A 57671-nucleotide genomic window follows, 5' to 3' on the forward strand; every position below is an offset into this window, starting at 1 on the left:
TGTACTGATCGCGATAGCCGTTATCGGGATCGAAGGTGTTCTTCGGGCCACCGTCGAACTCGACATTGTCAGCCGTCACCACATGCAGCGGCGACAGGTAGCCCGACCATTTTTCGCCGGCGAAGGCGCGGTTCAGCTCGTCGACGAGCTGCCAGCCCTGCAGGTTCAGCGGCTCGGCGACCGTCACTTTCTGGAACTGGCCGGCGCGGATGCGCTGATAGGCCGATTCCGAGCCGTCGCCGGCGGCGACGTTGATCGGCGCATCGGTGCCGCCCTTGCCGGCGGCGGCGAGCGACGGTCCCATGAAGTCGAAATAGAGGTCGTTGATGGCGAGCGAATGGGTCCACTGGTCACCGTATTTCTGCAAGAGCGATGTCGTCAGCTGCGGCATGCGCTGCGACGTCTCGGCGATCGGCGTGTCGACATATTCGAGCACCTTGCCGCCGAGCGCCTCGATCTCCGCCTTCATCTTGTCGGCCTTGGCAATGGCGATCGCATAGGTCGAGTCGGTGAAGATCACCACGCCCGGCTTGCCCTTGGCGTCGACGAAGGCCCAGTTGGCGGCAGCCTTTGACACTTCCATGGCGTCGGTGCTGACATTGGCGAAGAGCCCGGTCTTGTCGTCCGGGCCGATGACCGGGCCGGCGTGCCAGGCGACGAGCGGAATACCGGCAGCCTTTGCCTGTTCCAGCGCCGGCGCCTGCTCGACGGCGTCGAAGCCGTTGATGATGATGCCGGCCGGCTTCAGCGCCATTGCCTGGCCGAAGGCCGCCGTGCGGCCGCCGATCGAGCCGGCGCCGTCGATCACCTTCACCTCCCAGCCGATCGCCGTGGCCGCCTCTTCGACGCCGGTGGTAACGCCGAGGATGCCGCCGTTCTTAAGGTCGCCGGCGAGCACGACGATGGTCTTGCCCTCCTCAGCCTTCGGGCCGGCGGTCGGCCCATCCCAAGCGGTCACCTTGTTCGCGTATTTGGTGACGATCGCCTCGGCGTCGGCCATCGGATCGGCAAGCGCGACATTGGCGCCCACCAGCGCGATTGCCGCAACCGTGCCTACCATGAAAGTCCTGCGTTTCATTTACCTTCCTCCCTTGGGTTCGTTATTCGATGCAGATCTTTGGAATTCACTTCCTTCCAGCCGGCTCCGGGGCCGCAGCCGGCGGCTTGCGCGTCACCGTCCCCCTCCTGCGCTGCGCGTAGCCGGCTATGCCGATCGCGACGAGCAGCGTGACGCCGTTGAAGAGCGGTTCGACGAAGAATGAGCCACCGATTTGCTGGATGCCGGAGATGCCGACCGCCAGGATGATGACGCCGATCATCGTGCCCCAGACGTTGACGCGGCCGGGCTTAATCGTGGTCGAGCCGAGGAAGGCTCCGACTAGGGCGGGCAGCAGATATTCGAGACCGACGCTTGCCTGGCCGATCCGGAGCTTCGAGGCGAGCAGGACGCCGGCAAGTGCCGCAAGCGTGCCCGAGGAGACGAAGGCGCCTATTACGAAGCGGCGGACCGGGATGCCGTTCAACGCTGCCGCCTTCGGGTTGGCTCCGATCGCATAGACGTAGCGGCCGATCGGCAGGTATTCGAGGACCAGCCACAGCACCAGCGCCAGGATGAAGACGTAGAAGCCGGTGATCGGCAGGCCGAGCACCATCGTTCCGTTCAACGAATAGAAGCCTTCCGGCAGAACGCCGACCACTTGCCGGCCGCCGGTGTGCCAGAGCGCCAGCGCGTAGAGGATGGTGCCGGTACCGAGCGTGGCGATGAAGGAGTCGATCCGCGCCACCTCGACGAGCAGGCCGTTCAGGAAACCGGTGAGCGCACCCAGGAGTAGGACGATCAGCACGGCGGCGGGCCAGGGCACGCCGAACATCGTCTGCAGGCTGATGGCAAGGATGTGCCAGAGAACGATGCCGTAACCGACTGTGAGGTCAATGCGTCCCGAGGCCATCGGGATCATCGCCGCGAGCGACAGGATGGCGATGATCGCCTTGTCGGAGATGATCGAGCGGACATTGAGGACCGTCGGAAAGGTCTGCGGCAGGAGCAGCGAGAACAGAACGATGAGCAACAGGGTTAGGATGACGAGGCCGTAGACCGGCAGGAAGCGGATGAGCTTCTGCGCCAGGCTGAGGCCGGCAAGCTCGCCGTGGGTGGGTTCAAGCGCGGTGGATTCGATCGACTGCATATTCTTCTCCCAGAAACTCAGGCGGCTTCGGAGGCCGAGGCGGCGGCGATCACCGCCGGGGTCGTTAGTTCTTCACCCTTGAGCTCACGGACGATGCGTCCTCGCGAAAAGACCAGGGCGCGATGGCAGATATGGGCGATTTCCTCGAAATCGGTCGAGACGACGACGACGGCGAGCCCCGCCTCGAGCGCCCGGGCGATCAGTCGATAGATATCGGCCTTGGCGCCGACGTCGACGCCAGCGGTCGGATCCTCGGCTACAAGCAGCTTGCGGCCGGTCGCGAGCCAGCGGCCTACCACCACTTTCTGCTGGTTGCCGCCGGACAGCGCCTCGATCGGCAGGCTCTGGTCGTTCGGCCTCAGGCCGACGCTTTCACCGATCGCCTCCGCCAGGGCGGCCTCCTTCGAGGGCGCGAGGACCGAAAACAGGCCGCGGCCAGAGGCCTGCGGATTGAGGAAGGTGTTTTCGCGCAGCGACAGCGACATGGCGACCGATTCTTCCGTTCGGTCGCGGGCGATCAAGCCGACGCCGGAGCGCATCGCCGCCACCGGGCTTGACAGGTCCGGTTGCTCTCCGCCGATCGTGATCGTTCCCGAAAACGGCTGGCAGCCGAACAGCGCGCGGCCGACCAATTCCTGACCGGCGCCGCGCAGGCCGACGAGCCCGATGAGTTCGCCCTTGAGCACATCGAAGGAAACAGGCCCGACGCCCTGGCAGGCGAGCTGCCTGACGCTGACAACCGCTTTGCCCGGCGTACTCGCCGCCTTGACGAAGAGTTGATCGGCCTTGCGACCGACAATCATTTCGATGAGTTCGTCCGGGTTCGTCTCGGCGACCGGCTTCTGGCCGACGAGGCGGCCGTCGCGCAGCACCGCAACGCGATCGGCGATCCGGAAGATCTCGTCGAGCCGATGCGAAACGTAGATCATCGCGACGCCGCGCTCTTTCAGCGGCCGGATGGCGTTGAAGAGTCGCTCCACCTCGTCAGCGGGAAGGCTCGCCGTTGGCTCGTCGAGCACCAGCACATCCGCCTCGACGGCAAGGGCGCGGGCGATCGCCACCAGCGATTTCTCCGTGCGTGTCAGCGCTTGGACGCGGGTCGAGGGATCGAAATCGCAGCCGACGAGACGCAAGGCCTCGCGCGCCCGCTCCTCGGTGCGCCGCCAGTCGATCAGCCGGGTCCTCATCGAGAAGCCCTGCGCCAAGCCCACATTCTCGGCGACCGTCATCCATTCGATGAGGCCGAGATCCTGATGGATGAAGGCGACCGGCTGGCGCTTGTTCGGTTTCGGCGGCTGGTTGACATAGGGCTCGCCGCGGAACCGGATCTCGCCGCCGTCCGGCCGGTAGATACCGGCAAGCGTCTTGATCAGCGTCGACTTGCCGGCGCCGTTCTCGCCGAGAAGCGCAAGGATTTCACCGGCTTCGAGGTCGAGCGAAACCTGCGACAGGGCCCGGGTGCCACCGAACTCCTTGGTGATCGCGCGGAACTCCAAGAACTTTTCACCATTCATGCGCTCCTCCCAAAGCCGATTGATGAGAACCTTATGGTATCGATAACAACTCTGTCAACGCACGTTTGTGGTTTTATTTTTCGCCCTTGCCAGCAACAGAATATTTCCTATGGTATCGATACCATTTTACCAAGCCCTGCGTAGCGGGCTTCATCACGATTGCAGTGAGGCTTTCAAATGTCACAGGCGGAAATCGGCCTAATCGGTCTCGGCGTCATGGGCTCGAACCTGGCGCTCAACATCGCTGAAAAAGGCAACAAGATCGCGGTGTTCAACCGCACCGTCGAAGCGACGCATAAATTCTACGCGGAAGCCGGCGACCTTCAGGGCCAGATCGTGCCCTGCGACACCATTGAGGCGTTTGTCGCCGCCATCCGCCCGCCGCGGCCGATCATCATCATGATCAAGGCCGGCGAGCCGGTCGACCAGCAGATGCAGATCCTCAAGCCCTATCTGGCCAAGGGCGACATCATGATCGACGCCGGCAACGCCAACTTCCGCGACACGATGCGCCGCTTCGAGGCGCTGAAGGACACGGGCCTGACCTTCATCGGCATGGGCGTGTCCGGCGGTGAGGAGGGCGCCCGTCACGGTCCGTCGATCATGGTCGGTGGCACGGAAGAGTCGTGGAAACGGGTCGAGCGCGTGTTGACCTCGATCGCCGCGACATACGACAACGACCCTTGCGTCGCCTGGCTCGGCGAAAACGGCGCCGGCCACTTCGTCAAGACCATCCACAACGGCATCGAATATGCCGACATGCAGATGATCGCCGAGATCTACGGCATCCTGCGCGACGGCCTGAAGATGTCGGCGGAGGAGATCGGCGAGGTCTTCGGCGGCTGGAACAAGGGCCGGCTCAATTCCTACCTGATCGAGATCACCGAGAAGGTGCTGAAGGCCGCCGATCCGTTGACCGGCCAGCCGATCGTCGACCTGATCCTCGACAAGGCCGGCCAGAAGGGCACCGGCAAGTGGTCGGTGATCGAGGCGCAGACCATGGGCGTGCCGGCGACCGGCATCGAGGCGGCGGTGGCCGCGCGCAGCCTGTCGTCGATGAAGGACGAGCGCGAGGCGGCGGAAAAGATCCTTGGCCTGCCGGCTGTCGGCGCCTTGCAGGTCAACGACAGGGCCGCCTTCCTCAAGGATCTCGAAAGCGCGCTGCTCGCCGCCAAGATCGGCGCCTATGCGCAGGGCTTCGCGGTGATGGCGGCGGCGTCGAAGGAGTTCGGCTGGAACCTGCCGATGCCTGTTATCGCCAGGATCTGGCGGGCCGGCTGCATCATCCGTTCGCAGTTCCTCGACGAGATCACCACCGCCTTCACCCGGGCGCCGGATGCCGCCAACCTGATCGTCACGCCGGCCTTTGCCGCGATGGTCCAGGAAACCGACGCAGCGCTGCGCCGCGTCGTCTCGTCCGCCATGCTCGGCGGCCTGCCGGTGCCGGCGCTCGCCTCGGCCCTCGGCTACTTCGACAGCTACCGCCGCGGCCGCGGCACGGCCAACGTCATCCAGGCGCAGCGCGACTTCTTCGGTGCGCACGGCTTCGACCGCGTCGACGGCGCCGACAGCCACCACGGCCCGTGGGCATAGCTTATCGGTAATGAGACAGTACTACGACAAGGCGAAGTGGTGAAAAAGCGGAGAAATTCAGCGTGTCAATAAGCTCAGCCGAACGTCGAAGAAGGAGAATGCGTTGGACAGGGAGGGCATCCCCAGCTTAGACAAGTTATCCCGCACTGCCAGCGTTCCAGTCGAAAATCTTCTCAATGCGCCGCGCACACAAGCTTGAGAAGAACGCGAGACGCGACCCCCTGCAGCCCCTAGCATCTGACCGCTGGCAGAAATCCGCGTAAGAACCTCATTTTCCGCTGGCGCGATCGCGTTTGACGATATCGGCAATCGTATTCTTGCTGATGACCAGGTCGCGGGCGATCCAGCGATAGCTTCGGCCTTGCGCGATGAGCGCCAGCACCTTCGGTGCGAGCTTGTCCGACTTTGGCCGCTGACCGGGTTGCCGTCCGAGCTTTCTTCCGCGCGCCTTGGCAGCGGCAAGCCCGGATTTTACGCGCTCACTAATGAGATCGCGCTCGAACTCGGCAATGCCTGAAAGAAACGTCGCAAGCATCCGACCGTGCGGGGTAGAGAGATCGAAGGTCATGCCGTTCATGGCAATCACTGAGACCTTCCGGCTTTCCAGCTCACGCAGTGTGCTGAGTAGATCGATCGTCGAGCGTCCCCATCGGGAAAGCTCTGTGACCAGAACCAAATCAATGTCCCGGGCCTGGGCGAGCGCCATGACCTTCTTCCGTTCGGCTCGATCCAACTTAGCTCCGGAGCCCGTCTCCTTATATATCCCGGCGATTGCGTAGCCGGCGCGCTCGGCAAAAGCAGTTAGGTCTCGCTCCTGCCGCTCACAGGACTGATCAGTTGTCGAGACCCGGCAGTAAATCGCAGCGCGCTGTCCCAATTGAACCCTCGTGGATTTGAATGCCGGAAGGCCTTGATTTGTATGGACCGATTGTTGTCCAAAACAGACTATACTTCAATGGGGACAACATCTGCATGCCACGGCGCACAATCCTGACCGAACGCCAGCGCGAGAAGCTCTTCGATCTGCCGACGGACGAACCGTCATTGCTTCGCCATTACATACTGAGTGACGAAGACCTGCGTCACGTCAGACAACGTCGCCGCCCGCGAAATCGATTGGGCTTCGCCCTGCAGCTTTGCGCCTTCCGATATCCCGGTCGTCTCTTGCAGCCAGGCGAGATGATCCCGCCCTCGATGTTGGCCTTCATCGGCGCGCAGATCGGTGTCGCGACTGAAGAACTTGCCGAGTACGGCGCCAGATCGGAAACGCGGTATCAGCATTCGGCGGCATTGCAGCAACTCTACGGCTATCGACCGTTCGAAGGCCAAGTGCGCGCAGATATGCTCACATGGCTTGAGGCGGCCGCCGAGAGATCAAGAACGAATGACCTGTTGGCGGCCGAGTTTCTGGCGGAACTGCGCCGTCGCAATGTCATTGTCCCGGCGATCTCAACCGTTGAACGGTGCTCTGCCGACGCCCTGGTCGCCGCCGAACGCGCGATCGCGTCCCGCATCACCGGGCGTCTGGACGTGCAGAGCCGCACTCGGCTTCTGTCCCTGCTTTCCGAAACTGCCGATGGCCGGATCACCCGCTTTGTGTGGTTGCGTCAGTTCGAAGTCGGCTCCAACTCCAACGATATGAATGGCCTGCTCGACCGGCTGGAATTTCTGGATAAACTCGCCATCGATATTGGCACTCTCGACGGCATCCCACCTCACCGCGTGGCCGGCCTGCGCCGCCAGGGCGAACGCTATTCCGCCGATGGTATGCGGGATTTGCCGGAAAATCGACGATTGGCGATCTTGGCGGCATGCGTCGTGGAATGGTCGGCGATGTTGGCGGATGTCGCCGTCGAGACGCATGACCGCATTGTCGGAAAACTCTACCGTGCCTGTGAACGCAAACGGGATGAGCTGCTGCAAGCCGAGCGTGCCTCGATCGGCGATACGCTAAAAATGCTTTCCCGCTTCGGCAAGGCACTGATCACCGCGCATGAGGAGCAGGATGACTTGGAACTGGCCATCGCGGAAGGCGGTGGCTGGGAGCTGCTCCGCCAGACTGTCGCGCAGGCGGCCGCGCTCACCGGCAAGGTCTCGGCGGACCCGCTGGAATTTGTGACCGACGGATATGCCCGTTTCCGGAGATATGCGCCTCGGCTTCTGGAAGTCCTGGCGTTCCGCGGCGGGCGCGGCGCGGATTCGCTGCTCGAGGCATTGGAATTGCTGCGCCGCCTTAATCGCAGGGGCCATCGCACATTGCCGTTAAATGCACCACTCGACTTTGCCCGAGCTAGATGGCGCAAACGAATTCTGATGGATGGGAAGCCAGATCGGCAAGCTTGGGAAATCGGGCTGTTGTTCGAACTCCGCAATGCTCTGCGCTCGGGCGATATCTGGCTGGCGGACAGCAGACGGTATCGCGAGATCAGCACGGCGTTGGTGCCGATCGAAACGGTATCCGAAACAGCTCGGCTGGCCGTTCCGCTGGAGGCGGACGACTGGCTTCGCCATCGAAGCCACATTCTCAAACGCGGCATGACGCATATCGCATGTGCCAATGAGGCCGGCGTTCTTGCAGGTGCGGCCATCGTAGACGGCAAGCTTCAGATCGACAGGCTCGAAAGGGCGGCGCCGGAGGAGGCTGCCGCGCTCGTCTTGAAACTCTATGAAAGCATGCCGTCCGTTCGGATCACGGACATTCTCATTGAGGTCGATCAAAAACTGCGCTTCACAGATGCCTTTACTGATCTCCGTACGGGGATTGCGTGCGGAGATCGGATCGGCGTCATGACCGTTCTGCTCGCCGATGGTGTCAACCTGGGTCTCAGGAAGATGGCCGACGCCTGCGACACCCACACTTTCTGGGAGTTGCTGCGGATCGGCAAATGGCACGTCAGAGAGGAGACAACGGCACGCGCCCTTGCGATGATCGTCGAGGCGCAGTCGAAATTACCGATGGCCCGCTTCTGGGGCGACGGAACGACATCGTCCTCGGATGGCCAGCACTTTCCGGCAGGTTCGACCGGTGAAGCATTGAATGTCGTCAATGCCCGGTACGGCAACGAGCCGGGCCTTTCGGCGTACAGCCATGTCTCTGATCAATACGCTCCCTATTCGACCCAGATCATTCCCGCGACCGCTCACGAAGCGCCATACATTCTTGATGGTCTGCTGCAGAACGACACTGGAAGGCAAATCCGGGAGCATTATGCGGATACCGGGGGTTTCACGGATCATGTCTTTGCCATCTGCTCCGTTCTCGGCTTCCGGTTCGCGCCGAGAATCCGCGATCTGCCAGACAAGCGGCTTTACGTTCCCGCTCTCGATCTGGTGCCTCCTGCTCTTCAGCCGCTGATCGGCGGCCGCATTAACATTCGGCTGATCCGCGAAAATTGGCCCGATATCCTGCGGCTCGCCGCCAGCATGGCCGCCGGGACCGTCGTGCCAAGTCAGATTCTTCGAAAACTCGCCGCCTATCCGCGTCAAAACAGCCTGGCGCTGGCGCTCAGGGAAGTCGGGCGTCTGGAGCGTTCGATCTTCATGCTCGACTGGCTGAGCGATATGGATTTGCAGCGTCGAGCGCAGATCGGGTTGAATAAGGGTGAGGCCCATCACGCCCTCAAGCGCGCGGTCAACTTCAACAGGCGCGGCGAAATCCGAGACCGGTCGTCCGAGGGACAGCAACACCGAATTGCCGGTCTCAACCTCCTCACCGCCATCATCATCTATTGGAACACAAGGAAGCTCGGCGAAATCGTCGCCGAGCAAATCGCCAGCGGCGAACAGATCGACCTCGGGCTCCTTCCTCACGTCTCACCGCTCGGATGGGAGCATATAACGCTCACTGGGGAATATCGGTGGCCGCCGTTAAGGTAGTATATCGCCCCCTCCCGCAAACGACCCCTTGCGCGCCAAGGCTGGGCCTGCCGTATCGTGCGCAGCATTAGATTGCGAACTGCCACTCGGGAACTGCCGGAAAACGCGGCCTTCGTAGCCCAGCCAATCGCGTCCTGGTCAATCGGGGGGGGCGCCATCTGGCCACCAGGACGGCTTCACGGTCGCGGTTTCGGTGCAGCGCGGTTCAGCTAACAGCAGCCTTCAACGGCTGCCAAAAACAAAAGATCGAAGTGAGCCGACCCGCTACGGCGGGTCGACTGTTGTGGTTGGGGAGGGGAGAGGGGAGGGGCGTCGGGGCGCCCCTCGTTCCGGTCCTCGCCCGCTCGATGCGGGCTGGGATCGGCCGGGGAGGAATTACCGTGCGGCGTCTTCCTTGCCGCCTTGGTGAGCAAGCGGTTGACGGCTTGGGTTGCGGGGAGCACTACCGCACCATTCCGCTCCATCATAGCAAAGCGGAAAATAGACATTGTTGGCCGTCCATGCGGTAAAGGGCCTCCCGTTTACTTCGCCGTATCCCCTATCAAATTCGACATCGAGCTCTGCATCGCTAAGTGTGATCGATACAATCGCGCTCCAACTCTCGTTGTTGCGCTGAAGTGCATCGGAGATAAGTTCACGCCAAGTTGCGTTTTCCATTTCCATTCCTCGAAACGTTCTGCCTCTTATTGCACTATGCCGAGTTTTTCGCCAAGGCTCGGCGGATGCGACGGTCCGGATTCCTTGATCATTGCCAGCATCATTTCCCGCGTCAGGCCGCGAACCTCGTAGCCTTGTGTCCGCACAGCCTCGACGATCGATTCCAGGGTTGAGTATTCCTCAAGGAACGCGCCCAGCCACAAGGCGCATTCGTCGGTCTGCGGGTCGGGAAACGCTTGCAAAAAGAAGGTCCCCAGGGGCCGGTCATAGCCAATCGTGGCGTCAGGATCGGCGTTGGTCGCGGACTTCACTTCAACTGTATAGCGGCTCAATGTCGGTTCCTTTCGTGCTCGATGGCCGCACCACGTGTGGCGCGGCCAATTTCTATTTGAAAAGCGGCATTGTCCGCTTATTCGTCAGGGCGGCCCGCTCCGTCGCGAAGGTGTAGCCGTCCCAATCCTTCCAAGCCTCCCAACCTCTCGGCGTGGCGCGCCCATACCAGACGCGCACCTGCACTCTATCGGCAGCCAACTCCTTCACAATGGAAACCGTGTGACTTCCGCCCAAGCCAGAAGGGATGTCGAAAACCTCGACGCTGCGGCGTTCGTGTCGCATCGTGCGCCTCCTAAAGCCGGAAATGAAGCACAAGCGCCTGATTGGCGCGGTGGCAAGCAAGGGCGTAGGCAACCATCTGCGCGATCAAATCGGCGTCGGTCGCGCCCGCCCTCTTGGCTCTGTCGGCGATGTCCTCGGCGAGTTCACTATCGTCCTCGCCGACATGTTTGTTGCCGACAATCCAAGAAATCTGTCCGGTCGGGACTTCGGACCGGAGTTTCCCGGGAAGGGCGGAAATTCGCCCCTTGCGTGTGCTTGCTGCGGTTCCAGCCTGTTCTGCTTCCGTCGCGGTCGGGAAATAGGCCAAAACCAAGTTCCGGCGCTGCGCGTCGGCAGCGCTGATGAACGCCTGCCCGCCGTCGTCGGTCTTGTAGAGCGCCCAATCGGCGGCGGTGCCGCCGAAATAGGGATCACCGGTGCCATGGAACTCCATTGCAAAATAGATCGTATGGGTCATCTGAACGTCCTTCTCAATTGGAGTGATCAGGCGGCGCTGGCGTCGATGATCATTTTCAACACGCGTTGCGCTGCATGGCGTCCAGCCTCGTTAAGGTGCCGCTGCCACGCGCCTTGCGATGGCGACCAGCGAAAGCCGTTGGCTTTCAAAACGCGTCGTGTCGTATCGTCGGGTTTGTCGGGAAAGATCAGTTGGATACGCGCAATGTCGGCGTTCTCCTTGATCTCAACGGCAGCTGCGCTCGTCTCAAGCTCGCGGCTTCGGGTGCCGCGTTCCTTCATCCTTACGAGGACTGCAAGGCGCTGCTGTAGGCGGCGGAGCTCGGCACGGCTGTTGGTCGTGCTGAACCCGCGTCGTGATTGCCAAGGAGCCAGTTTGATGCCTCGGGCTGCTGCTTCCTCGGTAAGGCCGGTGTTGGCCACGACGGCCGCAACCATATCCTCTTCCGCGGCAAGGTCCTTTTCCATGCGCCGGATGATCACGTTCGCCGCCTTCATCTGATCGATAGAAAGCGCTGTCGCCTCGATGCGCGTCATGATCTTTTGCAACGCAGCCGGATCGCCAGAACGGATCGGTTCATCTTCCGCGCCATGCGGGAACGCTTTCCGCCGCACCGCCTTGCGGGCGATTGCCTCGTGCGTCTTAAGATCGGCTCGGCGGGCATCGGAAATCCGCATGCGCTTTTCGTTGCGGGCAACCGGGAAGCGCGCGGGACCGGTGATAAACCAGTTCATGCAACGGCCTTCCGCCGCCCAATAGCGCCGCGTCAACTCGACATGACGACGGGCGAAGGTTTCGATTTCCGCTTCCGGGATCGGGGCGCAAGCTTCGTTCCAAAGCTCGACAACGTGAACGGCGAACTGGTTCAGCCGCTCGGCCAGGTCCGCTAGCTCTGATTTCGCGCGCCGGTCGGGAAAATGGGTGAGGGCATGAAACCGCGACTCGATGTCCTCCGCCGCTATAGTTGCGGCGAAGGTCCCTGCGACAATGGCGAGGATGTTGTTTTCGAGGGTTGCGATTTGCATCATGCCTATCCCTCGACAAGGGTAGGGGCACGGCGTTCGATGCGGGATTGCAGCCCCGCCAGCGCGCCGGCAATGATGATGCCTCCGGGGGAAATCTCGTCGGTCTGCGCGAATACCGGATCGAGGACCGGTCGGCAGCATTTGAAATGCTTGGCCGCATCCTCAAGACTGACAAGCGGCGACGTGTAGGGGGAGCTTCCGTCCCCGCCGACAAGAACAATCTTGCCCGCGATCGGCTGGGGGAAGCCTTCAAAGATGGTGAAGGCGGTCAGGCCTTCCTGCAACCCTTCCTCATCGACAAGAAGTGTGTGGCGCTCGTCGAAACGCACGACTTCGAGGAGGCGGCAGCCAATCAGGTCGTAAACCGGCCGGATACCCGTCGAGACCGGAAGCCCGACCGGCTTAAAAATCGTCGTCTCCGGGTCCAGCACATAAGCGGTGTTTGCGCGTAACATTTTCTAGCCCTTTCCATCCGCGAAGCGGTCTAGCGTCTGCCCGAGGGGCAGGAGCCCCGCTCCTGCTTCCGAGTTCGCGCGGAGCAGCGGGAGAGAGGGAGGCAAGGGAACAAAACGGAGGGGGTTCGCCCGCCCGAGGCTCAAAGCCGAAGGGGCGACGCATGATCCGTACATGCGGATCTGCGTCGATCCTGCACGAAGCGAGCGCTGAGCGAGCGGAGGAAGGACGGGGAGACCGTTTTTTCCCTTGTGAGGGAGAGAGGGCGGCGCCTTCTTTCCCTCCATCAAGAAAGCACGCCGGCCGCCTAGCGGTCGTCATTTCAGATACAGAAAGGGCCGTCCTGCCTCGTGAACAGGACGACCCCTTGGCGCATGACAAGAAGGGCTAGCGACTTGCCATCACCAACTCAGGATGGGCCATGCCGTATGCGCCGCCTCCACCCCATTGATTTTGCGTGTTTGTGACCATTGAGGTTTCTGCCTTTCTGCCAGAATGTTTTCGGCAAGAGCTGGAGATTTGGCATGGCGGATGGTGAAGGATTTGTCGGACGATGCGAAGTGGTGGAGCCTCGTCGGGGAAACCGACGCTGGCCCAATGCTGTGAAAGCGCGGATTGTTGCGGAGAGCCTTCAGCCTGGAACCCGGGTCGCTGACGTAGCGCGTCGTTATGATCTCGTTGCACATCAGCTTTCGAGCTGGCGACGACAGGCGCGTCAGGGTCTTCTGGCGCTGCCTGCTGAGCTGCTGCCGGTCATGCCGGCCTTTGCGGACGGATCTATCGAACCTGCCTTCGTGCCACTGGCGATTACGACGGAGCCGAACATGACTTGTGATGCTTTGCCGACCCCGGAGCCGGTCGCGGCCGCTTCGCAGATCGTGACGGTAGAAATAGGGGCAGACCTCGTGATGCGGGTTCCCGGCGATGTACCGGTTGATCGGGTGGCGGCCTTGGTGCGTGCGATGCGAGCGCCGGCATGATCGTCGCGGGCCAACGCTTGCCGATCCTGATCGCGACGCGGCCGGTGGACTTCCGCTGTGGCCATCAGGCGTTGGCCTTGATGGTGCAGACCGAGTTAAAGCTTGATCCGCATTCCGGGGTGACGGTGATCTTCCGGTCGAAGCGCGGGGATCGTCTGAAAATCCTGGTATGGGATGGCACCGGAATGGTGCTGACCTACAAAGTCTTGGAACAGGGCAGCTTCGCCTGGCCCAAGGTGCAGGATGGAACGATGCGGCTGTCGCGGGGACAGTTTGAAGCCTTGTTCGAAGGGCTTGACTGGCGACGCGTGATGGCGCGGCGAGTGGTGCCCCCGGCTGCGGCAGGATGACTCACCAGCTTAATTTTGGCATTGTTTTATTGGGCTTTTCTGCTTCGCTTTGCTATGAAGACACATGTCGAAGCCGATCGATCTCAGCCAGTTCCCGGACCTCCCTCCCGAGGTATTGAATGCCTTTGCGGCAGTGCAGTTCGAGCTTTCGGTCGAGCGTGCGGCACGCCAGCATGAGCAGGCGGTGGTGGCCGAAAAGGACGCCTTCATCAGCGAGCTGAAGCAGCTGATCGAGAGGTTGGAGAGCCAGGTTCAGGACTATCGGCGCACGAAGTTCGGGCCGAAATCGGAAAAGCTTGATCCGACGCAGATGGAACTGGCGCTGGAGGACCTGGAGACGGCGATTGCCGAAACGCAGGCCCAGATCGCCTTCGTCGAGGAAAAGATCGCGGCCAGCGCCGTTGATCCCGCAAAGGCTGTTCCTCGCAAGGAGCGGAGGCCACGCGCACTGCCCCAGAGCCTGCCGCGGGTCGAGCGGGTGATCGAGCCCGACAGCATTGTCTGTCCCTGTGGTTGCGGCAACATGGTTCGGATCGGCGAAGATCGGACGGAACGGCTCGATCAAATTCCGGCACGCTATCAGGTGATTGTCACGGTCCGCCCGAAATACGCTTGCCCCAAGGGGCGCACGGGCGTCGTTCAGGCCAGAGCGCCGGCGCATTTGCTGGAGGGCAGCTGGCCGACCGAGGCCCTGTTGGCGCAGATCGCCGTGTCCAAGCATTCCGAACATATGCCGCTGAACCGGCAGGCCGCGGTCATGGCCCGACACGGAGTGCCGATCGACCGCACGGTCCTGGCAGATTGGATGGGTCGGACAGGTGCTGCGGTCGCGCCGGTGGTCGACCACATGGCCAAACGGCTGATGTCGGAAAGCGCGCGGCTCTATGTCGACGAGACCACGGCTCCGGTGCTGGATCCCGGGCGAGGCAAGACGAAGACCGGTTATCTCTGGGCCGTGCTGCGCGACGACCGCGGCTGGAACGGATCTGCGCCACCGGGCGTAGTGTTCCATTATCGACCGGGGCGTAAAGGCGAATATGCAGCAGAAATCCTCGACGGCTTCAACGGCACGATCCAAGTCGATGCCTACGGTGGCTACTCGCACCTGGCTACGCCAGACCGCACGGGCGGGGACCCGTTGAAGCTGGCCTTCTGCTGGGCGCATGGTCGCAGAAAGCTGATTAAGGCCAAACCCAAGAAGGGGTCGCCCATCGTCGACGAGGCGCTGTTGGGCATCGCCGCCCTCTACAAGATCGAGGATAGCATCCGCGGTTGCGATCCCGATCATCGCCGGGCTGTCCGCCAGAACCTGTCCCGTCCGCTGGTGGACGAGTTCTTCACCTGGTTGGCAGCTCAGGCCAAACGCGTCTCGCGCAAGTCCGACCTCGGCGAAGCCATGGCCTATATGCTGAGACGTCAAGACGGCTTCCGACTGTTCCTGGACGACGGCTGCGTCGACATCGACTCCAACCTCGTCGAAAACGCGATCAGAAGCCCCGCCATGAACCGCCGCAATGCGCTATTTGCCGGGCACGATGAAGGCGGCCGTAATTGGGCCCGTTTCGCCAGCCTGATCGGCACATGCAAGATGATTGGTGTCGAGCCCTATGCCTATTTGCGCGATCTCTTCATCAGCCTCGCCAACGGCCACCTCGCCAAAGACATCGAGGCCCTCATGCCCTGGGCCTATGCGCAACGCAGCGCCTCACAATGAGCTCGTCCGGGACTCCCCGATGAGCTCACAGGACCTTCCGCAAGCGATCGACATCGCCGTTGCAACCGCAAAATCAATGGGGCGGAGACGCCGCATACGCCATGCCGGCGCACCATATGCTGGTTTCAAAGGGGGTGTAAACCGGGAGTTGGAGGCAATTTGATGCAATCATCACAATCGGACGCGAAGCGGTCGTGGCGCAACCGATCGTTACCCGTATGGGCGAAGACCGCCTTTGGCGGGCTTCGTGCCGAAAGGTATAGAGCGGGCTTGCGCCAGCTATGCGCCAAGTTGATGCGACGCCCAGCGTTTTCAGACGCTCACGTAATTTCGATCATAAGCCGCAGACGGGAAGGCTCCGCTCCTCGCATTTCGAGAATCGCAAAACTGCTGGCTAACTGGCGCCCGGCGCCAACTTCACATTCGCCGCGCACGCGAGAGAAACCGCTTCAAGCTCAAACCGGCCAACAAAATGTATGGAGGCCCGGCGAGGGAATAGTGGCCACAGTTCAGTTTCAAGATGTTTGGCCTGGCACCGTCATCTTTCAGCCTTTGCAGGAACCTCTGCGATAGCTCTGGCAACACCACTTTGTCTCTTTTCGCCAGCACAACGTGGAGATCGAGATCAGGCCGTGCCAAACGATGCACGTAGTTCTCCATGTTAAGTGGAGCCCAGGCCCGTCTTAGATCGGCCAGCGCGATTTCAGGCTCAAGGCTATCGCGTATCAATCGTGTTGCGCGTCCCGTCCAAACCATATCCGCGAGACTTCCCGCGGTGAGAAACAACGAAGCTTTTGACACAGCAGGGTCGTGTGCGGCGATGAGCCCTGCAACCCAGGAGCCCAAGCTCATACCAAGAACCGAAATCTCCCGATAGCCTTCGCCCTTCAGCCAGCGTAGGAGTTTTCGCCCATCCCAAACTGCCTGCCGCACAGATTGGATCGTTCGACCGAGATTCGCGCTGAGCATGTAATCGGCGTGCGAGGAGCCCGGACGTCGGCGCTCAAAATGATAGGGCATTGCAATCTCAACAACCGTGATGCCACGCCGGGAAAAAAAATTGGCAATCTGACGATTTCGCGCGGTTGCATTCCAATGGTGAAAAACCACCAACGCCTGATCGAACGACCCGCTTTCGGTGATCTTCGCCGAGACAACGTTATTCTCTGCAATGTCAGTCGAGATGCCCGATGGAAATCTGAGCCACCCGTCTTGCTTCTGAAAACCTTGATCGCTCCCACTCGGCTCATCGAAGAAGGCTGGATCAGCGACGGCCTGGTCCGCAAAACGACAAAACTCCTCGAGACTTGCGACCTCCTTCGCATCTGGAAAGGCGCGTTCCGCGTCAAGGACGAAATCCGTTGTCTCCTTTTCCTCCTCGCCGCGCCGCGCCCGCCGCTCATCCCATCGATCAAGCCAATTATGATACACGCTGATGATTTCCTAACTCAGTCGCCCGCCATTGCCCAAAACCTGGATCAAACAGGCCGTAGATCGCAAGGAGCACGCCAACGCCCAAAAGGATCGAAAAGCCTGCAAACGCGCCGATCAGCAAGTAGCCGGCAACGAGCAGGCCTACAACTGCCGCCATCTCCCACAAAAGCACACGAAACCGACCTCCAACACGTAAACGGATGGAGCCAAACAGAAAGACGACGCACGTCGAAATAACGATAAGAAGACTGCTGAAATGCGTCGGCATCCTATAGCCGGCCCCGTCGCTTACATTATTGCGACCGTGAAGGACTGAAGACATGTCGCTGACCAACCAAGCCGCAACATTCTCGCCGCTCGATGTCAGGTAAGAGCTCTGGACCTTCATGCATATGGCGATCAGAACGCCCAATACGGTACAGCGAAAAATCCCGCGCATGACCCTAAGACCGACCTCATTGATCTCGTGCTGATAGTCTGCAGCAGACCGATGGTTCGTCGCCCCTTCAACTCTCCAGAGATCATAGACCACCGTATAAAGCAAAATGAGGCCGACGAAGAAAACATAGAAGCACAGGCACATGTATAGGTAAGCAATCCCTGTGAACAGGACCGCTTCTGGCACGGATATGACCTCTGGGCGCGCAAGTGCTAACTTGCCCCAATCCATTGCATAGTTACCACCGCCGTTCACCAATGGGATCAGGCACACTTCGATCCATTGAAAAAGACCTGCGAACAGCAGGCAAATCAAAAAGACCGCCCAGTATGTATAGGAAGAAGCTTCGACATTGCGCTCCCAGGCCTCGTCGCTTTGCATCCGGTCTGCCTGTGCAGCGAGCTTTAAGCGCGCCTCATTTTTCCAGAAGCCCAGCAGCTCTATGACCAACGCGCAAAACACCGGTAGAAGTAACAGGAAGACGAATGTCCAATTCGGCGCCCAAAGAAATCCAACCTGCTTAACAACGCCATCCGGCCGGTTGTAAGTAGCGTTGTGAATCCCCGTGATATACGACAAGAACCCAAGGGCGGCGGCACCTGCAAAGACCGACGCCGGCAAATTCAAGGGCGATCCGCGACTAAAGAGCGCCTCGGATCTCTTCGCCAAATCGAAACGCCGTCTTGGCCTCCTGGTGTCAGTATCTCGTGCCAACTCTTGCGGAGAGTTCGTCTCACCATCGACGACCGTGGTCCGCGGCGGATCTGGGACCCCAACGCTGCTCACGGCATGCTTCAAGTCTCGTCTCTTAGCCGCTAACCGAGATTGCGCCGCACTGAGTTCCATCTGCCATTCGCTGGTTGCCATCGGGTCATCGCACCCAAAGATCCTTGCGAGCCACCGAATGTTGGCGGTGCTAATCCCCTTCTCATTCTCTTGAAACCAAAGCTGCACCGTTCGTAGATCGACCCCGATCCGATTCGAATCGATCTGTGAAATCGCCTCTGCAAGAAGCTCAGGCGTCCATGGACCTGAAGGAAACCCATCATTGCCCAATGGCCGACCCGCTCCAGCCGCAGCCAATTGTTTAAACAGCTCCTTGAAATCACTTTCGTCTTTCGACGGCGAAAGAAAAAACTTTCCGTTCTTTATCAATGACTTATAGGCCCTGGTTTCGTTTCGTTTCGCTAGGTTTCGTGTCCTATCGTGCCATTACCCCTCAAATCACGCTCTTATCGACGGGATGCAACTTTTTAGCGCCTCCGAGATGAAGCGCGCAACTATTGGAAGGAGGGGGTCTTTTGTCGGTGAGGCACTCAATCATGTCAATTTCGGCGGCGTCAGCGTTCGAGCGCTGCATAGAGGCCGAAAGCCCAATAAGTTCGCTTCGGTCCCTTAGCTGGGGCGCCTATTCGGCAAGAATGCGCACGGCTTTGAGCGCGTTAGCTTCCGACGGTATTTCTTATATGGAGATTCAGGCGCACAAGGACTGGAAGGAACGCAAAGAAGAAAGTGGGGCGGAAACTGCGTTTTCCCTTGGTGAGTTGATAGACCGCCATATAGCTGCGCAACTGGCGACTGCTGATGCCGTTCGTGCCTGGGATGAGCGGAGGGCAGCCGGCGAGGTTACGAACGTCACCTACGCAAACCGACTGTTGGGCGTTGCGCGGGATGAACAAGCCGGCTGGCTGGCGATCGTCGATTACAGGCCGCGGGGCGATCGGGAATCGAGGCTGAAGCTGACCTATATGGCGGCTTACCTGATTGCAACACGGGGAACACTGAACGCCAACGAGACGAATCTCGCCTTCGAACGCGGCGCGTCGGTTTCGTGACTCTCCCCTTTATGCCGACCCAGATTCATATGCGACGCCACCGGCTCTGCCGACTGGCCTGACGCGCACTGAGGGATAGCGCGGCGGAGACCGCGCCGTTTCCCTCGCCGATCCTTTGCACGGAGATAACGTCATGGAAACGCCAGCGGAAGCTGGTAGGAGTGATTGAGATTCCGGCATGCGCCGATTTCCTGGAGGGAGAAGTTGCTAGTCTGAGGGCCTGCAATGCAGACGCAGACGAACAGATCCCAAGTTGAAGCTGGTCTTTAAGAACAACAAAGGACAACAACATTAGAGAGGCAACAATCACAAAGCCTTCAATCGATACCGGTATCGTAGGAGTTGGGCCGCTTGGAAAAGTAGCAAGACCACTGAGTTGAGCTCCATCATGGACTACCGCACTCTCACTGCATCCGAGCTGACCCATGCGCCCGGTCGATCATGGCATGGTTCTTTAACTTGTAACGGAACATCGGAATGGCGATGTCATGCTGCTTGGCCGCTGCTGATGTCGGCGTTTCCGAAGGTTGCTTCGCCTTGGAATCCTTCACTGTCCAACGCACATCCCGATCCCTCTGCGCGAGCGTGGGGGGCTTGTCCTTCCCCTCATCGGGAACTCAACAGCATTGATCGCTCTTTTTCGCTGATATCTCACGAAATCTCAAATACGCAAGCCCATTACAGATTACAGAGCGAAGAGGGTAAAAACTTCCACATTACGCGCCATCTGTAGTAAAGATTGCAAGGAAACCCCGCGTACGTTCGGTTAGCCTTATTGAACAATTTCGCTTTGACGAATTCGCTGTCAAACCGCTACTCGGTTCCTGCAGCAACTCTTCAACCAAGCGAAGAATCTGGGACGCAACATCGCCAGCCGGGCGACCGATTCGACTAGAGGAGGCGTAAACTTGACTGAAGTATTGCTGTTCATTGATGGTTCCTGGCGCAATGCCAGCTCCGGGGAATTCATCTCAGTGATCAATCCCGTGACTGAAGAGGAAATCGGTCGCATCGGAAAAGCCGCTTCTGCGGACATTGAATACGCGGCGACGGCTGCGGAGCGCGGATTCCACAAGTGGAAGCGTATCGCAGCCATCGACCGCGCTGCCATCATGCATAAGGCGGCAAGCCTCGTTCGTGAGCGCAGCGAGGCTATCGCGCATAGTTTGACGCTTGAACATGGAAAACCCTTGGGGGAGGCTCGCGCCGAAGTCGCCGCGACCGCAGACACGATTGATTGGCACGCGCAAGAAAGCAGGCGCGCCTACGGACGAGTGATTCCAGCACGTGCGCCGGGCGTACATCAGTTCACGGTGATGGAGCCCATCGGCCCGGTAGTTGGCTTCGCGCCTTGGAATTTTCCGCTGATTCAAGCGGTGAAAAAGGTCGCAGGTGCGCTGGCAGCAGGTTGCTCCATTGTTCTTAAGGGTGCCGCAGAAGCACCGTCGTGTTCCGTGGAACTGGTCAGGGCTTTCGCTGACGCCGGCGTTTCGCCTGGCGCCGTGAACCTGTTATTTGGGAATTCCGCTGAAATCTCGGAAACTTTGATTGCTCATCCCGCGATCCGGAAAATTACGTTTACCGGATCGACGCCTGTCGGCAAAAAACTTGCAGCGCTGGCTGGTGCTCACATGAAACGATCGACGATGGAGCTGGGCGGCCATGCACCGGTCATCGTCATGAACGATGCTGATATCGCGGCGGCGGTTAATATCTCTGTCGCCGCCAAGTACAGGAACGCCGGCCAGGTCTGCGTGTCGCCCACCCGCTTCATCGTGCAGGCGGATGTATTTGACGATTTCACCGAACGTTTCGTGGCTGGTGCAAAGGCTGTGAAAGTCGGCGATGGGCTTCAGGCAGAGACCACGATGGGTCCGTTGGCGCATCGCGGTCGCGTCACGGCGATGGAAGAGCTTGTTGTTGATGCCGTCAAACTTGGCGCAACTTTGGCCACCGGAGGTCACCGCATCGGCAACAAGGGCTTTTTCTTCGAACCGACCGTTCTGCTGAATGCTCCCGTTGAGGCCCGTGTCATGAACGATGAGCCGTTCGGGCCGCTCGCCATCATCAACCGGTTCGACCACCTCGAAGAGGCCCTCGAAGAGGCAAACCGGCTGCCCTACGGTCTGTCCGCATACGGCTATACACGCTCGCTGACTGATGCAACTCGGCTCTTCAATGGAATGGAGAGCGGCAGCATTTCCATCAATCATCACAGTGTTGCGCTTCCCGAGCATCCTTTCGGCGGCATCAAGGATTCCGGCTATGGCACGGAAGGCGGGCCAAGCGCGCTCGACGCATTTATGGTCACGAAGGTCGTTTCAATCGCGTCAGTCCACTGACAATCAGGAGGCTGACCACTTGTCGCTTCCGCCCATCGCTTTTGGGAGATTCGCAGATGCAATCCGCCAATATCATCGAACGAATACTAAACGCCCCTCCGGGTTCTGCATTGGCTCTGGCAATGGAGCAGCGAGCCGAAATCCTCCGGCTTAGCCAGGCTAGTCACGATGCCGTCGTTCAGCCAAAGGAACCTGGAGGCCTATCGCATGGCGAGCGCGCGGCCCTTGCGGAACGGATTACCAGGCTAAACAAGGATGACGAACTCGCACGGCACTATCGCGCGTGTTTGAACAGCGCAGGCGCCGATGAGGAGTTGCTTGCCATCGCCGATCCGAACCGGAGCATCGATGCGGGCGAGCGGATGAACGCAATCGTTCGTTTTACCGACCTGGTCACGGTGCACCCGCGCGATGCGACAAGAAGCGATCTCGAAACGCTGAAGACAGCGGGCATGGCTGAGGCAGATATCGTGCGCCTGACGGAACTGCTGGCTTTCGTGAACTACCAGTTGCGTGTGGTGGCCGGATTCAAACTTGCTGGGAGCGTCAAATGAGCAACGCAATCCATGAATTCACTGTAAATGTTCCGCGGTGGTCACCCTATATTACTCCCGTCAGTCTCGATAACGCCACTCAAGAGCAACTAGATGCAATGAAGGTGACGCCCTCGAACAAGAAGATTTCGGAGTACGTGCTAACTCTGGCCCACGATCCTGAGTCACTTGCCGTTCGCTCTCCGCTCTTCAACGCCATTATGTACGGTCGGGAGGGGTTGGCGCCAGCCGAACGCGAACTTGGCGCAATCGGATCCTCGATTGTCAATCGGTGTGTATATTGCGCCGCTGTCCACGGATCGCGCTACAATCAGCTGACCAAGCGCACGGACGTCGTTGAGAAAATCTTTGCCGACGAAACGGAAGCGGAGCTGGATGAATACTCGCAGGCTGTTTTTGATTTCGCCGTCGCGTTGGCGAAATCGCCCCCCGCCGCCAACATAGAGCACATGCAAGCGCTTGAAGGGCTCGGATTCGTGACGCTGGATGCTGTCGATCTCGTTCTCGCAACGGCGATCTTCGGCTGGGCGAACCGACTAATGCATATACTGGGTGAGCCGGTCCACGCGTAATACCGGTACATGCTTTTGGGGGCTGCAGTTCAACAGGCATCCGAGGAGACCGACTTGCCTATCTCGAAGATCCTTGTTGCCAACCGTTCTGAAATTGCCATCCGCGTTTTTCGCGCTGCAAACGAACTCGGTCTGAAAACGGTCGCGATATGGGCGGAAGAGGACAAACTCGCGCTGCACCGCTTTAAAGCGGATGAAAGCTACCAGATCGGCCGCGGCCCGCATCTTGCGCGCGACCTCGGCCCGATCGAAAGCTACCTGTCGATCGAGGAAGTGATCCGCGTCGCCAAACTCTCGGGTGCCGACGCCATTCATCCGGGCTACGGCCTGCTGTCGGAAAGCCCGGAATTCGTCGATGCCTGTGACGCCGCCGGCATCATTTTCATCGGTCCGCGCCCGGCGACGATGCGTCAGCTCGGCAATAAGGTCGCAGCCCGCAACCTCGCCATTTCCGTCGGCGTTCCGGTCGTGCCGGCCACCGATCCGCTGCCGGACGACGAAAAGGAAATCCATCGCCTCGCCACCGAGATCGGCTACCCGGTCATGCTCAAGGCCTCCTGGGGCGGCGGCGGACGCGGCATGCGCGCCATTCGCGATCCGAAGGATCTGATCCGCGAGGTGACGGAAGCCAAGCGCGAGGCCAAGGCCGCCTTCGGCAAGGACGAGGTCTATCTCGAAAAGCTGGTCGAGCGCGCCCGCCACGTCGAAAGCCAGATCCTCGGCGACACCCACGGCAATGTCGTGCATCTGTTCGAGCGCGACTGCTCCATCCAGCGCCGTAACCAGAAGGTCGTCGAGCGCGCGCCGGCGCCCTACCTCTCCGATGCGCAGCGGCAGGAACTGGCCAACTACTCGCTGAAGATCGCCAAGGCGACCAACTACATCGGCGCCGGCACCGTCGAGTATCTGATGGATGTGAACACCGGCAAGTTCTACTTCATCGAAGTGAACCCGCGCATCCAGGTCGAGCACACCGTCACCGAAGTGGTGACCGGCATCGACATCGTCAAGGCGCAGATCCACATTCTCGACGGCGAGGCGATCGGCACGCCGCAATCGGGTGTGCCTGACCAGGCTGACATCCGCCTCAACGGCCACGCGCTGCAGTGCCGCATCACCACGGAAGATCCGGAGCAGAACTTCATTCCCGACTACGGCCGCATCACCGGCTATCGTTCGGCGGCCGGTTTCGGCATCCGTCTCGACGGCGGCACGGCCTATACCGGCGCCTACATCACCCGCTACTACGATCCGCTGCTGGTGAAGGTCACGGCCTCGGGCAGCACGCCTCAGGAAGCGATCAGCCGCATGGACCGGGCGCTGCGCGAATTCCGTATCCGCGGTGTGGCGACCAACCTCACCTTCCTCGAGGCGATCATCGGCCACGAGCAGTTCCGCAACAACACCTACACCACCCGCTTCATCGATACGACGCCGGAACTCTTCCAGCAGGTCCGGCGCCAGGACCGTGCGACGAAACTCTTGACCTATCTCGCCGACGTCACCGTCAACGGTCATCCGGAGGCCAAGGGCCGCCCGAAGCCGCCGGCGGATGCGGCCAAGCCCGTCGTGCCGTTCATCCAGGGCGAAATCCCCGCCGGTACCAAGCAGAAGCTCGACGCGCTCGGCCCGAAGAAATTCGCCGAGTGGGTGCGCGGTGAAAAGCAGGTTTTCCTGACCGATACGACGATGCGCGACGGCCATCAGTCGCTGCTTGCGACCCGCATGCGTACGCATGACATCGCCCGCGTCGCCGGCACCTATGCTCGTGCCCTGCCGCAGTTGTTCTCGCTCGAATGCTGGGGTGGTGCGACCTTCGACGTTTCCATGCGCTTCCTCACCGAGGACCCGTGGGATCGTCTCGCCCGCATTCGCGAGGACGCGCCGAACCTGCTGCTGCAGATGCTTTTGCGCGGCGCCAACGGCGTCGGCTACAAGAACTACCCCGACAACGTCGTGAGGTACTTCGTGCGCCAGGCGGCGAAGGGTGGCATTGACGTCTTCCGCGTCTTCGACTGCCTCAACTGGGTCGACAACATGCGCGTGTCGATGGAGGCCGTTGCTGAAGAGAACCGCATCTGCGAGGCGGCAATCTGCTACACTGGCGACATCCTGAACTCGGCCCGCCCGAAGTACGATCTCAAGTACTACACGGCATTGGCGGCCGAGCTGGAAAAGGCCGGCGCGCACATGATCGCCGTCAAGGACATGGCGGGCCTGTTGAAGCCGGCAGCCGCACGCGTGTTGTTCAAGGCGCTGCGTGAGGCGACCGACCTGCCGATCCACTTCCACACGCACGACACCTCGGGCATTGCGGCTGCGACCGTGCTTGCCGCCGTCGAAACCGGCGTCGATGTGGTCGATGCGGCGATGGACGCGCTTTCCGGCAATACCTCGCAGCCCTGTCTCGGCTCGATCGTCGAGGCGCTTCGGGGATCGGACCGCGATCCGGGTCTCGATCCCGAGTGGATCCGCCGCATCTCCTTCTATTGGGAAGCGGTGCGCCACCAGTATGCCGCCTTCGAAAGCGACCTCAAGGGACCGGCGTCCGAAGTCTACCTGCACGAAATGCCGGGCGGACAGTTCACCAACCTCAAGGAACAGGCGCGTTCGCTCGGTCTCGAAACCAAGTGGCACCGCGTCGCCCAGGCCTATGCCGACGCCAACCAGATGTTCGGCGACATCGTTAAGGTGACGCCGTCGTCCAAGGTCGTCGGCGACATGGCGCTGATGATGGTCTCCCAGGACTTGACCGTCGCCGACGTCGAGAACCCGGCCAAGGACATCGCCTTCCCGGACTCGGTCGTCTCGATGCTCAAGGGCGATCTCGGCCAGCCCCCGGGCGGCTGGCCGGAAGCGCTGCAGAAGAAGGCGCTGAAAGGCGAGAAGGCTTACACCGCCGTTCCCGGCTCGCTGCTGCCGCCGGCCGATCTCGACGCGGAGCGCAAGGCGATCGAGGACAAGCTCGAGCGCAAGGTCGACGACTTCGAGTTCGCCTCCTATCTGATGTACCCGAGGGTCTTCACCGATTACGCGGTCGCGGCCGACACCTATGGTCCGGTCAGCGTGCTGCCGACGCCGGCCTATTTCTATGGGCTTGGACCGGGCGAGGAGCTGCAGCCGGAGATCGAGCGCGGCAAGTCGCTGGTTATCCTGCACCAGGCCAAGAGCGAGCCGGACGAGAAGGGCATGGTCAAGGTGTTCTTCGAACTCAACGGCCAGCCGCGCCTGATCAAGGTTCCGGACCGCAACCGCAGTGCGACGAGCGCCGTGCGCCGCAAGGCTGAGGGCGGCAACGCCGCCCAGCTCGGAGCGCCGATGCCGGGCGTCATCTCGACCGTCGCGGTTCATCCGGGCCAGGCGGTTAAGGCCGGTGACGTGCTGCTCTCGATCGAGGCGATGAAGATGGAAACGGCGCTGCACGCCGAGAAGGACGGCACGATTGCCGAAGTGCTGGTTCGCGCCGGCGACCAGATCGACGCCAAGGACCTGCTGATTGTTTACGAGGCCTGAGGGTGGCCTCTACCTCGGACAGATTCAGCAAATGTAGGGCATCTTCTGTAATGGGCCCTTGCTCGTCAAGTCCCTCCGTGATCATCACGCCGCCAGGATCATGCTTCTGTCCGTGGTCAGCACCAAGACTGCCACACCATGCCATCAGATCCTTAAGCCGGCAGGTCAATCTAGGACGCGTGATTTGCCGAAGCCTTCACAGCACTACTCCCGACCTTGCCAAGCCCTCGTCCCAGCGACGGGACCTCGGAGAAGCAGCGCCGTCGGCGGCCTGCTTCGGTAATCTCATCTCGCCTTTACGGGGCGACAGTATCCTTACCCCAACGGAACGCGCTGACGTCAACCCACATGCGGTGAAGGACGGTCGCGAGTTTGCGGGCGAGCGCCACCTTGGCTCGCTTCATACCGCGCCGCTTCGCCACGTCCAGCGCCCAGCGCTTCAGGGCAGAGAACCGCGTGGCACGCGTCAGCATGATATGCGCCGCTTCATAAAGCGCAGTGCGCACCATGGCATCGCCGACCTTGGTTACTCCGCCGTCGATGTCGGTCTCTCCCGACTGGTATTTCTTGGGCGTCAGTCCAAAATACGCACCGACGGTGCGGGACTTTTCGAACCGACCCGGATCGTCGACTGCCGAGCGATAGGTAATGGCTACCAAGGCTCCAACACCAGGGGCGCTCATCAGCCGTTGGCAGACAGGATCGGCGCGGGTAATCTTCAGCATCGCGCGATGCAGCCGGGTAAACTCGGTCCACAATGCACCCCGTGCCTGCAACATCGCCCCGATCACCGTCCCAAGCATCTCATGGCCTTCGATCAATTCGCGAATGCGCGCCTCGAAACGGCCCCGGCTCACCTCGCCAACCTTGAGCCCGTAACCCCGCAGGATCCCGCGGATGCTGAGCTCGACATCAAGCAGTTTGGCCTGCAAAAGCTTGCGACCGACCAAAAGCGCCCGAACGTCTTGGGCATTCGCAGACTTCGCATGCACTGGGCGGTACCAGCCCATGCGCAGCAATTGTGCAATCCCGCGAGCATCCTTGCGGTCTGTCTTCACGGTCATCGCTGACAGCGCCGCCTTCACATGCCGCGTCTCCAGCAACACCACATCCTGGCCCGCCTCGACAAGTGCAGCGCGCAGCCACTGCGATAATGGTCCTGCTTCCAGGCCGATCGTGACGATCGGCAGCTCCAGATCGGCAAAAAGCTGCAACAGCGCTTCAGGCTCGCTCGCCACTTTCACCTCACGCACGATCTTGCCCGACCCATCCACGACGCAGATGCTGCTCTGTTCCAGCGACACATCAATTCCTGCATAATAGTCCATGGTTGTCCCTCGCTTGATGCTTGGGGCCGAGATCATCGGACCCCGTTTCAACATCATCACTCTGAGGGACAGCCACCTTCTTGGCTATGCGAGGAGTGCCGGCCCATTACGGCATCTAGGAGGAAATGATTATGGCAGAAGCAGCGATCTCACACAAAGGCCATACTAATGATCTGCGCGTAAGACACGCGACCGTTGGGCCGGACGTAATAGACATTGGCACACTGTATAAACTAACCGGTGCCTTCACATACGATCCAGGCTTTACCTCCACGGCGTCGTGCGAATCCAAGATCACCTATATCGACGGCGACGAAGGCATGCTGCTCCACCGCGGCTACCCGATCGAGCAGCTTGCAGAACATGGCGACTTCCTCGAAGTCTGCTATCTGCTGCTCTACGGCGAACTGCCGACGAAGGCGCAGAAGGCTGACTTCGACTATCGCGTCACGCACCACACCATGGTGCACGAGCAGATGTCGCGCTTCTTCACCGGCTTCCGCCGCGACGCACACCCGATGGCCGTCATGTGCGGCTGCGTCGGCGCGCTTTCTGCCTTCTACCACGACTCGACCGACATCACCGATCCGCACCAGCGCATGGTTGCGTCGCTGCGCATGATCGCCAAGATGCCGACGATTGCGGCCATGGCCTACAAGTACCACATCGGCCAGCCCTTCGTTTACCCGAAGAACGACCTCGACTACGCCTCGAACTTCCTGCGCATGTGCTTCGCCGTTCCCTGCGAAGAATATGTCGTCAACCCGGTTCTGTCGCGCGCCATGGACCGCATCTTCATCCTGCACGCCGACCACGAACAGAACGCTTCGACCTCGACGGTTCGCCTCGCCGGCTCGTCGGGTGCCAACCCGTTCGCCTGCATCGCGGCCGGCATCGCCTGCCTCTGGGGCCCGGCGCACGGCGGCGCCAACGAAGCGGCGCTCAACATGCTTGCCGAAATCGGCACGGCCGACCGTATTCCGGAATTCATCGCCCGCGCCAAGGACAAGAACGATCCGTTCCGCCTGATGGGCTTCGGTCACCGCGTCTACAAGAACTACGATCCGCGCGCCAAGATCATGCAGAAGACCACGCATGAAGTGCTCGCCGAACTCGGCCACAAGGACGATCCGCTTCTCGAAGTGGCGATGGAACTCGAACGCATCGCGCTCACCGACGAGTACTTCATCGAGAAGAAGCTCTACCCGAACATCGACTTCTACTCGGGCATCACGCTGAAGGCTCTCGGCTTCCCCACCACCATGTTCACCGTTCTCTTCGCGCTTGCCCGTACCGTCGGCTGGATCGCGCAGTGGAGCGAGATGATCGAAGATCCGGAACAGCGCATTGGCCGTCCGCGCCAGCTCTATGTCGGCGCTCCGCAGCGCGAGTACGTGCCGGTCTCCGAACGCTGATCGGATTGACTTCTGCTCCACCCGACCCGAACTCTTCCCAGAGGGGCCGGCCCAAATTCCGGCGGATACGCACATTGAACGGCGACTTTCGAGACGCTGGGTTGAGTGGCATCCGCGGGGAAAGGGTGGGTTATAGATGCGGGTTTGCGTCAAGGAGCTATAGAACGGCAGATCACCCATCGCTTGAAGCGATTGGAATGATCCTCCAATACAATTGGATATGAGCGAACGAGCTTTCTATCCTTCCGGCTAACAAGCATTTTGCGAGGGCAGCCAGCATGACACAGTACTCCGCCGCTTCAGGCCCAAGACCTTTAGGTAATTGCGTTCCAGGCATCGTATTAGTTTCGGTGATTACGGCGTCTGCGTATGGTCTGCGCAACCTCCCCGTTGTCTCGTCGCTCAGCCCTATGATCACGGCGATCTTTCTCGGTATGGTTTTTGCCAACGTCGTTGGTTTCTCGTCTTCTGCCGACGCTGGCGTTGCCCTCGCGGGAAAAAAGCTCCTGCGTGTGGCGGTTGCCATGCTCGGGCTGCAATTGACATTCTCGCAAATTGCCAGCGTCGGCCTCACAGGCTTGGCTTTTGCCGCATTTGTTGTGGCTTCCACGCTGCTATTGACGATATGGGCTGGGCGGCTTTTGGGCGTCGATCGAAAGCTGTGTTTGCTGCTGGCTACGGGGACCGCCATCTGTGGCGCGTCGGCGATTGCCGGCGCGAACGCCGTAGCCCGTGCGAGAGACGAGGATGTTTCCTATGCGGTCGGCTGTGTCACCTTGTTCGGCACCGTCGCAATGTTCCTGTATCCTCTCCTGCAAGGCTTGCTCGGTTACGATCCGCAGTCGTATGGATTGTGGGTCGGGCTTACCGTGCATGAGGTTGCCCAAGTGGTCGGCGCGGGATTCCAAGGTGGAGAACAGGCGGGGCAGGTCGCTATCCTCTCGAAGCTTACCCGCGTTATGATGCTCGCGCCCGTGGTGGTTGCGCTCGCTCTCTACGTCGCTCGATCCCAGGGCAACTCGGAGGGCCGCCAGGATATGAAGCAAGTCATCCCGGTTTTTATCGTTGGGTTCGTCGCGCTGGTGATCCTCAACAGTACTGGCTACGTCCCCGAACAAGCGCGGGCACCGTTCATAACAGCGACGCCAGTGCTTCTCACTGCGGCAATGGCAGCGCTCGGATTGGGGACGAGCTTCGTCCAGCTTAAGCAGAGGGGCTTCCGGCCATTGCTTCTTTCCTTTCTCGCCTCGTCGTACATTGCAACAGCAGGTCTGTTACTCGTTAGCCTCGCCTCTTGAGCGCACACATCGTGATTTCGGAAATGTGAAGTGACGCTCGAACAGCTTCGAATATTTCTTGCGGTGGCGCATCGGGAGCATGTGACTCGAGCAGCCGAAGTGTTGAATCTGACACAATCTACTGTCAGTGGCGCTATTCGCGCGTTAGAAACGCGCCCCGGCCGATCTCGACGCGGAGCGCAAGGCGATCGAGGACAAGCTCGAGCGCAAGGTCGACGACTTCGAGTTCGCCTCCTACCTGATGTACCCGAGGGTCTTCACCGATTACGCGGTCGCGGCCGACACCTATGGTCCGGTCAGCGTGCTGCCGACGCCGGCCTATTTCTATGGGCTTGGACCGGGCGAGGAGCTGCAGCCGGAGATCGAGCGCGGCAAGTCGCTGGTTATCCTGCACCAGGCCAAGAGCGAGCCGGACGAGAAGGGCATGGTCAAGGTGTTCTTCGAACTCAACGGCCAGCCGCGCCTGATCAAGGTTCCGGACCGCAACCGCAGTGCGACGAGCGCCGTGCGCCGCAAGGCTGAGGGCGGCAACGCCGCCCAGCTCGGAGCGCCGATGCCGGGCGTCATCTCGACCGTCGCGGTTCATCCGGGCCAGGCGGTTAAGGCCGGTGACGTGCTGCTCTCGATCGAGGCGATGAAGATGGAAACGGCGCTGCATGCCGAGAAGGACGGCACGATTGCCGAAGTTCTGGTGCGCGCCGGCGACCAGATCGACGCCAAGGACCTGCTGATCGTCTTCGGCGCCTGAGTCGATCAGGATTGTTCGATTGTTCACCAACGATCAAAGATGAAGGCTCGCGCCTAGCATAACCGACGTGAGCATCCTGATTTCCCTGATGTGGCGCTTGATTGCGATCGGGCCGCGAGCGAACGCCGTACCAACCTTTGGCGTCCCTACAACTTCCCGACTTCTAGATCACGAGATCACGTCCCACACAAATGGGACATGGTATCGCTGTGACACATAAAGCGCCGCGCCGCCGCTTCTCCGTCGAGTGGGCCTGCAAGCTAGCAAGCGGCCGAAGAATTCAGACATCAGGAAAGACAAAACTCTCCGCTGTCGAGAAATGTGTTCAGCATCTTTACATGTGGGGCAATATCGATTTTTGCCTCCCTGAGCCAGGCATCGTCATAATACGTCGAAGCGTAGCGGTCTCCGCCATCGCAGATGACGCTCACGACAGAACCCGATTGACCTTGTTCCGCCATGTTGGCGGCGATCCAGCACACACCGTAAAAATTGGCGCCGGTCGAACCGCCCACGCGTCGTGAAAGCCTTTCCGACAAGACGTGCATCGCAGCAAGAGAAGCCGCATCCGGCAACTTTATCATATGGTCGATGACCGCCGGCATAAAGGACGGCTCGACCCGCGGACGTCCAATCCCCTCGATTCTTGACGGACTCGGGCATCTCGCCTTTAGGTTGCCCGTCATATATGATTCGTAAAACGCTGAATGCTCGACATCAACGACACAAAGGCGCGTGTTGAGGCTTCGATACCGAATGTACCGGCCGATTGTTGCAGAGGTGCCGCCAGTGCCGGCGTTCATCACAACCCAGTCCGGCTCGGGATTGTGCTCAAGCGCCATTTGGCTGAAGATGCTTTCTGCAATGTTGTTGTTGCCACGCCAGTCGGTAGCCCGTTCGGCATTGGTAAACTGATCGAGGTAGTGTCCGTTGACATCGCGGGCCAGCTCCTCGGCCACCTTGTAGATAGAAGCCGGATCGTCAACGAAATGGCAACGCCCTCCCGAGCGGGTTATCGCGTCGATCTTTTGCGTGCTTGTTGAACGATGCATGACGGCGATGAACGGCAATTTCAAGAGGTTGGCAAAATATGCCTCGCTCACCGCTGTTGATCCCGAAGAGGCCTCTACCAGCGTGGTACCTTCGCGTATCCACCCATTGCAAATGCCGTATAGGAACAGCGACCGCGCCAGCCGATGCTTCAGACTTCCCGTCGGGTGGGTGGACTCGTCCTTAAGATAAATCGAGACTCTGGGAATTCCTTGGAAGGCCAGATGAACCAAGTGCGTATCGGCTGACCGGTTGGCATCTCCGCGCAAAATTCCAGTTGCCCAGCGCGTCCAACCCCTGTCATGACCGACGGTAGGCAATGGCATCGTGTCATTCCAGAGAAATGTTTCTGGTTTCAGCATTGTTCAATCCAAAGCGATAACTGCTTCGACCTCTACTTTTGCGCCCTTTGGAAGAGCCGATACCTCAAACGTCGCGCGTGCCGGGTACGGGGGTGTGAACGCTGCGCCGTAGACCTCGTTGATTGGTGTAAAGGCCGTGAGATCGGTGAGCAGGATGGTCGTCTTCAAAGTATTAGCCAGACGGGTACCGGCCGCTTCCGCGATCGCCCTGATATTGGCCAAACACTGCCGCATCTGATCCACAGGGTCATCGCTCGCAAAGTTGCCGGTGGCCGGGTCGAGACCGAGCTGGCCTGAAACGAAAAGCAGGTTGCCGTGACGAACGGCTTGAGAATATGGACCAATTGCTGCCGGGGCCGCTTCTGTCGCGATTGACTCAATCATGAAGGTTCCTTTTGTACACGCGTTGACGCAAGCGGATTTTGACCGCGCCGAAAACCTCACTCGCTGGCCGGCGGGTTGTCCAAGGGGACGTCGCCAAGCATCTCCGGCTCGGCATATTCACTAAAGTGCGCATAGGTAGCGTCGACATCCTCCAGGAAAATCGACCTTGTAATGCCCCGAACGACCCGGGGCACCGAGTACTTGAAGCCGCTAATGGCGGAAGCAGAAAGACCCATGCTGACGAGTGCGCTGTAAGTGAAATTGAATATGCGGGAGAGATAGGGAGCATCGCCGCGTTTGTCTATGAACTCGAATCCCGGTCCCAGATACGGATGGCAGCCCGCCTGAGCATCGTGCTCGTCAGAGGGTGGAGTGAAACAGTCCCTCCAGAGGGCGATGTACTCGGCCACATTCGCAAGCTCCGGTCTCAGTTTGAAGTCGGTGATGAAGCCGACGGCAACAATAAGAAAATCTGCACGAAGCGTGTCGCCTGAGGCAGTCACAACTTCAATCTCCTCACCGTTCCCGTCATCTACCAAGCGCACCGCTTTCCAGCCGGCATTTTGCCGTATGCAGGCGCCAGGCAGGGCCGAAAGGCGGTTGTAGGCATCCTGAGGGGCGGGGATATTATGCCGGAACATGTGGCGCATGAAGCGCCACTTCGAAAGGTCGTCCATGTCTGCGTAATGGTTGAGGAAGCCGGCTCTGGCCATCCACATTTGCGGATTGATGCGTTGAATTGCTGCGCGTCGAATACACACTGTCGCTTGCCGTGCTCCGGCTTCAAGTGCCGTCGAGGCGTTGTCGAATGCAGACGCACCAGCCCCGAGGACTGCAACACGTTTTCCCGCGAGCTTCGCAAAATCGATTGTGTCGCCGGACGACGCATATCGCTCTCTAGGAAGAGACGTCGCGATGAACTCTGGAACGTGCCAGGCGCCACTTCCGTCAATGCCTGTCGCAAGCACAACGCGGCGCGCATAGACGAAGTCCGCATCTTGCCCCGCCCCTCGTGCGTCAAGCCGATTAATATCAACCCGGAAAATCTCTCCTTCCGGCTTGATCGACGATACCTCTACAAGGTTCTCCACTGGAAGGTTCAGCGCGTCCCGGCACCAAGACAAGTAGTCCTGCCAGTCTTCCTTCGGTATCTTTCCAAGTTCTTCCCACGCCTTCTCACCGTAACGGGCCGTATACCATGCCTGGGGAGACAGGTTCGGCAGCGTCGGATCGATTCCTGGAAGATGTTTAAGCGTGCGCAGTGTTCGCATCCGAGCGGTTGTGTTCCATGGTCCTTCCAGACCCCGCGGCTGCCGATCGAACACAACAATGTTGTCGACGCGTTCCCGCAATAGACCTGACGCGATAGCTAGGCCGCCCTGACCGCCGCCGATGATCACGACGTCATAGACATGCCGGCCGCTCTCATGCCGATATGGAATTACCCATGGTTCGTGAGGAAACCTGAGTACGTGAAGGTCCTCACGCACCCGGCTGGCAAGAGCCATAAGCTTTTCGTTTTGCAAGGAGTAAGCGTTCATCGGATTCCCTTCTGCATGACTGCGCCCGTTGATCCTTCGTGAGTGCCCGAACCGACCTCCACCGGTCCATTCAGCATCGCAATCACGGGCCGTATCTGATCGGTTATTGAGACTTAACATACGCTGGAAGACCGTACAGTGACTTCCAATCTTCAGGTCTTATCGACCGACTGCGTTGAACCTCTTCCAATCTACCTGGAAGCCATGGAAGATTTTACCCTTTGGCGACCAAGCCGTGGATATTTCTATCCTGAGATGGTGTCTTTGTAGGCTGCAGTCATTGCCATGTTACTGGAACAACAGGCTGTTGCGATATATCCGGATTCCCGCGTCATAGGCTTCAAGAGCGATCGGCCGCAGCGGGTATGGCGACGACGATCGAAGGGGTAGGGGGCTCTCCACGGCTTCGCCCAACGCCATTTTCGCCAGCATCGTGCCGAAATAGGTATTCGGAGCAATTCCGCGGCCATTGCAGCCGATCGTTGCCAGGATCCCTGGTCGGGGCTGGACAAGGTGCGGCAGGCGGTCGACCGTTTGTCCGATCGTGCCCGACCAGCGATAACCCCACTTAAATTGCGGGGCAAACGGGAAGACAAATTTCATTGCTCTCGTGACCCAGCGGTCACCCTCAGCGTGCAGAGGGAGAAACCCAATTGAGCCTACATGCAGGCGTCCCTCCGGATCATACCGGAACCAGAGCGGAATTTTATGAGTGTCCCACATTGCGATATAGTGCGGCAGAATGCGCTCACGCCACTCCTTCGGCAATGGCTCGGCAGTGGCGATACCAAAAGCCCCGAGCGGCATAATCTCTTCCTTGAAACCCGGCACGAGATCATCACTGTACGCATTTGTGGACAAAACAATCTTGTCCGCGGTGATCGTCGTTTTACCGGTCGTTGCCTTCCACCGATTATTGTCAGGCTCCAAGGAAGTGACCTTGGAGCCAATCGCGAGTCGGAGTCCTTTCGCCACCGCAACGCGCGCCAGGCCGCGAACATAGGCAAGCGGCTGTATGGTGAAGCCGCGATGATCGATAAGTGCAGCCTTGTAGCGCGTCGACCCGTTCATTTTCTCAAGTGTCGAGCCGTAAACCATCTCCACCTTGGCGCCGAGGGATTGCCAATCGGATGTCTGTTTTTCCAGATCGCGCGTTTTGGCCGCTGAAGTGGAGCAGCGCACAATCGGTCGCTCATCCCTGTTGCACTCTATGTTGTGCTTGCTTATCATCTCCCGTACAAGGTCCGGCGCGCCACCGAGATCCTTCAAGAATCGCGGACCGTATTCAGGACCCAACGTCCCCAGTATCTTCTCAGGCGAAAGGAACTGGCCGGGATTGACTTGCCCTGCATTTCGTCCGCTGGCCCCAGAACCGATATCCTGCGCTTCGACGAGTATGACCTTTGCGCCTTTTTCGGCACAATAGAGGCCTGCCGTCACGCCATTGAAGCCGCCGCCGATAATCAGGACGTCGCATGATTCAGCCGGGGCCAGGCTGACATGGTCGGGCCTGGGGCCGCCGGTGGCTGACCACATGCAGTCTTCGATCCTTGGTTCCTGGCCGCTGATAAAAGGTCTGTCGCCGTTGAACATTTCAATCCTCTATACTCGGGTGCGATTCCTCACGGGCGCCTTGCCGTTCTTCAAAGCTCAGGGCCGAGCCCTAGATTGCCAGGTGAGTCAATATTCTGCGTTCCAAAACTGTCACGGCACGGGTAATCGGGAACGCAATGGCGAAGTAGATCAAGGCCGCAGCGGTCAATACCTCCACCGGATGGCCAGTGCGGTTGGATATGTTTTGGCTCACAAACATCAGATCCGACATTCCGACCGCGGATACCAGCGCGCTTTCTTTGAAGAGGCTAGTACAGTTTGAAAGAAGCGTGGGCGCGGCGCGGAGCAGAGCTTGTGGCAGCACGACGTACAAGGTTTGCACGCGATATGAGAGACCAAGGGCAATGCTGGCGTCATACTGCTCGTTGTTAACGAAAGTGAACGCGGCCCGAAACGTCTCACATGTCACCGCGCCCATATATAGGGTGAGAGCAATGATCCCGCAGGTTAGATTAGACAGCTCGATACCAAGGATCAGCGGCAGACAGAAAAAGATCCAGAACAGTTGAATAAGCACCGGGGTGCCCCGGAAAAGCGCTACGTAAACGGTGCTGACATAGCGCAAGATCCGGCTACGAGATGTTCTGGCAATAGCAAGCAGGAAACCTAGCACGGTACCGAGAATGATGCAGATAGCCGTTAGCTTCAGCGTAGTCAGAAGGCCGAAGAACAGTGCAGCCTTGAAGTCAAATGGAATGGAGAAATCCAGGCTCATGGCGTTTCCTTAAGATCTGACGATGCCGCGGCGTCGTTCCAAAAACTCCACCAGCTGTGAAACGGGAAAAGAAATAGCGAAATAGATCAGTGCAACCGTCGTGTAAGTCTCGATCGGTCGGTAGGTGTCCGTTGCCAACATCTTGCCCATGTACATCAGATCCTGAAGCGCTACGATCGCAACCAGAGCCGTTTGTTGGAAAGCGCCTATGCCATTGGCGACCAGCACGGGAAGGGATGCGCGAAAAGCCTGCGGCAGGACTACATAGATAGTGCGTTGTGTCGGCGAGAGACCAAGGGCGATCGTAGCGTCAAGCTGCTCGCGCTGAACGCCTTGAATAGCCGCCCGGTAGGCTTCCGCATTGAAGGCCGCCAGGTTGAAGCCGATGGCGAGAATGCCCATCGTCAGCGCATCGACGTAAATGTCGAAAATGATTGGCACGCAATAAAAGAACCAGACGATCTGGATAAGCGCAGGGGTGCAACGGAAAAATTCTATAAAGAGGGTAACGGGCCAACGGATTACTGGGTTGTCGCTCATGACTAGAAGCGCGAGGACAAAACCGAGCGACAGTCCTATCAGGTTAGCGGCGATCGTCAGCTTGAGCGTGATAGCCAGCCCTTGCATCAGGGGGCCGAGGCCCTCGACGATATAGAAAAGATCGATGTCGTAATCCACGCTGAGGTCCTTACTGTTCGCCGATATGGAAGACGCGCTGGATAAATTCCCTGGTTCTCGCTTCTTTCGGCTGGCCGAGCACCTGCTCAGGCGGGCCATCCTCTACGACGATGCCTCCAGCACAGAAAATGACGCGTGAGGCGACGTTTTTCGCAAAGTGCATGTCGTGTGTGACAACCACCATTGGCATCGACTGTTTCGCAAGCGCAATGATCACTTGCTCGACTTCGGCAACCAGTTCCGGATCCAATGCCGAGGTGACCTCATCGAACAACATCAGCTTCGGATCCAACATGAGTGCACGCGCGATCGCGACGCGTTGCTTTTGGCCACCTGAAAGATGGGCGGGATAGGCCTTCATTTTTGCCTCCAGCCCAAATCGGCACAAAAGGGCGTGAGCGCGCTCTTCCGCTACTTTACGTGATTCTCCACGGACTTTGATTGGGGCAAGCACCAGGTTTTGCATGACATTGAGATGCGGGAAGAGGGTGTAGTGCTGAAATACCATCCCGATCTGCCGCCGGATCTGTTTATTGATCGTTGTGCGGCTAAGGGAATCTGACGTGATGTATTCCTTGCCCTGGAAGAGAACCTGGCCGCTGTCGATGTTTTCCAGGCCCATCAGGACCCTGAGAAGCGTGCTTTTGCCGCCGCCGCTAGGTCCGATAACCACAACTCTGTCTCCTGGGTTCATCTGGATGTTCAGCCCTTGCAATACGGGCTTTATTCCGCCTGCATAACTTTTATGCAGATCCTTCATTTCCATAAGAAAATTAGAATGCGCCATCTATGCGCCCTTTCTGAAAGCAGCGCCGAGGCATCCACGCCCCGGCGCCGGCGTGACCTACTTAGTTTCGTGCGCGATCGCTTTCTTGATCAACTCATCGATATGGCCCGTCACCAAATTGTCGGTGATGAAGATATCGAGGACTTGAAGGTCGGCGGGCGACGTATCGCGCCGAAGACCAAATGACACTCCCCGCTTGTCGAGAGCGGGAGTTGGTCTGAGGACTACCGCAGTCTCGGCGTTGGCAGCCGCGAAGAGGTCGTTAGCGGCAGATGTATCGAAAACGATATCGGCTCTTTTCGACATCATCGCAAGGCGGATTTCGTCGGGGCCAGGAAGGCGCATAATGGTCGCGTTTTTGACGGCGGATGTGAGATATTTGTCCTGGGCGGTGCCGGACGATACGGCGATGGTTACACCAGCCTTATCGACGTCCGCCAGGCCCTTCGGTTCTGAAAGTTTCGGGTTGGCCTTGTTATAGACGAATGTCGATTCAGTGGCGGATACGTTCTTGGAAAATGTAATCGACAAGGCTCTCTGCGGCGTAGCCGTCAAAGCCATGGCAAGATCCCATTTTTTTGCCTGGAGGCCGGCCACCATGTTGTCCCAAGTCGTGTCCACGAATTCGGGCTTGACTTTCAGTACGTCCGCAAACTCGCGGCAAAGATCAACGAAAAATCCCGAATACTCGCCGGTTGCCGGGTCTTTCATGATGTAAGGAGGCGCTTCCGCAGTGCCGCATCGCAGCGCTCCAGCCTTCTGTGCCGCGCTCCACACGCCGTCTTCTGCGGCATACGCCATTGTTGAACTCGCCAGCGCTCCAATGAGGGCAAGAGCCGGCAGCGCGCGGAGGTACATACGTCGATTTAGCATTCTGAAGTCTCCCAGTGAGCGCTGGCCAAGCGCGGCTAATCCGAGCGGGTCGCTCGGTGGCCTAGTTCGGTTCCCGTGTCGATGGCGAAGACGTCGCGACTTCTAGCTGCTCGCTTGTCCTTAGGGCTCTTCGTGGTCCCCTTCGGCGCCTCTCGATTATCAAAACACTAGCACCGGAATTGAGGAAAACAATTGCAAAGATTCAACTCAATCGCAGCTTGACATAAAAGATACTTCTACGATGATACGTAAAGGAGCAATTCGCTGCTAGATTGAGGTTTTCGGTATGTCTAATTCTTCTAAACAGGATCGCACTCCTCGTCTGGATCAAATCGATCGCCGGATCCTTGCAAGACTTCAGCGTGATTTAACTCTGCCCGTTGGCGAACTGGCGGAGCAGGTTGGGCTGTCGATGACGCCTTGCTGGCGCAGGATTCAGCGTCTGGAACAGGATGGTTTCATTAAGAAGCGGATCGCCATACTGGACCGCCGGCTTTTGAATGCCAAAGTGACCGTGTTCGTGGCGATCAAGACCCGAGAGCACTCAATGGACTGGATTGAGCGCTTTCACCAGGCCACGCGTGATATGAGCGAAGTGGTGGATATCTATAGAATGAGCGGCGAGGTCGATTACCTTATTCGAGCCTACGTTCCCGATATCGAAGCGTATGACGCTCTATACAAGAAGATCATCGCGAAACTGCCCATCGCTGACATCACGTCGATGTTTGCCATGGAGGAAATCAAATCCACGAGTGAAGTTCCGCTGCAATTTCTTGCCGACTAGTGTCGCCTGTCCCCTGCAGGCGCTTCTGCCCGGCCGGACGCCGACACGCTAAGTAATGTCGGGCTCAACGATCGTTCGGCCGTCGCCCTGCGTTGAGCCGTCGATCGCGGCTTGCTGAATTTCTGGTGCCGCGAAGACGGGCTGACCTCTCGACTATCTGCGCAAGCGGGCGCACCGCTGCCCATGTTCGTGTGCTCATCGTGCTCACCTCTGAATGACGCGTCCCCTTTCTTAAAGTTGCGGCTCGGCCTCGCCTTGATTGCCACGCGCTGCGGTGCGATTGCGGCGTCTTCACAAGGCGTCGATGGTGGCGGCTGCTCTTTTCCGCATATCTGCTGGCAGCCATCAGCACGCGCGATCTAAATTCATAGCGCAATGGCCGTGGTTCCCGACAAGTCACATCCTTGAACGTCGGAAGGCTTGAACCGAGTTTCCCCTCGGTCGCCGTCCCAGTCGAGGTCCGACCCGGCTCCATACGTCAATTCTAGAAGGCCGGGAGTTCGGTATTGCTGGCGCAAGGGCTGGTTCTTCGATTGCGCCGAACGATCGGGTCGGCATCACGGAAATGGCGCGCCAACTCGGTCGTCACCGCTCGACGATCTATCGCGAGATCAAGCGCAATACATGCCATAACCGTGAGCGCCCGAATATATCTGCTTGCGCCGTTCGACAAGTCGTTGGTCATCGATTGAAAGTCTTCTAAACGGTACACGGCTTATGCACTGCCAACATGTTTCGAAAGTCGGACGCCCTCTGTGCAGCCTGTGCTCCGGCAAAAAGAGCGGTCCCGACAACGGCAACATCGACGCACAGTTCCTTCAATCGATCGAAGTGTTCCGGCCCGATCCGTCCATCGACAATCGTGTAGAGACCGTCTGGGCGCGCAGCGAGCCGATCAAAAGCACGAGCGTCGAAATCACCACCGCCGGCGGGCGCCGTAAGTAACAGGCAGCCCTCGGCGATGTCGAGCAGCGGATTAAGTGCCGAAACCGGCGTCGTATGCCGAAGCGCCGCGTAGACTCTCACGCCATGGCTTTGAATGTCGACCGCCAGTTCGCGGAAATTATGTTCCGCTTCCACGTGGAGAGCAATCGAACGGACGCCCATTTCCGCAATCCGAATCGCGGTTGTCCTTGGCTTGGCCACCATCAGGTGGATGTCCAACGGGACCCTGGTAACGCTCGAGAGGTCGCGGATGAACCGAAGATTCAACCCGAATTCTGGTGCGAACATCCCGTCCATTACATCGAGATGGAAGGACTCCACGTAGGGGGCTACCGCCTCAATCTCCTCGACAATGAGCAAAGGATCAGCCGCATAGAGCGACGGCGACAGAGCGGTCATGTTGCCGGAGCCCATGCGGCTTCGCGGAGCTTTGGCAACGACCAATGCGAGACAGGCTTCGGTTCCGCGCTGCAATAACCGTGCTGAAAGACAGCGATCCGGTCACAAATCTCCATCAGTTCTTCCTCTTCGCTAGACACGACGACAATGCACCTGCCCTCATTAGCCAGCCCGTGAATGATGTCATAGATGTCGGACTTCGCCCCGATGTCGACGCCCTTGGTCGGCTCATCCAGGAGAATGAGATCGGCGTCCTGTTCGATAATCCGGCCAAGCAGAACCTTCTGCTGGTTGCCGCCCGACAGGGATTTGACGGCGCCGCCGAGGCGCCCACGAGTACCGATTGACACCAGCGTGCGTTCTGCCGAGGCGCGGGCGCCGGCTAGATCAACAAGACCCCCGCGCCGGTACCGGGTGAGCGTCGAAAGGACGACGTTCTGGAAGGATGACATTAGGGGAATGAAGCCGTCCATCTTGCGCTCCTCGGTGAGGAAAGCGATGCCGGTCTCGATCGCCTTCTGGGGATTGCTCGGGCTGTATGGCTTGCCCGCGAGCTCCACCGTCCCGACCGTGACATTCTCGACGCCATACAGAGACCTGAGGAACCGCGTCCTTCCCGACCCCACAAGCCCGTAGAGTCCGAGCACCTCTCCCCGCCGCGCTTCGAGGTCGGCGCCCTTCAGGCGTTGGCCGCCAAGCCCGCGAACCCTGAGGAAAACGTCGCCCGCCGGTCGCACTTCGCGGGAGTTCGCTACATGCTTTCCATGGGCGTCCCCGACGATAGCACCGACGATGGCCTGTTTGCTTACCTCCGTACTGGCGGCATGGTAGACGACGCGGCCACCGGAAAGCACTGTGGCCTCGTCGCAAACGGTGAGCACCTCATCGAGCTTATGCGACACCAAAACGATGCCGATGTTGCGCTCCAGCGCGATTGATCGGACGTGTGCGAGAAGCTCAGCGGACTGCCGTCCGTCGAGTGCGGTCGTCGGCTCGTCAAGAAATAGGAAGCGAGCCTTGCCTTCCAGGTTCGCGATCACTTCGAGGAGTTGCTTCTCGGGATGAGAGAGACCTTTCACCTTGCGGGTGACATCGATCGACAATCCGTATGTTGAAAGTAGGCGGGAGCTATAGCCATTCATCTCCGAAGTACATTTGAAGCCGTTCAACGTGACCTCGCGGCCAAGAAACAGGTTCTCCGCCACCGTCAGGTTCGGGATCAGTCGAAGCTCCTGGTAGACGCAGCCGATCCCCTTCGCCAGCGCCTCTCTCGGCGACGACAGGCTCAGCGCTTCACCGCCGATCGACAGCGTCCCTTCGTCCTGCGGCTGCGCGCCAGCCAGGATTTTCAGAAGCGTGGATTTGCCGGCACCGTTGTGGCCGAAGAGGCCGTGGATGGTGCCGGGTTTCACCTCGAAGTCGACGCCGTGCAGCACACCGACGCTGGCGAACGCTTTGGTGATGCCTTCGGCCTTGTAGCTCTCGAATTCGGACATGACTGGACCTCCCGTGACCATATCGCGCGGCCCCCAGGGGCCGCGCGACGGAGCAGATGTTAGTAGGCCTTGTCGACCGTTTCGGCGGCGTTGTCCTTGCTGACCAGCAGCGGCGGGCTGTCGATCACGGGCTCCAGCTTTTCGCCAGCAAGGGACTTCTTGATGTTCTCCACCTGGATCTGGGCGAGCTTCGCGGGCTCCTGGATGGCGCCAGCCTTAAGGATCGTGTTGTCCTCGATGTGCTTCACGCCCAGCTTGTCCACAAAGGCATAGAGCGTGACGTCGTCACGGCCGAGCTGCTGGATCGCAGCGATCGCGCCGAGGGCTGACGGCTCCGTGTCGGAATAGACGACCGTGATTTCCGGATTGCCCTGGAGCATTTCCGTGGTGACCTTGAGCGAGGTTGTTTCCTCGACCTTGCCGTTGACGAGCGCCACGAACTTAACGTTCGGGTTTGAAGCCAACGCCTCCTTGAAACCTTCGTCGCGCGCGTTTGCCGCGACCGAAGTGGGTTCGCCGACGATGCCGATCACGGCCTTACCGTGCGCACCGATATCCTTAAGAAGTTGCTGGCCGATGTAGACGCCGCCTGCCTTCTGATCGGTCTGAACCGCCTGCTCGACCTTGAGGCCTTCCGCCTTCAGGCCTTCCGGATCCGGAAGAAGATTGATGGTGAAGACCGGGATTTTCGCCTGGTTGAGCTCCGAAACCGACGCGACGCAGGGGCCGGACGAGACGCAGTTGAGTGCCACGGCGGACACGCCCTGCTGAATGAGGGTCTGGACCTGCGACAACTGCTTGGCGTCGTCATTGTCGGCAATCAGCACGCGGACCTCGAAGCCCTGGGCGGCGCCATTTTCCTCGAAGCTCCTCTTCATCGCGACGTAGTATGGATTGGTAAGGTTGGGCAGCGCCACACCAAGAACCTTCTGTTCCTGGGCGTCGGCGGCCGAGGCTGTAAGCGCCAGCGACAGGCCAAAGGCAGCCCATGCGGAATTCCTCCAGAGAGTCTTCATCTTCTCCTCCTTCTTTGGATGATGAATTTTCAAGCTTTGCCGGAGCGGCCGGCTCCGTTTCGCGAGCGTCAGGCGCCCGAGAATTTCTTCCTGAGCAGCGCCACCCAGGGCATCGACAGGCGGTTCGAAGAGCGCAGCGTATCGAAGGTGACACCGACCAAAATGATTACGCCTATCACGAGCGGCTGCCAGTAAGCGCTGACGTTCAGCACGTTCATGAGGTTGGAGATCGTGGCAATCAGCGTCGCACCGATCATCGCGCCGTAAATGGACCCGATGCCGCCGAAGAGACTTACGCCGCCGACCACGGCACCCGCGATCGAGAAGAAAAGTTCGTCGCCGCGACCTGCGGTCGGGTAGCCGGTCATGAGACGCGAACCGTAGATCAGGCCGCCACATGCGCCGCAGAAACCCGAGATCGCGTAGACGAGGATAGTGATGCGCGACGTGTTGACACCCGCAAGGCGCGCAGCCTCCGCATTTCCGCCAACGGCAAAAATATGAGTTCCGGTCACCGTACGCTTGATGAAGACGGCGGCGGCTGCAATTGCGACTCCCAGGGCGATGACCGGGAACGGAATGCCAAAAATCTTCGCCTGACCGATGAAGCGATATCCGAAATCCATGACGCGTATGGACTCCGCGCCGGTAATGATCTGGGGAATTGAAGCCGCAACCCCCATCATAGCAAAGGTGACGATAAATGGCGGGACGCCGGTCTTATCAATGATCAGACCGTTGAGCGCGCCCGCAAGAGCGCCGACGAAAAGCACGAGAAGTGCCGCCACTGGCCACGGAAGGCCGACCGTTTCCATAAAGACTGCCGCGAGAACGCAGGTCATCGCCACGAGAGAGCCACACGAAAGATCAATTCCGCCTGTGAATAGGACGAACGATTGCCCAAGGCAAAGGAAGCCGATGACGGCGCCGTTCAGAAGGAGAACGAACATGTTCGACAAGGTCAGGAAGTTGGGCGACGCCAGCGATCCTGCGACCATGACGACCAGGAGAACGAACGCGATGCCGGCTTCCGCAGGGATGCGAATGCCCCGCCCTTCCTTGAGTTGAAGTTGTGTCATCTCTGTCATTGTTCCTCTCTCCCCTGAGCGAGGCTCTGGGCGGCGCGATAGGCCCGCCTGACCTCCTCAGCTCGTAGTGACGCCCGACTGTCGGGCTCAGCGACGATTTCGTATTTCGGTCTCCACTCTTCCGCGACGGCCTCAGTGGAGCGCCCAGTCAACGCAGCGGCCGCCTGCACCGCGGCACCCGCCGCAGCCGCCTCGGCCACATCGCAGGTCCAAACCGGCTTTCCAGTGAGGTCGGCCAAGGTCTGGCGGTACGCCTTGGAGCGCGACGCACCGCCCGTGACGATCAATCGTCCGTCTGTCTCGAGACCCCGAGCGGCGAGCAGATCCCCGCCTTCCAGCAGCCCGCAGATGACGCCTTCCACCGCCGCACGAGCAATCTGACCCGGTTCGACATCGCTGCGGATGCCAGTCAGAAAGCCTGTCGCGGACGGCAGGTCCGGCGTGCGCTCGCCGTCCAGGTATGGAACCAATACGAGGCCTCTGGCGCCAGGTTCGGTCTCAAGCGCCATCGCATCGAACTCTTCGGTCGAGGCGCGCAGAATGCGTCGAAACGCATCGGTGACTTTGGCGGAGTTGAGCGTGGTCACCATTGGAAGGAAGGCGTCCGCCGCGTCGGCATAACCATTGATCGCGCCAGTTTCGTCCCGAACTCCGATCGGCGTGCGGCCATAGATCGTTCCGCTGGTGCCGAAGGAAATGATGACGTCACCTTGGCGGATACCCATTCCGAGCGCAGCAGTCATGTTGTCGCCCGAACCGGCAGCAGCGAGTGCGCCGTGAAGCGTTTCGAGGCCATCGATCCGTTGGACCGGAGCCGAGACCTCGCTCGATCCGATGATCTCCGGAAGCACCCGCTCCCAGTCAACACCGGTTACCGCAAGGTCCGCCAGCTCGAAATCCCAGGCATTGTCGAACGGGTTAAAATAGCCCGTCCCCGATGAGACCCCCCGCTCAGTCGCGGCCCGTCCGGTCAAGCGGAAGAGCAGATAGTCGGACGGCAGCAAGATGTGCCGCGCCTTGGCGACCAGACCGGGGAGAACCCTCTCCGTCCAGGCGAGCTTGCTCACGGTAAGTGCGGAAGCCGGAACCGACCCCGTTCTGGCGGCCCATTCACCCAGCGGGAGCCGTTGACGGAGACCCGCGGAATCGACGGCCGATTCCGTATCGTTCCACAGCTTGGCATCCCGCAGGGCCACGCCGTCTGCATCAAGCATCACGAGACCATGCCCCTGTCCGCCCACCGAGACCGCGGCGATGCGCGGCAGAAACTCGGCAAGATCGCCGAAGGTGGCAAGTAGCGCTTGCCACCAGGCCTCTGGCGCCTGCTCGCTTCGTGGCGGCGTCGTCTTCGGATGGGGCTTGCGCGCCTCAGCGACGACCGCACCATCCTCGATGCGCCGCAACACGACGGTGCAGGACTGCGTGGAGGAGTCGATGCCGGCCACCAAGTCGCGAGACATGACCCTAAACTCCTACGCTGCTCAAGCGCTTCAGGCTTTCATCGGCGTCGCGACCCACCGCTCCGGACGGATGGGTGAAAAGCAGCTTGTCCCAGCCGTAGCCACGGGCGACCCGGCATACCTCAACGAGAGCATCGGTCACCGCCGCGGCGGCCAGCGAACTACCGGTGGCGACAACGGCCCCAAGATCGCTGTCGGCTGGCAACGTCAACGTGATGACGTGGTCAGACAAAGCGGCAAGCGGCGACGCCGGATCGGCAGTGATCGAAATCAGACCGGCGCAAAGAGTCTTAGCTCGCTCGCAGAAATCGTTCAGCTCAGCCGAGCTCCCACCCTTTGAGAGAGCAAGAACCCAATCCTCCGACTGAAGCACGCCCAGGCCGCCATGTAGACCATCGGCCGGCGGCAGATAGAACGCAGGCGTCCCACCGACGGAAAGGAGGTGGGCAGCACGACTGGCGATTGCACCAGAAGTGCCACTGCCGGTGACAAGGATCTTCCCTTTGCACTCAATGAAAATCTTCGCCACGGCTAGGAAGGCGTCATCGACGCCATCCAGCGTAGCGAGGATCGCCTCGGCATCCGACCGGATTACGTGTTTGGCTCGGTCAACCCATTCATGTTGCAGCTGCATGCGCACCTCCCTTGTCGAGAGCTGTGATACGCCCATCGCGCTAACTCGTCAAGTGAGTGCCTATGCGCTCATTTGAGCGTTATTAAGACTCGAGCTATAGCAGCCGTCTCGCCACTCCCGCGTCGGTGATCAGCGTGGTGATCCACCGTCCTTTCAAAACAGCACGGATCGACTCGACCTTCTCAAGACCGCCACCGATGCCGATCCGCTCGGGAACTTTTCGTAATTGCTCGGTGCTGATGCACAGGCCGGTCTCATCGAGCGGACTGTGGACCACATCGCCGTTCTGATCGATCAATGTGGCGCAGAGATCGGCGTGCACGTTTCGCTTCAAAGCGTCGCGTCGCCAATCTTCGGGAAAGCCAGAACAGAGGCACGATTCCTGCGGGCGCCATGATCCGATCCCAACAGCGAGCACGTCGATCTTGTCGTATCGGGACATGGCGTTGGAGATGGAGGTCTCGTTGCGAAGCCGATCGATCAAAGCTACGTCATCGACCCACATCGGTCCAAACAGCGGATATGCAACTCCCCCGCTTGCCCTGGCAAAGCGGTGCACGAGTTCCGTGGGATTCTGTGAAAGATCTAGACCTGCGGGGCTGCCGGCAGCCTGGACCACGTCCACCTTGGGCAGGTGCGTGAGTGCCTTCGCGGTGGCCGCAAGCGTTCGACCCCAGGATATGCCGAGCAGTTGTCCATCGTCCAAGGACTCATCGAGGTAGTCCGCGGCGAGAAGCCCAAGGGGTTCGAATAGCGAACTGGCTGGCAGGTCGGGTCCATCCAACACGAGCGCCGTTCTCAAGCCGTAGGCCTTGCTAAGCTTTTCGGCCAATGCGGTGTTGATGTCGCCCTGATCATTGATCTCGATCCGGACGATCCCATCAGCCACCGCCGTCTCGAGCAGCCGCGCCACCTTGAATCGCGAGATGCCCATGTCGTCCGCGATCTGGGATTTGGTATGCTGCTCGAGATAGAAGCGTCGCGCCACCAAAGACGCTTGCAACTTTTGAAGTGGACGGCGCGGCATCTGTGACAACCTCTGCTCATTTGTTGTAGTGTTCGCGACTTTTGGCAGAAAGATTGGCGATCGGCAATCGCGACGCCCTGATTGACGATCGAAGTTATTGCTTCTCGGCGAACCGTCCCTGGATTCGAGGGGCGTGAACTGTAACGCTCCCGCAAGAATCACCGTGTAGACAATCGCCAGCGGTATCCGTTCCACCTCTCTCCCCCCCGCTACGCAGTCTAAGAGCCGAGTAGTAAGAGAGCGGCCTGAATGACCAGGTTAGCCCATCGGCCTCATGTTCGAACACCAATCCCCACATAAAAAGCTCGCTAGTTCAGGCCGCGCGCGTTTGGGTTAGCATCGGGCGTCGAATTACGAGCTAAAGTGACCCTCTCCGGAGCACACCTTCTAGACTCACTGAGGCGATTGCCCCAAGAACTCGCGGGTAGACGTTTCCATCGAGGATCGCAGAGACGGCTTTACAATCTCTCACTTGACAACTTCACGGAACGCGGCCATATTCCAATCCTACTAGTTGGTAGGTTCATTTCCCGAGAGGACGCTTTTATGAAAACCAAGCTATTTGAAGGCCGCAAGCTTCTTGTTGTCGGCGGCACGAGCGGAATTGGTCTTGAGGTCGCCCGGATGGTTGCCGAGCAAGGCGGTGCCGTCGTTGTAGTCGGCAATCGTTCCGAGAAGGCCGAGGCGGCTCGTCAGGAGCTGGCCGCGATCGCCGGCGAGCAGAAGGTGGCCGCCTACGCGTCGGACCTGTCTGACGCGGTGAGCGTGAAGTCGCTGCTGGCCAAACTCGCTGCTGAGCAGGGCGACATGGATCTGCTGGTCAACACGGCAGGCATCTACTACCCGAAGGCGTTCCTGGAGCATTCCACCCAGGACTACGACAACTTCCTCGACCTCAACCGCTCCTTGTTCTTCATTACCCAACAGATAGCTGCGTCGTTGGTCGCCCGGAAGAAGCCAGGCTCGATCGTCAACGTGACCGCCGTCGCGGCCCGCCAGGCGATCGAAACTGTCCCGGCGTCTGCCTACTCGATGGCGAAGATCGGCCTGGACGCGATGACGAAGCACGTCGCTGCAGAACTGGCAGAGCACGGCATCCGCGTGAACTCGGTGAGCCCGGCAATCGTGGAAACCAAGATCTTCGAGCGCTTCATTCCGGGCGAGCAGTTGGGCGGTGCACTGGATGGGTTCAACAGTTTCCATCCTTTGGGTCGCAATGGCACGCCGCGCGACGTGGCCGAAACCGTCATTTTCCTTCTGTCGGACAAGGCCTCATGGGTCACCGGCGCTGTCTGGGACGTCGATGGCGGCGTCATGGCTGCTCGCAAGCTCGGCAAATAACTTCCTCAATCGAGATAGGTGAACTGAAATGGAAAAGAAATGGTTCGGAGAATTGACCGCGGTGGTCAAGCGCGTCACTCGTTTCAACAAGGTGAATGCTCCCGTGGCATCCGCGTTTCATAAGCTGGAAACCGCAACGCGCGATGGCAACGTGCTCGACGCCAAGACGCATGAGCTGATCTCCTTGGCGGTGGCGGTGACCACGCGCTGTGACGGCTGCATAGCCGCCCATGCGGGCGCGGCCAAGCGTGCCGGGGCCAGCAAGGAAGAGGTCGCTGCTGCCCTGGGCACTGCGATCGCGCTGAATGCTGGCGCCGCCTATGTGTACTCCTCCCGCGCCTTCGAGGCGTTTGAGGAACTGGAAGCGTGATACGACAGGGAACTGCGCTGGCAAGCGGTGCCAGCGCGGTCCTGAGGTGATGATTGACAAACTACCATGTGGTAGGTAGTCTACATCGGAAATAAGCGTAGTTAGGAGACGTTATGGCACTTGGAACACGCGATGCACTAGTGCAGACCGCTGAGAGTCTGATGCGCACGAAGGGTTATGCCGCCTTCAGCTACGCAGACCTCGCTGAAACGGTGGGCATCCGAAAGGCGAGCATCCACCATCACTTTCCCACCAAGGAAGACCTGGGGACTGCGATCGTCGAAGAGTACATCGATCGGGTGCGTGGTGATTTTGCCCAGATTGAACGTCAGCACGAAGGTGCCGTCGCTCGATTGGAGGCATTCTTCGGACTGTTTCGTGCCAGTTCGGACGGAGGGATGTTGCCCCTATGTGGCGCGCTGGCGGCCGAAATGTCAGCCCTTCCGCTGGGTCTGCAGCAGCTCACGCGCCGGTTCTTTGAGATGCAGTTGAAGTGGCTTGAAGCTGTCATGGAACAGGGAATGGACCGTGGGGAATTCCCGCGCGGATTAGGCGCTAGGCAAAAGGCCTTTGTCCTGTTGAGCCTGCTGGAAGGGTCCAGTTTCATCAATTGGGCGACGAAGGCCGGTGATCCGACGGACGATCGAATCGTCCGGCTCATTGTCCGGGAATCGTAAGCAGTTTCGTCAACGCTGTTAGCCAACCCCTTGCGGGCAAGCACAGCGTTCCTATATTTGAGCAAACACCCTACCTACTAGACGGTAGTTAAGGTAGTGCAGGAGAAGACGATGAAGAAGGTTCATGTCGAAATCTGGTCTGACTACGTGTGCCCGTGGTGCTGGATTGCCAAGCGGCGCTTTGAACAGGCCGTGGCGTCGTTGGCCGGTCAGGTCGAAGTCGTCGTCACCAACAAGGCCTATCGCTTGGCCAAGGGAACGGCGCCAATGGACTACCAGACCGCGCTCTACCAGAAGCTGGGCGGTGCCCTTGGAGCTGATCGGATGATGGCTGCGGTCCGTCGGCAAGGTCTTGCCGAGGGACTGGTCTACAACTTCGACACCATGCGTTTCGGCGACACCACCGCCGCCCACGCACTGGTCAAGAGCATCAGCTCGCCGGTTGTCGCACAGCTAATGAGCGAGCGGCTTTACAAGGCCGTAACGACCGACGGGCTCGACATTTTTGACCAGGACTTCCTCGCCTCGTTGGCCAAGCAAGTCGGCGTGTCCGACACGCTCGAATTCGACCCCGTACGGGCCGGTTCCGAAATCGCTCGCGATGAGGCGGAGGCAAACAGCATCGCCAATGGTGTGCCGCTGTTCCTCCTCAACGGCAAGACTTTTCTGTCCGGAGCGCGTGAGGCCGTCGTGTTCGAAAAGGCGCTTCGTGACGCAGCAATCGAGGTTCCGGTGGCTCTGGACGAAAGCGAAGGCGAGAGCTGCGGAATCGACGGCTGCCACTGAGCCCAACCAAATCAAATTCCAATCCGGATCTGAGGCAGCGGCCCCATCGCCCCTCCGCAGGTCTTCCACGCGCCGAAAGCGCATATTGAAAGGACCTTTCAAATGACCAACAAACTCAACGGTATCGACGTCGCTGCCCTGCAGACATTTGCACAGGAAGTCGCGGCAACCACCGAACCCGCAAAGCGCAGTGCCCGTTTCAACGTCAAGACGAAGTGGGAGAACCAGACCCGCACCGTGGCGACCGTGAGCCGCTACGCGATCCGCGGCGAGGAATACCAGCGCCACTTTGAAATCGCAGCGGATGAACCGCTGGAATTCCTTGGCCAGAACACCGCGCCCAACCCCCAGGAACTGCTGATGGCCGCCCTCAACGCGTGCTTGTCGGTGGGCTATGCGGTCAACGCTGCCGCAATGGGCATCACCATTCACAGCCTGGAAATCGAGACCGATGGCGAGCTCGATCTGCGTGGCGTGCTGGGCCTCGATGAGAGTGTCAACCCGGGCTACGACGAGGTGAGCTACGTGGTGCGGCTGCACACCGATGGATCGCGCGAGCAGGTGGAAGAGCTGCACCGCAACGTGACCAAGACCTCGGTGAACTACGCGAACTTCTCCAAGGCAATCCGCATGGTTCCCAAGCTGGAGGTCCTGGAGGGCTGAGCCCCCAATCGTCCCTTCACTGCATTTGCAACAGCAGCTCCGATCGGGGCTGCGCATCCAATCGAGAGACCCATCATGAGCAAGCTGTTCACCCCCTACGATCTGTCTGGCCTGCAGTTGGCCAACCGCGTCGTCATGGCGCCGATGACCCGTACCCGCACGCCCGAGAACATCCCCAGCGATCTGACTGCGTTGTACTACGCGCAGCGTGCGTCGGCCGGGCTGATCATCACCGAGGGCCTGCCGGTATCCGACGAAGGCCGCGGCTACCTCTATACGCCCGGTCTCTATACCGATGAGCAGACCGAAGGCTGGCGCAAGGTCACCGATGCAGTCCACGCCAAGGGCGGCAAGATCTTCGCCCAGCTCTGGCACGTCGGCCGCCTGTCCCACGTCTCGCTGCAGCCGGGCAACGCCGCGCCGGTGTCGTCGGGGGAGGTGCCGGCGACCACCACGATGGTCTACGCATGGGTCGAGCCCGGCAAGGAAGGCCCGGTACTGCCGAGCAAGCCGCGTGCTTTGACCACCGATGAGGTCAAGCGTGTCATCCAGGACTTCGCCTCGTCGGCACGCCGGGCGATGGACGCAGGTTTCGATGGCGTCGAACTGATGGCCGCCAACGCGTTCCTGTTCGACCAGTTCCTGAGCAGCAAGCTCAATACCCGCACCGACCAGTACGGTGGGTCGATCGAGAACCGCCAGCGCCTGCTGCTGGAGACCATCGATGCGATGGCTGCGGAAATCGGTGGCGAAAAGGTGGGCGTGCGTGTTTCGCCGTTCGGTCGCATCTACGACATGGAAGCCTTCGAAGGCGAAGCCGAGACTTGGGCCAGCGTTGCAGCGGCCCTGAACGAACGGGAGCTGGCCTTCGTGCATCTGAACTACCAGACCACGATTTCGGCGGCCGGTACGCCAGCTGGTTTCGGCGCCGCGTTCCGCGAGGCCTTTCAGGGCACGCTGATCGGCGCGGGCGGTTTCACCCAGGAGCTGGCCGAGACCGAGCTTGCCAAGGGCGAACTCGACCTGATCGCGTTCGGCACCAACTTCATCTCCAACCCCGATCTGGTGGAGCGGATGAAGAATGGCTGGCAATTGGCCGAGCCGGACCGCTCGACGTTCTACGGCGTCATTGGCGCCAAGGGCTATACGGACTACCCGACCTACGATGCCGACGGCAGTCGCGCGGCAATCGGTTGACCAATCACGCGCCCCAAAGATGAGGTTTTGAAATGGCTACTCGTAGCACAACCACCTTCGATTTCGAGGACGACGTTATCCAGAGCAAGACGCCGGTTCTGGTGGACTTTTGGGCACCGTGGTGCCCGCCCTGCCGGGCTATTGCTCCCTCCCTGGAGGAGATCTCCGACGAACTCGAAGGGAAGCTCCAGGTTATCAAGGTCGATATCGATCAGAACCCCGAGTTGGCTCAGCGCTTTGGGGTGCGGTCCATTCCGACGTTGAAAGTCTTCGTGGACGGCAAAGTCGCCAAGGAAATCGTTGGCGCGATGCCCAAGCAGGCGCTGCAGGCGCACGTCGCTCCATTCGTAATGGGCGAGTAGTCACAACCAGGCAGCCGGCCTCTTGCGGTCGGCTGTCCAAGGAAAGGGTGAAGCGATGAACATGTCCGTGCCTTTATGGGTCGGGAAGGTGGAAGAGCTCGACGCCACAGGATTCAATCGCTTGGCCCGGTCCACCACCGATCCGCTCCTGCTTTACATCGGTGCTCCCTGGTGCCCTCCATGCAAAACCATGGAGCCCGCCTTTGAGGCCGCAGCCGCAGCCATGGGTGAACAGGTTCGATTTCTTAAAGTGAATGCTGCCATTGACCCTCAGTTGTTGAATTCACTGAAGGTCGCAGCTGTGCCGATGCTGCTGCTGTATGACGAACATGGCAAGGAACTGGGCCGCTTCTTGGGCAACTTGTCTACCTCTCAAATTGAGCGCTGGGTTCAAACAAAATTCGTTGAATCAAGCCAATAGGCGTCAAGCGCAGATCTCGGCAGGTTCGAACCGAGCCGTCTCCTTAGGGAGGCTGGTTGTGCACTACGCCAGCGAGTTCCCTAAGTCCTTTATATCTAAGCAATAAATGGCAAGACGGCGAGAAGTGGTGCCGGAGATTGGGGTCGGTCGATGATGCCCGAGCGTGACGATCACCGCTGATCACACGTGTGCTCGTCGAGTCCCTTCGATGCACGACACTGGGTTCCGTAGCAAACTCTTCAGTAAAAGTCCGTGGCATTGTTCTCCGATGTGTTCCGGGGATTTCGAATGTTCAAGGGCCGCAATTTCGATCAGTCCGTCATCCTATTGTTGTGTCCGTTGGTATCTGGCCTACGGCCTGAGCCTGCGCGACCTGAAGGAAATGAGGGCTGAACGAGGCATATCGACCATTCGACGATCCACCGCTTCGTGCATTTCTCGCCCTTGCTGTTGGGGCGCTACCATCGGCACAAGCGTGCCGTCACCGCGAAATAGCACGCCGACGAGACCTATATTAAGGTTCTCAATGGATGTATCTCTATCGCGCCGTCGACAGCAGCGGTGACACAGTCGAGTTCTGGCTCAGCGAGCATCGTGACCTTTCTGCCGCCAAACGCTTCTTGCCGCGGTGGTAGCAGGACATGGCGTTTTCTTTCTGACAAAGAGGGCGGCACATTACTACGCCACCCCACGCCTAACTTTTGTGGAAGTGAGTTTGCCGCCTATCCACTCCGCGTTCGTCTGGAGGAGTGGCGACAGTCGCCCATCAATCGCTGCGTTGAACCAAACTCTGAATCGCATTGCACGAGAAGCAAAGATCAGTGAATCTCCGCCGAAATAATGTTCTTCCGGGCAGCCCGATCACCAGCCTGTTCGAGGGCCAGCTGTCGATGAACAACGGCTACCTGGAAATCCGTTCGGGTCTGGGCGGAAACGCTACCCAGACATCGGTGAAAGGCGTGTTCGCCGCCAGTGACGTCGCCGACCAGCACTACCGCCAGCCAATCACCTCGGCTGGCTTCGGCTCCATGGCTGAGCTCGATGCCGAACGCTATCTGGATTCTTCGGGAGCTTGAGGCAACTGTGCACCCGCCCTGCTGTCTGCATAGGGAGGCCGCAGCGCGGGACCAGCAGGAAAGCAACGAGCGTCTGCGCAATAAATCGGACAGCATCCGAGATAGAGAGACTGTTTGGAAAATCCCTTAAAGCGCCCCGCGGGCCGAAATCGCACGGGTTATTCGTTCGAGAGCATCATCGACGGTTGAGCGCGGGCAGGCGAGATTGATCCGCATAAATCCTTCCCCTTCCACGCCAAATTTCGGGCCGTTGTCGAGCCAGACCTTCGCCTTCGTGAGGAAAAAGCGATTCAGTTCATCTGCATCGGAGATAAAACGCCGGCAATCCATCCAGGCAAGATAGAGCGCATCCGCATGCAACACGTCTATGCCGACGGCTGCCTTGCGAAGTTCGTCGGCGAAGTACCGCTGGTTTGCGCGCAGATAGGCGAGCATCTCTTCGAGCCATGGTTCTCCATGCAAATACGCGGCTTCCGCAGCCACCATACCGAGGATGTTGACCAGCTCGAATGCATTGCGGTCGAGTTGACGGCTGAACTCCTCCCGCAATCGCCTGTTCGGGATCAGGACGTTTGCGCTCTGCAGTCCGGCCAGATTGAAGGTCTTGCTCGGCGACGTGCAGGTTACGCTGTTCTGCCGGAACTCCTCGCTCAAGGAGGCAAACGGGATGTGACGTTTTGCAGCGTTTAGAACAAGATCTTCATGGATCTCGTCGGCAATTACCAGCACACCGCGCCGCATGCAGATTTCACCCATCACCTGCAGTTCGTCAGCTGACCAGACGTTGCCTGTGGGATTATGCGGATTGCACAGGATGAACAGTTTGGTGTTTGGCAAAATGGCGCGCTCGAAGGCGACTGGGTCAAAACTATAACGGCCGTTTTCGAGAGCTAGCGGTGCGTTCGTGATCCGTCGTCCGTTAGCGAGGACGTCATCCCGAAAGTGAGCGTAAACGGGAGGCTGAATAAGCACACTGTCACCGGGATGCGAAAAGGCTTGGACCGCAGTTTTCACTGCCTGAATGATGCCAGCTGTTTGAACAATCCAGTCCGAAGAAATATCCCAATCAAAGCGCTTCCCCTGCCAGCTTACGACAGCATTCAGGTACGAGGTTGTTGCGCCGTTCGGGTATCCAAACACCCCATGATCGACCGCTTCATGCAGCGCCTCGAAGAACGGCGGGCGGCGCGCGAAAATCCATATCCGCGACCCACATCGCAAGCAACTCTGGATCGGGCTCTGGGCCAGTCAAGAACTTGGCTGCCCCCGCCCACTTCATTGAATTGGAGGAGCGCCTGTCGATGACTGTATCGAAATCGAATTTCGTCTTTTCGGTTCCACTCTCGCGATTCACTATGAGCGTCATTTCCAGTCCCGCCTCTTTGCACACACTATACCTACTAGTAGGTATAACTCACGTCAATATGCTCTCGCTGCGCTGACCTGCCACGGTGTTGATTTGCACTGAGAAGTGACCCGGCATTGCCGGATATGTTCATCCAGAATTGACCCATGTTTTGAACCTTGCTCCGCGTGTTTTCAGCGGGAGCTATGGAGTGATCGACATAGGGTTATTGCGCGTGATCCGACGCTGGCATTTTAGAGAGCATTTATCGATCCGGGAGATATGTCGCAGGATCGGCCTATCCCGGATACCATCCGTAAGTACTGCGGTTGGATGCGTCGAGCCGAAGTCCAAGGTTCCGGAGAATGCCCTCGGGCTGCCGGTTCGCTCCGGACAACAGAACGACATGGCTCCCGCTTGTGACCTCGTGCGAGGATTGCCGGCCAAGCAAGTGCTTGCCGACCGCGCCTGCGATGCCGACAGCCGACATCATCCTCGACCAAGGCGGCGAACCGGTCATTCCGCCGCGTCGCCATCGCAAATATCAGCATGGCTATGATCGCATCGCTTACAAACAGCGATGGGGTATCGAGAGCTTCTTCGCCAAGCTCAAACAATGGCGTCGGATACGACAAACTCGCCCAAAACTTCCTTGGCTTCACAAGTTGGCAAGCATCATGTTTTGGATCAAATGATTAATTCGTCACTACTAGGGCATTCTTGTCGGCCATCCGGTATTCCTCGTCGGTTTCGCATGGCGCCCTCAGGGCATCATGTCGTGCAAACAGGACAACTTGTCGGGAACCACGGACTTTGCCGCAGGCGCGGGATAAGACCCCAGAGTTCCGGAGTTCCGCAGTGCTGGCGCAACGGCTGCTCTTCGAGCTTTTCTGCAGGACGATCGGTTCGGCACAAAAGTTGAGCGTTGCGGGACAGTTCGATGGCAAATTTCGCGCTAGCTTGATTGTGTCAACTTCAGAAAGGCAGACCCACTCATGAATCACATACTTCGCGCCATCACCTTCAGCGGAGCATTCCTTGCGATGGGAAGCGCATTTGCATCTGATTTCATCGTTTCCAGTCCCAGGTCCGGTAAACCTCTTTCCGAAGCACAATTTGCCAATGGCTTCGGATGCACCGGTGGAAACCTCTCCCCCCAGATCTCCTGGAAAAACGCTCCCAAAGGCACAAAGAGCTTTGCAGTCTCGATGTATGATCCGGATGCCCCGACCGGCTCTGGCTGGTGGCATTGGGTTGCCATCAATATCCCGGCCTCCGTATCCGAATTGCCTGAAGGTGCCGGGTCGACTATGGACAAGATGCCGGCCGGATCGATGATGACCGGCACAGATGTGGGTCAGTCCGCCTATTTCGGCGCTTGCCCCCCCAAAGGTGAAACGCATCGTTATGTCATCACGGTCAAAGCCTTAGGCGTTGAAAAGCTCGACCTCTCACCCAACACTTCGGGCGCCCTGGTCGGTTTCATGACCAACGCCAACAAGTTGGCCGAGGCGACAATTACATTCAAGGCAGGACGCTGAATGAACCGCGCCGACGCAGAGGTAAAGCGGGTAATTCATACTCGCGCTGGCGTCGGCGCGACAGCCGGCATAATTCAACGCGAGGCGCTCCGCTTCAGTCGACTGACGTTTGATCAGCCGACCCTAATCGTGGTGCGG

54 protein-coding genes and 4 pseudogenes (1 of these 58 running past the window's edge) are annotated in these 57671 nt (G+C 59.4%); 28 read left to right on the forward strand and 30 right to left on the reverse strand.

Annotated elements, in window-relative coordinates:
* The 3 genes from AC1Z3V_RS32410 to AC1Z3V_RS32420 form a co-directional block, all read right to left on the reverse strand.
* A partial coding sequence (locus tag AC1Z3V_RS32410; protein WP_483504198.1) for an ABC transporter substrate-binding protein occupies positions 1-1078 on the reverse strand: 1078 nt, incomplete at its 3' end.
* 46 nt (positions 1079-1124) lie between these two features.
* Positions 1125-2186, reverse strand: a complete 1062-nt coding sequence (locus AC1Z3V_RS32415) for an ABC transporter permease (RefSeq protein WP_483504199.1) — start codon at positions 2184-2186, stop codon at positions 1125-1127.
* A 17-nt stretch (positions 2187-2203) separates the two neighbouring features.
* Complete coding sequence (locus AC1Z3V_RS32420) at positions 2204-3700, reverse strand: sugar ABC transporter ATP-binding protein (RefSeq protein WP_483504200.1); 1497 nt, start codon at positions 3698-3700, stop codon at positions 2204-2206.
* 177 nt (positions 3701-3877) lie between these two features.
* Between AC1Z3V_RS32420 and gndA the strand changes: the two genes are divergently transcribed.
* Positions 3878-5293, forward strand: coding sequence for an NADP-dependent phosphogluconate dehydrogenase (gene gndA, locus AC1Z3V_RS32425; RefSeq protein ID WP_483504201.1), 1416 nt, complete (start codon positions 3878-3880; stop codon positions 5291-5293).
* A 268-nt stretch (positions 5294-5561) separates the two neighbouring features.
* On the opposite strand, the gene AC1Z3V_RS32430 is transcribed toward gndA, so the two are convergent.
* On the reverse strand, positions 5562-6170 hold the full coding sequence (locus AC1Z3V_RS32430) for a recombinase family protein (protein ID WP_483504202.1): 609 nt from the start codon (positions 6168-6170) through the stop codon (positions 5562-5564).
* A 95-nt stretch (positions 6171-6265) separates the two neighbouring features.
* Between AC1Z3V_RS32430 and AC1Z3V_RS32435 the strand changes: the two genes are divergently transcribed.
* Positions 6266-9169: a Tn3 family transposase gene (locus AC1Z3V_RS32435; RefSeq protein WP_483504375.1), complete on the forward strand. Its 2904-nt coding sequence runs from the start codon at positions 6266-6268 to the stop codon at positions 9167-9169.
* A gap of 375 nt (positions 9170-9544) precedes the next feature.
* Here the strand turns inward: AC1Z3V_RS32435 and AC1Z3V_RS32440 are convergent, their stop codons facing one another.
* From AC1Z3V_RS32440 to AC1Z3V_RS32465, 6 genes are read right to left on the reverse strand one after another with little or no spacing between them, the layout of a single operon-like run.
* Positions 9545-9826, reverse strand: a complete 282-nt coding sequence (locus AC1Z3V_RS32440; protein WP_483504203.1) for a hypothetical protein — start codon at positions 9824-9826, stop codon at positions 9545-9547.
* A gap of 26 nt (positions 9827-9852) precedes the next feature.
* Complete coding sequence (locus AC1Z3V_RS32445; RefSeq protein ID WP_483504204.1) at positions 9853-10158, reverse strand: hypothetical protein; 306 nt, start codon at positions 10156-10158, stop codon at positions 9853-9855.
* A 52-nt stretch (positions 10159-10210) separates the two neighbouring features.
* Complete coding sequence (locus AC1Z3V_RS32450) at positions 10211-10441, reverse strand: hypothetical protein (protein ID WP_483504205.1); 231 nt, start codon at positions 10439-10441, stop codon at positions 10211-10213.
* Between the two features lie 10 nt (positions 10442-10451).
* Positions 10452-10898 carry a hypothetical protein gene (locus AC1Z3V_RS32455; RefSeq protein ID WP_483504206.1) on the reverse strand — a complete coding sequence of 149 codons (447 nt, stop codon included), beginning with the start codon at positions 10896-10898 and terminating at the stop codon, positions 10452-10454.
* A gap of 26 nt (positions 10899-10924) precedes the next feature.
* Positions 10925-11926, reverse strand: coding sequence for a hypothetical protein (locus tag AC1Z3V_RS32460; protein ID WP_483504376.1), 1002 nt, complete (start codon positions 11924-11926; stop codon positions 10925-10927).
* 2 nt (positions 11927-11928) lie between these two features.
* Positions 11929-12378: a DUF3846 domain-containing protein gene (locus tag AC1Z3V_RS32465; protein ID WP_483504207.1), complete on the reverse strand. Its 450-nt coding sequence runs from the start codon at positions 12376-12378 to the stop codon at positions 11929-11931.
* 522 nt (positions 12379-12900) lie between these two features.
* On the opposite strand from AC1Z3V_RS32465, the gene tnpA reads away from it, so the two are divergent.
* The 3 genes from tnpA (at position 12901) to tnpC (ending at position 15420) form a co-directional block, all read left to right on the forward strand.
* Positions 12901-13356: an IS66-like element accessory protein TnpA gene (gene tnpA / locus AC1Z3V_RS32470; protein WP_483497908.1), complete on the forward strand. Its 456-nt coding sequence runs from the start codon at positions 12901-12903 to the stop codon at positions 13354-13356.
* Complete coding sequence (tnpB, locus tag AC1Z3V_RS32475) at positions 13353-13706, forward strand: IS66 family insertion sequence element accessory protein TnpB (RefSeq protein WP_483497907.1); 354 nt, start codon at positions 13353-13355, stop codon at positions 13704-13706. Before tnpA ends, tnpB begins: the two co-directional genes overlap by 4 nt.
* Positions 13707-13770: 64 nt before the next feature.
* The gene (gene tnpC, locus AC1Z3V_RS32480; protein ID WP_483497905.1) at positions 13771-15420 is read left to right on the forward strand and encodes an IS66 family transposase; all 1650 of its coding nucleotides are present in this window, start codon (positions 13771-13773) and stop codon (positions 15418-15420) included.
* A gap of 417 nt (positions 15421-15837) precedes the next feature.
* Here the strand turns inward: tnpC and AC1Z3V_RS32485 are convergent, their stop codons facing one another.
* The gene (locus tag AC1Z3V_RS32485) at positions 15838-16851 is read right to left on the reverse strand and encodes an RcgR family putative quorum lactone hydrolase (protein ID WP_483504208.1); all 1014 of its coding nucleotides are present in this window, start codon (positions 16849-16851) and stop codon (positions 15838-15840) included.
* Positions 16841-18448 (reverse strand): RcgA family putative transporter, encoded by a 1608-nt coding sequence (locus AC1Z3V_RS32490; RefSeq protein ID WP_483504209.1) that lies wholly within the window; start codon positions 18446-18448, stop codon positions 16841-16843. The genes AC1Z3V_RS32485 and AC1Z3V_RS32490 overlap by 11 nt, the downstream gene beginning before the upstream one ends.
* A gap of 392 nt (positions 18449-18840) precedes the next feature.
* Between AC1Z3V_RS32490 and AC1Z3V_RS32495 the strand changes: the two genes are divergently transcribed.
* Positions 18841-19128, forward strand: a complete 288-nt coding sequence (locus tag AC1Z3V_RS32495; RefSeq protein ID WP_483504377.1) for a hypothetical protein — start codon at positions 18841-18843, stop codon at positions 19126-19128.
* 404 nt (positions 19129-19532) lie between these two features.
* On the opposite strand, the gene AC1Z3V_RS32500 is transcribed toward AC1Z3V_RS32495, so the two are convergent.
* Positions 19533-19679: a hypothetical protein gene (locus tag AC1Z3V_RS32500; RefSeq protein WP_483504210.1), complete on the reverse strand. Its 147-nt coding sequence runs from the start codon at positions 19677-19679 to the stop codon at positions 19533-19535.
* Positions 19680-20036: 357 nt separating this feature from the next.
* Here AC1Z3V_RS32500 and AC1Z3V_RS32505 point away from each other — a divergent pair, with 357 nt between their 5' ends.
* Genes AC1Z3V_RS32505 through pyc form a run of 4 tightly spaced genes read left to right on the forward strand, consistent with a single transcriptional unit; the run spans position 20037 to position 26109 of the window.
* Positions 20037-21470 carry an NAD-dependent succinate-semialdehyde dehydrogenase gene (locus tag AC1Z3V_RS32505; RefSeq protein ID WP_483504211.1) on the forward strand — a complete coding sequence of 478 codons (1434 nt, stop codon included), beginning with the start codon at positions 20037-20039 and terminating at the stop codon, positions 21468-21470.
* 56 nt (positions 21471-21526) lie between these two features.
* Entirely contained in the window at positions 21527-22024 is a 498-nt protein-coding gene (locus AC1Z3V_RS32510; RefSeq protein WP_483504212.1) for a CMD domain-containing protein, read from the forward strand.
* Complete coding sequence (locus tag AC1Z3V_RS32515; RefSeq protein ID WP_483504213.1) at positions 22021-22596, forward strand: peroxidase-related enzyme; 576 nt, start codon at positions 22021-22023, stop codon at positions 22594-22596. The genes AC1Z3V_RS32510 and AC1Z3V_RS32515 overlap by 4 nt, the downstream gene beginning before the upstream one ends.
* A 54-nt stretch (positions 22597-22650) precedes the next feature.
* Complete coding sequence (gene pyc / locus AC1Z3V_RS32520) at positions 22651-26109, forward strand: pyruvate carboxylase (protein WP_483504214.1); 3459 nt, start codon at positions 22651-22653, stop codon at positions 26107-26109.
* Between the two features lie 296 nt (positions 26110-26405).
* On the opposite strand, the gene AC1Z3V_RS32525 is transcribed toward pyc, so the two are convergent.
* The gene (locus AC1Z3V_RS32525; protein WP_483504215.1) at positions 26406-27437 is read right to left on the reverse strand and encodes an IS110 family RNA-guided transposase; all 1032 of its coding nucleotides are present in this window, start codon (positions 27435-27437) and stop codon (positions 26406-26408) included.
* A 125-nt stretch (positions 27438-27562) separates the two neighbouring features.
* Between AC1Z3V_RS32525 and gltA the strand changes: the two genes are divergently transcribed.
* The 3 genes and pseudogenes from gltA to AC1Z3V_RS32540 form a co-directional block, all read left to right on the forward strand.
* Positions 27563-28852, forward strand: a complete 1290-nt coding sequence (gene gltA, locus AC1Z3V_RS32530) for a citrate synthase (protein ID WP_483504216.1) — start codon at positions 27563-27565, stop codon at positions 28850-28852.
* Between the two features lie 278 nt (positions 28853-29130).
* The gene (locus AC1Z3V_RS32535; protein WP_483504217.1) at positions 29131-30150 is read left to right on the forward strand and encodes a YeiH family protein; all 1020 of its coding nucleotides are present in this window, start codon (positions 29131-29133) and stop codon (positions 30148-30150) included.
* Between the two features lie 157 nt (positions 30151-30307).
* Positions 30308-30898 (forward strand): annotated as a pseudogene (locus AC1Z3V_RS32540) (biotin/lipoyl-containing protein); the annotation flags it as partial.
* Between the two features lie 287 nt (positions 30899-31185).
* Here the strand turns inward: AC1Z3V_RS32540 and AC1Z3V_RS32545 are convergent.
* From AC1Z3V_RS32545 to AC1Z3V_RS32580, 8 genes are all read right to left on the reverse strand, one after another.
* Positions 31186-32310 carry a PLP-dependent cysteine synthase family protein gene (locus tag AC1Z3V_RS32545; protein WP_483504218.1) on the reverse strand — a complete coding sequence of 375 codons (1125 nt, stop codon included), beginning with the start codon at positions 32308-32310 and terminating at the stop codon, positions 31186-31188.
* 3 nt (positions 32311-32313) lie between these two features.
* The gene (locus tag AC1Z3V_RS32550; RefSeq protein WP_483504219.1) at positions 32314-32694 is read right to left on the reverse strand and encodes a Rid family detoxifying hydrolase; all 381 of its coding nucleotides are present in this window, start codon (positions 32692-32694) and stop codon (positions 32314-32316) included.
* A gap of 56 nt (positions 32695-32750) precedes the next feature.
* Positions 32751-34235 carry an FAD/NAD(P)-binding protein gene (locus tag AC1Z3V_RS32555; protein ID WP_483504220.1) on the reverse strand — a complete coding sequence of 495 codons (1485 nt, stop codon included), beginning with the start codon at positions 34233-34235 and terminating at the stop codon, positions 32751-32753.
* Between the two features lie 288 nt (positions 34236-34523).
* The gene (locus tag AC1Z3V_RS32560) at positions 34524-35828 is read right to left on the reverse strand and encodes an NAD(P)/FAD-dependent oxidoreductase (RefSeq protein ID WP_483504221.1); all 1305 of its coding nucleotides are present in this window, start codon (positions 35826-35828) and stop codon (positions 34524-34526) included.
* Positions 35829-35898: 70 nt separating this feature from the next.
* Entirely contained in the window at positions 35899-36564 is a 666-nt protein-coding gene (locus AC1Z3V_RS32565; protein WP_483504222.1) for an amino acid ABC transporter permease, read from the reverse strand.
* Positions 36565-36573: 9 nt separating this feature from the next.
* Entirely contained in the window at positions 36574-37191 is a 618-nt protein-coding gene (locus tag AC1Z3V_RS32570) for an amino acid ABC transporter permease (protein WP_483504378.1), read from the reverse strand.
* Between the two features lie 61 nt (positions 37192-37252).
* Positions 37253-38029, reverse strand: coding sequence for an amino acid ABC transporter ATP-binding protein (locus AC1Z3V_RS32575; protein ID WP_483504223.1), 777 nt, complete (start codon positions 38027-38029; stop codon positions 37253-37255).
* Positions 38030-38086: 57 nt separating this feature from the next.
* Entirely contained in the window at positions 38087-38902 is an 816-nt protein-coding gene (locus tag AC1Z3V_RS32580; RefSeq protein WP_483504224.1) for a substrate-binding periplasmic protein, read from the reverse strand.
* 322 nt (positions 38903-39224) lie between these two features.
* On the opposite strand from AC1Z3V_RS32580, the gene AC1Z3V_RS32585 reads away from it, so the two are divergent.
* Both AC1Z3V_RS32585 and AC1Z3V_RS32590 read left to right on the forward strand, forming a co-directional pair.
* Entirely contained in the window at positions 39225-39689 is a 465-nt protein-coding gene (locus AC1Z3V_RS32585; RefSeq protein ID WP_483504379.1) for an Lrp/AsnC family transcriptional regulator, read from the forward strand.
* A 547-nt stretch (positions 39690-40236) separates the two neighbouring features.
* Positions 40237-40338, forward strand: a pseudogene (locus AC1Z3V_RS32590) (helix-turn-helix domain-containing protein); the annotation flags it as partial.
* Between the two features lie 50 nt (positions 40339-40388).
* Here AC1Z3V_RS32590 and AC1Z3V_RS32595 read toward each other — a convergent pair.
* From AC1Z3V_RS32595 to AC1Z3V_RS32625, 7 genes are all read right to left on the reverse strand, one after another.
* The gene (locus AC1Z3V_RS32595; protein WP_483504225.1) at positions 40389-41033 is read right to left on the reverse strand and encodes a hypothetical protein; all 645 of its coding nucleotides are present in this window, start codon (positions 41031-41033) and stop codon (positions 40389-40391) included.
* Positions 41030-42469: a sugar ABC transporter ATP-binding protein gene (locus AC1Z3V_RS32600; protein WP_483504226.1), complete on the reverse strand. Its 1440-nt coding sequence runs from the start codon at positions 42467-42469 to the stop codon at positions 41030-41032. The genes AC1Z3V_RS32595 and AC1Z3V_RS32600 overlap by 4 nt, the downstream gene beginning before the upstream one ends.
* A gap of 119 nt (positions 42470-42588) precedes the next feature.
* Positions 42589-43545 carry a substrate-binding domain-containing protein gene (locus AC1Z3V_RS32605; protein WP_483504227.1) on the reverse strand — a complete coding sequence of 319 codons (957 nt, stop codon included), beginning with the start codon at positions 43543-43545 and terminating at the stop codon, positions 42589-42591.
* 68 nt (positions 43546-43613) lie between these two features.
* A complete protein-coding gene (locus AC1Z3V_RS32610) occupies positions 43614-44633 on the reverse strand; it encodes an ABC transporter permease (RefSeq protein WP_483504228.1) in 1020 nt (339 codons plus the stop codon).
* Complete coding sequence (gene xylB / locus AC1Z3V_RS32615; protein ID WP_483504229.1) at positions 44630-46093, reverse strand: xylulokinase; 1464 nt, start codon at positions 46091-46093, stop codon at positions 44630-44632. The genes AC1Z3V_RS32610 and xylB overlap by 4 nt, the downstream gene beginning before the upstream one ends.
* A 4-nt stretch (positions 46094-46097) precedes the next feature.
* Positions 46098-46727, reverse strand: a complete 630-nt coding sequence (locus AC1Z3V_RS32620; RefSeq protein ID WP_483504230.1) for an SIS domain-containing protein — start codon at positions 46725-46727, stop codon at positions 46098-46100.
* A gap of 94 nt (positions 46728-46821) precedes the next feature.
* Positions 46822-47949 (reverse strand): sugar-binding transcriptional regulator, encoded by a 1128-nt coding sequence (locus AC1Z3V_RS32625; protein WP_483504231.1) that lies wholly within the window; start codon positions 47947-47949, stop codon positions 46822-46824.
* 351 nt (positions 47950-48300) lie between these two features.
* Here AC1Z3V_RS32625 and AC1Z3V_RS32630 point away from each other — a divergent pair, with 351 nt between their 5' ends.
* The 10 genes and pseudogenes from AC1Z3V_RS32630 (at position 48301) to AC1Z3V_RS32675 (ending at position 54647) form a co-directional block, all read left to right on the forward strand.
* On the forward strand, positions 48301-49095 hold the full coding sequence (locus AC1Z3V_RS32630; RefSeq protein WP_483504232.1) for an SDR family NAD(P)-dependent oxidoreductase: 795 nt from the start codon (positions 48301-48303) through the stop codon (positions 49093-49095).
* 28 nt (positions 49096-49123) lie between these two features.
* A complete protein-coding gene (locus tag AC1Z3V_RS32635) occupies positions 49124-49465 on the forward strand; it encodes a carboxymuconolactone decarboxylase family protein (RefSeq protein WP_483504233.1) in 342 nt (113 codons plus the stop codon).
* Between the two features lie 113 nt (positions 49466-49578).
* Positions 49579-50142: a TetR/AcrR family transcriptional regulator gene (locus AC1Z3V_RS32640; protein WP_483504234.1), complete on the forward strand. Its 564-nt coding sequence runs from the start codon at positions 49579-49581 to the stop codon at positions 50140-50142.
* A 111-nt stretch (positions 50143-50253) separates the two neighbouring features.
* Complete coding sequence (locus AC1Z3V_RS32645; protein ID WP_483504235.1) at positions 50254-50928, forward strand: DsbA family oxidoreductase; 675 nt, start codon at positions 50254-50256, stop codon at positions 50926-50928.
* Between the two features lie 102 nt (positions 50929-51030).
* Complete coding sequence (locus AC1Z3V_RS32650) at positions 51031-51591, forward strand: OsmC family protein (protein WP_086613897.1); 561 nt, start codon at positions 51031-51033, stop codon at positions 51589-51591.
* Between the two features lie 75 nt (positions 51592-51666).
* Positions 51667-52788 (forward strand): alkene reductase, encoded by a 1122-nt coding sequence (locus AC1Z3V_RS32655; protein WP_483504236.1) that lies wholly within the window; start codon positions 51667-51669, stop codon positions 52786-52788.
* A 32-nt stretch (positions 52789-52820) separates the two neighbouring features.
* Complete coding sequence (gene trxA / locus AC1Z3V_RS32660; RefSeq protein WP_483504237.1) at positions 52821-53150, forward strand: thioredoxin; 330 nt, start codon at positions 52821-52823, stop codon at positions 53148-53150.
* 55 nt (positions 53151-53205) lie between these two features.
* A complete protein-coding gene (locus AC1Z3V_RS32665) occupies positions 53206-53571 on the forward strand; it encodes a thioredoxin family protein (protein WP_483504238.1) in 366 nt (121 codons plus the stop codon).
* A 288-nt stretch (positions 53572-53859) separates the two neighbouring features.
* Positions 53860-54191 (forward strand): annotated as a pseudogene (locus AC1Z3V_RS32670) (IS6 family transposase); the annotation flags it as partial.
* Between the two features lie 201 nt (positions 54192-54392).
* Positions 54393-54647, forward strand: a complete 255-nt coding sequence (locus tag AC1Z3V_RS32675; protein ID WP_483504239.1) for a hypothetical protein — start codon at positions 54393-54395, stop codon at positions 54645-54647.
* A gap of 126 nt (positions 54648-54773) precedes the next feature.
* Here the strand turns inward: AC1Z3V_RS32675 and AC1Z3V_RS32680 are convergent, their stop codons facing one another.
* Positions 54774-55868: a MalY/PatB family protein gene (locus AC1Z3V_RS32680; protein WP_483504240.1), complete on the reverse strand. Its 1095-nt coding sequence runs from the start codon at positions 55866-55868 to the stop codon at positions 54774-54776.
* 488 nt (positions 55869-56356) lie between these two features.
* On the opposite strand from AC1Z3V_RS32680, the pseudogene AC1Z3V_RS32685 reads away from it, so the two are divergent.
* The 3 genes and pseudogenes from AC1Z3V_RS32685 to AC1Z3V_RS32695 form a co-directional block, all read left to right on the forward strand.
* A pseudogene (locus AC1Z3V_RS32685) lies at positions 56357-56687 on the forward strand (transposase); the annotation flags it as partial.
* A 300-nt stretch (positions 56688-56987) separates the two neighbouring features.
* Positions 56988-57533, forward strand: a complete 546-nt coding sequence (locus AC1Z3V_RS32690; RefSeq protein ID WP_483504241.1) for a YbhB/YbcL family Raf kinase inhibitor-like protein — start codon at positions 56988-56990, stop codon at positions 57531-57533.
* A protein-coding gene (locus AC1Z3V_RS32695) for a helix-turn-helix transcriptional regulator (RefSeq protein WP_483504242.1) crosses the window boundary here: on the forward strand, positions 57534-57671 show its start. 753 nt of this gene lie beyond the right edge of the window; only the first 138 of its 891 coding nucleotides appear in the window; it begins with the start codon at positions 57534-57536; its stop codon lies off the right edge, out of view.

The sequence above is a fragment of the Ensifer sp. 38_S197 genome (genome assembly GCF_056924495.1).

Coding starts and splice junctions, on each gene's coding strand:
- AC1Z3V_RS32690 (WP_483504241.1), top strand. CDS start 56,988: ATGAATCACATACTTCGCGCCATCACCTTCAGCGGAGCATTCCTTGCG.
- AC1Z3V_RS32450 (WP_483504205.1), bottom strand. CDS start 10,441: ATGCGACACGAACGCCGCAGCGTCGAGGTTTTCGACATCCCTTCTGGC.
- AC1Z3V_RS32440 (WP_483504203.1), bottom strand. CDS start 9,826: ATGGAAAACGCAACTTGGCGTGAACTTATCTCCGATGCACTTCAGCGC.
- AC1Z3V_RS32630 (WP_483504232.1), top strand. CDS start 48,301: ATGAAAACCAAGCTATTTGAAGGCCGCAAGCTTCTTGTTGTCGGCGGC.
- AC1Z3V_RS32570 (WP_483504378.1), bottom strand. CDS start 37,191: ATGCAAGGGCTGGCTATCACGCTCAAGCTGACGATCGCCGCTAACCTG.
- AC1Z3V_RS32555 (WP_483504220.1), bottom strand. CDS start 34,235: ATGAACGCTTACTCCTTGCAAAACGAAAAGCTTATGGCTCTTGCCAGC.
- AC1Z3V_RS32415 (WP_483504199.1), bottom strand. CDS start 2,186: ATGCAGTCGATCGAATCCACCGCGCTTGAACCCACCCACGGCGAGCTT.
- AC1Z3V_RS32515 (WP_483504213.1), top strand. CDS start 22,021: ATGAGCAACGCAATCCATGAATTCACTGTAAATGTTCCGCGGTGGTCA.
- tnpA (WP_483497908.1), top strand. CDS start 12,901: ATGGCGGATGGTGAAGGATTTGTCGGACGATGCGAAGTGGTGGAGCCT.
- AC1Z3V_RS32565 (WP_483504222.1), bottom strand. CDS start 36,564: ATGAGCCTGGATTTCTCCATTCCATTTGACTTCAAGGCTGCACTGTTC.
- AC1Z3V_RS32420 (WP_483504200.1), bottom strand. CDS start 3,700: ATGAATGGTGAAAAGTTCTTGGAGTTCCGCGCGATCACCAAGGAGTTC.
- AC1Z3V_RS32665 (WP_483504238.1), top strand. CDS start 53,206: ATGAACATGTCCGTGCCTTTATGGGTCGGGAAGGTGGAAGAGCTCGAC.
- AC1Z3V_RS32640 (WP_483504234.1), top strand. CDS start 49,579: ATGGCACTTGGAACACGCGATGCACTAGTGCAGACCGCTGAGAGTCTG.
- AC1Z3V_RS32460 (WP_483504376.1), bottom strand. CDS start 11,926: ATGATGCAAATCGCAACCCTCGAAAACAACATCCTCGCCATTGTCGCA.
- AC1Z3V_RS32650 (WP_086613897.1), top strand. CDS start 51,031: ATGACCAACAAACTCAACGGTATCGACGTCGCTGCCCTGCAGACATTT.
- AC1Z3V_RS32645 (WP_483504235.1), top strand. CDS start 50,254: ATGAAGAAGGTTCATGTCGAAATCTGGTCTGACTACGTGTGCCCGTGG.
- AC1Z3V_RS32580 (WP_483504224.1), bottom strand. CDS start 38,902: ATGCTAAATCGACGTATGTACCTCCGCGCGCTGCCGGCTCTTGCCCTC.
- tnpC (WP_483497905.1), top strand. CDS start 13,771: ATGTCGAAGCCGATCGATCTCAGCCAGTTCCCGGACCTCCCTCCCGAG.
- AC1Z3V_RS32595 (WP_483504225.1), bottom strand. CDS start 41,033: ATGACCGCTCTGTCGCCGTCGCTCTATGCGGCTGATCCTTTGCTCATT.
- AC1Z3V_RS32655 (WP_483504236.1), top strand. CDS start 51,667: ATGAGCAAGCTGTTCACCCCCTACGATCTGTCTGGCCTGCAGTTGGCC.
- gndA (WP_483504201.1), top strand. CDS start 3,878: ATGTCACAGGCGGAAATCGGCCTAATCGGTCTCGGCGTCATGGGCTCG.
- AC1Z3V_RS32575 (WP_483504223.1), bottom strand. CDS start 38,029: ATGGCGCATTCTAATTTTCTTATGGAAATGAAGGATCTGCATAAAAGT.
- AC1Z3V_RS32620 (WP_483504230.1), bottom strand. CDS start 46,727: ATGCAGCTGCAACATGAATGGGTTGACCGAGCCAAACACGTAATCCGG.
- tnpB (WP_483497907.1), top strand. CDS start 13,353: ATGATCGTCGCGGGCCAACGCTTGCCGATCCTGATCGCGACGCGGCCG.
- AC1Z3V_RS32435 (WP_483504375.1), top strand. CDS start 6,266: ATGCCACGGCGCACAATCCTGACCGAACGCCAGCGCGAGAAGCTCTTC.
- AC1Z3V_RS32525 (WP_483504215.1), bottom strand. CDS start 27,437: ATGGACTATTATGCAGGAATTGATGTGTCGCTGGAACAGAGCAGCATC.
- AC1Z3V_RS32510 (WP_483504212.1), top strand. CDS start 21,527: ATGCAATCCGCCAATATCATCGAACGAATACTAAACGCCCCTCCGGGT.
- AC1Z3V_RS32635 (WP_483504233.1), top strand. CDS start 49,124: ATGGAAAAGAAATGGTTCGGAGAATTGACCGCGGTGGTCAAGCGCGTC.
- AC1Z3V_RS32605 (WP_483504227.1), bottom strand. CDS start 43,545: ATGAAGACTCTCTGGAGGAATTCCGCATGGGCTGCCTTTGGCCTGTCG.
- AC1Z3V_RS32465 (WP_483504207.1), bottom strand. CDS start 12,378: ATGTTACGCGCAAACACCGCTTATGTGCTGGACCCGGAGACGACGATT.
- AC1Z3V_RS32550 (WP_483504219.1), bottom strand. CDS start 32,694: ATGATTGAGTCAATCGCGACAGAAGCGGCCCCGGCAGCAATTGGTCCA.
- gltA (WP_483504216.1), top strand. CDS start 27,563: ATGATTATGGCAGAAGCAGCGATCTCACACAAAGGCCATACTAATGAT.
- xylB (WP_483504229.1), bottom strand. CDS start 46,093: ATGTCTCGCGACTTGGTGGCCGGCATCGACTCCTCCACGCAGTCCTGC.
- AC1Z3V_RS32535 (WP_483504217.1), top strand. CDS start 29,131: ATGACACAGTACTCCGCCGCTTCAGGCCCAAGACCTTTAGGTAATTGC.
- AC1Z3V_RS32610 (WP_483504228.1), bottom strand. CDS start 44,633: ATGACAGAGATGACACAACTTCAACTCAAGGAAGGGCGGGGCATTCGC.
- AC1Z3V_RS32545 (WP_483504218.1), bottom strand. CDS start 32,310: ATGCTGAAACCAGAAACATTTCTCTGGAATGACACGATGCCATTGCCT.
- trxA (WP_483504237.1), top strand. CDS start 52,821: ATGGCTACTCGTAGCACAACCACCTTCGATTTCGAGGACGACGTTATC.
- AC1Z3V_RS32455 (WP_483504206.1), bottom strand. CDS start 10,898: ATGACCCATACGATCTATTTTGCAATGGAGTTCCATGGCACCGGTGAT.
- AC1Z3V_RS32560 (WP_483504221.1), bottom strand. CDS start 35,828: ATGTTCAACGGCGACAGACCTTTTATCAGCGGCCAGGAACCAAGGATC.